At 61.6% G+C, this 57671-nt stretch carries 51 protein-coding genes and 1 pseudogene (2 of these 52 cut by a window edge); 30 read left to right on the top strand and 22 right to left on the bottom strand.

What is annotated here, in order from left to right:
• On the top strand, positions 1-386 hold the final stretch of the coding sequence (locus tag AC07RO_RS01645) for an inorganic phosphate transporter (RefSeq protein WP_192171698.1). Its footprint begins 1087 nt before the window's first position; only the last 386 of its 1473 coding nucleotides appear in the window; its start codon lies beyond the left edge, outside the window; it ends in the stop codon at positions 384-386.
• A gap of 60 nt (positions 387-446) precedes the next feature.
• Here the strand turns inward: AC07RO_RS01645 and AC07RO_RS01640 are convergent, their stop codons facing one another.
• Positions 447-1937 (bottom strand): helicase HerA-like domain-containing protein, encoded by a 1491-nt coding sequence (locus AC07RO_RS01640; protein WP_495085114.1) that lies wholly within the window; start codon positions 1935-1937, stop codon positions 447-449.
• Between the two features lie 229 nt (positions 1938-2166).
• On the opposite strand from AC07RO_RS01640, the gene gpgS reads away from it, so the two are divergent.
• The 3 genes from gpgS to gpgF are packed head-to-tail and all read left to right on the top strand — an operon-like array spanning position 2167 to position 5043.
• A complete protein-coding gene (gpgS, locus tag AC07RO_RS01635) occupies positions 2167-3279 on the top strand; it encodes an N-acetylglucosaminyl phosphatidylglycerol synthase (protein ID WP_495085113.1) in 1113 nt (370 codons plus the stop codon).
• Positions 3272-4051: an N-acetylglucosaminyl phosphatidylglycerol deacetylase gene (gene gpgD / locus AC07RO_RS01630; RefSeq protein ID WP_495085112.1), complete on the top strand. Its 780-nt coding sequence runs from the start codon at positions 3272-3274 to the stop codon at positions 4049-4051. Before gpgS ends, gpgD begins: the two co-directional genes overlap by 8 nt.
• Positions 4048-5043 carry a glucosaminyl phosphatidylglycerol flippase gene (gpgF, locus tag AC07RO_RS01625; protein WP_282366025.1) on the top strand — a complete coding sequence of 332 codons (996 nt, stop codon included), beginning with the start codon at positions 4048-4050 and terminating at the stop codon, positions 5041-5043. The genes gpgD and gpgF overlap by 4 nt, the downstream gene beginning before the upstream one ends.
• On the opposite strand, the gene AC07RO_RS01620 is transcribed toward gpgF, so the two are convergent.
• Entirely contained in the window at positions 5020-5208 is a 189-nt protein-coding gene (locus AC07RO_RS01620; protein ID WP_346627086.1) for a hypothetical protein, read from the bottom strand. The two genes, gpgF and AC07RO_RS01620, sit on opposite strands and share 24 nt — an antisense overlap.
• A gap of 115 nt (positions 5209-5323) precedes the next feature.
• Positions 5324-6175, bottom strand: a complete 852-nt coding sequence (gene purU / locus AC07RO_RS01615; protein ID WP_346627085.1) for a formyltetrahydrofolate deformylase — start codon at positions 6173-6175, stop codon at positions 5324-5326.
• A gap of 347 nt (positions 6176-6522) precedes the next feature.
• Here purU and mvaT point away from each other — a divergent pair, with 347 nt between their 5' ends.
• Positions 6523-6900 (top strand): histone-like nucleoid-structuring protein MvaT, encoded by a 378-nt coding sequence (mvaT, locus tag AC07RO_RS01610; protein WP_192171704.1) that lies wholly within the window; start codon positions 6523-6525, stop codon positions 6898-6900.
• A gap of 99 nt (positions 6901-6999) precedes the next feature.
• Here mvaT and sbcB read toward each other — a convergent pair whose 3' ends face one another.
• Positions 7000-8430, bottom strand: coding sequence for an exodeoxyribonuclease I (gene sbcB / locus AC07RO_RS01605; protein WP_495085111.1), 1431 nt, complete (start codon positions 8428-8430; stop codon positions 7000-7002).
• A 235-nt stretch (positions 8431-8665) separates the two neighbouring features.
• Here sbcB and AC07RO_RS01600 point away from each other — a divergent pair, with 235 nt between their 5' ends.
• From AC07RO_RS01600 to AC07RO_RS01585, 4 genes are read left to right on the top strand one after another with little or no spacing between them, the layout of a single operon-like run.
• A complete protein-coding gene (locus AC07RO_RS01600) occupies positions 8666-9403 on the top strand; it encodes an RDD family protein (protein ID WP_346627083.1) in 738 nt (245 codons plus the stop codon).
• Complete coding sequence (locus AC07RO_RS01595; RefSeq protein ID WP_282366014.1) at positions 9400-10380, top strand: stage II sporulation protein M; 981 nt, start codon at positions 9400-9402, stop codon at positions 10378-10380. The genes AC07RO_RS01600 and AC07RO_RS01595 overlap by 4 nt, the downstream gene beginning before the upstream one ends.
• The gene (locus tag AC07RO_RS01590; RefSeq protein WP_495008634.1) at positions 10367-12013 is read left to right on the top strand and encodes a DUF4129 domain-containing protein; all 1647 of its coding nucleotides are present in this window, start codon (positions 10367-10369) and stop codon (positions 12011-12013) included. The genes AC07RO_RS01595 and AC07RO_RS01590 overlap by 14 nt, the downstream gene beginning before the upstream one ends.
• A complete protein-coding gene (locus AC07RO_RS01585; protein WP_495085110.1) occupies positions 12010-13230 on the top strand; it encodes a DUF4350 domain-containing protein in 1221 nt (406 codons plus the stop codon). The genes AC07RO_RS01590 and AC07RO_RS01585 overlap by 4 nt, the downstream gene beginning before the upstream one ends.
• 73 nt (positions 13231-13303) lie before the next feature.
• Here the strand turns inward: AC07RO_RS01585 and AC07RO_RS01580 are convergent, their stop codons facing one another.
• A complete protein-coding gene (locus AC07RO_RS01580; protein ID WP_495085109.1) occupies positions 13304-14824 on the bottom strand; it encodes a diguanylate cyclase domain-containing protein in 1521 nt (506 codons plus the stop codon).
• Positions 14825-15215: 391 nt separating this feature from the next.
• Here AC07RO_RS01580 and AC07RO_RS01575 point away from each other — a divergent pair, with 391 nt between their 5' ends.
• Positions 15216-16337, top strand: coding sequence for an AAA family ATPase (locus AC07RO_RS01575; protein ID WP_495085108.1), 1122 nt, complete (start codon positions 15216-15218; stop codon positions 16335-16337).
• Entirely contained in the window at positions 16334-17689 is a 1356-nt protein-coding gene (locus AC07RO_RS01570; RefSeq protein ID WP_495085107.1) for a DUF58 domain-containing protein, read from the top strand. Before AC07RO_RS01575 ends, AC07RO_RS01570 begins: the two co-directional genes overlap by 4 nt.
• 11 nt (positions 17690-17700) lie before the next feature.
• Here the strand turns inward: AC07RO_RS01570 and AC07RO_RS01565 are convergent, their stop codons facing one another.
• Both AC07RO_RS01565 and AC07RO_RS01560 read right to left on the bottom strand, forming a co-directional pair.
• A complete protein-coding gene (locus AC07RO_RS01565; protein WP_192171714.1) occupies positions 17701-18060 on the bottom strand; it encodes a PilZ domain-containing protein in 360 nt (119 codons plus the stop codon).
• 313 nt (positions 18061-18373) lie between these two features.
• On the bottom strand, positions 18374-18748 hold the full coding sequence (locus AC07RO_RS01560; protein ID WP_074884629.1) for a tetratricopeptide repeat protein: 375 nt from the start codon (positions 18746-18748) through the stop codon (positions 18374-18376).
• Positions 18749-18927: 179 nt separating this feature from the next.
• Between AC07RO_RS01560 and pyk the strand changes: the two genes are divergently transcribed.
• The gene (pyk, locus tag AC07RO_RS01555; RefSeq protein ID WP_133772322.1) at positions 18928-20379 is read left to right on the top strand and encodes a pyruvate kinase; all 1452 of its coding nucleotides are present in this window, start codon (positions 18928-18930) and stop codon (positions 20377-20379) included.
• A gap of 74 nt (positions 20380-20453) precedes the next feature.
• Here pyk and AC07RO_RS01550 read toward each other — a convergent pair whose 3' ends face one another.
• Entirely contained in the window at positions 20454-21392 is a 939-nt protein-coding gene (locus tag AC07RO_RS01550; protein ID WP_495085106.1) for an iron-sulfur-binding ferredoxin reductase, read from the bottom strand.
• On the bottom strand, positions 21385-22491 hold the full coding sequence (locus AC07RO_RS01545) for a GGDEF domain-containing protein (RefSeq protein ID WP_495085105.1): 1107 nt from the start codon (positions 22489-22491) through the stop codon (positions 21385-21387). The genes AC07RO_RS01550 and AC07RO_RS01545 overlap by 8 nt, the downstream gene beginning before the upstream one ends.
• A gap of 417 nt (positions 22492-22908) precedes the next feature.
• On the opposite strand from AC07RO_RS01545, the gene AC07RO_RS01540 reads away from it, so the two are divergent.
• Positions 22909-24432 carry a fumarate hydratase gene (locus AC07RO_RS01540; RefSeq protein WP_081567934.1) on the top strand — a complete coding sequence of 508 codons (1524 nt, stop codon included), beginning with the start codon at positions 22909-22911 and terminating at the stop codon, positions 24430-24432.
• A gap of 75 nt (positions 24433-24507) precedes the next feature.
• On the opposite strand, the gene AC07RO_RS01535 is transcribed toward AC07RO_RS01540, so the two are convergent.
• The 3 genes and pseudogenes from AC07RO_RS01535 to AC07RO_RS01525 form a co-directional block, all read right to left on the bottom strand.
• Positions 24508-25665: a phospholipase D-like domain-containing protein gene (locus AC07RO_RS01535; RefSeq protein ID WP_495085104.1), complete on the bottom strand. Its 1158-nt coding sequence runs from the start codon at positions 25663-25665 to the stop codon at positions 24508-24510.
• A gap of 149 nt (positions 25666-25814) precedes the next feature.
• Positions 25815-26153 (bottom strand): amidase, encoded by a 339-nt coding sequence (locus AC07RO_RS01530; protein WP_192171719.1) that lies wholly within the window; start codon positions 26151-26153, stop codon positions 25815-25817.
• A pseudogene (locus AC07RO_RS01525) lies at positions 26150-27243 on the bottom strand (serine hydrolase domain-containing protein). Before AC07RO_RS01525 ends, AC07RO_RS01530 begins: the two are co-directional and overlap by 4 nt.
• A gap of 195 nt (positions 27244-27438) precedes the next feature.
• On the opposite strand from AC07RO_RS01525, the gene olsB reads away from it, so the two are divergent.
• A complete protein-coding gene (olsB, locus tag AC07RO_RS01520) occupies positions 27439-28194 on the top strand; it encodes an L-ornithine N(alpha)-acyltransferase (RefSeq protein WP_495085103.1) in 756 nt (251 codons plus the stop codon).
• On the top strand, positions 28194-28982 hold the full coding sequence (locus tag AC07RO_RS01515) for a lysophospholipid acyltransferase family protein (protein WP_495085102.1): 789 nt from the start codon (positions 28194-28196) through the stop codon (positions 28980-28982). Before olsB ends, AC07RO_RS01515 begins: the two co-directional genes overlap by 1 nt.
• Here the strand turns inward: AC07RO_RS01515 and AC07RO_RS01510 are convergent.
• Complete coding sequence (locus tag AC07RO_RS01510) at positions 28943-29539, bottom strand: acyl carrier protein phosphodiesterase (protein WP_495085101.1); 597 nt, start codon at positions 29537-29539, stop codon at positions 28943-28945. The two genes, AC07RO_RS01515 and AC07RO_RS01510, sit on opposite strands and share 40 nt — an antisense overlap.
• A gap of 278 nt (positions 29540-29817) precedes the next feature.
• Here AC07RO_RS01510 and AC07RO_RS01505 point away from each other — a divergent pair, with 278 nt between their 5' ends.
• The 3 genes from AC07RO_RS01505 to AC07RO_RS01495 all read left to right on the top strand — a co-directional run bounded on the left by AC07RO_RS01505 (position 29818) and on the right by AC07RO_RS01495 (position 32441).
• Positions 29818-30126, top strand: a complete 309-nt coding sequence (locus tag AC07RO_RS01505) for an ArsR/SmtB family transcription factor (RefSeq protein ID WP_296310764.1) — start codon at positions 29818-29820, stop codon at positions 30124-30126.
• A 37-nt stretch (positions 30127-30163) separates the two neighbouring features.
• Positions 30164-31330, top strand: a complete 1167-nt coding sequence (locus AC07RO_RS01500; RefSeq protein ID WP_495085100.1) for an MFS transporter — start codon at positions 30164-30166, stop codon at positions 31328-31330.
• A gap of 61 nt (positions 31331-31391) precedes the next feature.
• Positions 31392-32441 (top strand): alkene reductase, encoded by a 1050-nt coding sequence (locus tag AC07RO_RS01495; RefSeq protein ID WP_495085099.1) that lies wholly within the window; start codon positions 31392-31394, stop codon positions 32439-32441.
• A 308-nt stretch (positions 32442-32749) separates the two neighbouring features.
• Here AC07RO_RS01495 and AC07RO_RS01490 read toward each other — a convergent pair whose 3' ends face one another.
• From AC07RO_RS01490 to AC07RO_RS01480, 3 genes are all read right to left on the bottom strand, one after another.
• Complete coding sequence (locus AC07RO_RS01490; RefSeq protein ID WP_495085098.1) at positions 32750-33607, bottom strand: ATPase; 858 nt, start codon at positions 33605-33607, stop codon at positions 32750-32752.
• A 65-nt stretch (positions 33608-33672) separates the two neighbouring features.
• Entirely contained in the window at positions 33673-34671 is a 999-nt protein-coding gene (locus tag AC07RO_RS01485; RefSeq protein WP_495085097.1) for an NAD-dependent epimerase/dehydratase family protein, read from the bottom strand.
• An 88-nt stretch (positions 34672-34759) separates the two neighbouring features.
• Positions 34760-35659 (bottom strand): LysR family transcriptional regulator ArgP, encoded by a 900-nt coding sequence (locus tag AC07RO_RS01480; protein ID WP_495085096.1) that lies wholly within the window; start codon positions 35657-35659, stop codon positions 34760-34762.
• Between the two features lie 109 nt (positions 35660-35768).
• On the opposite strand from AC07RO_RS01480, the gene AC07RO_RS01475 reads away from it, so the two are divergent.
• The 11 genes from AC07RO_RS01475 (at position 35769) to AC07RO_RS01425 (ending at position 50677) form a co-directional block, all read left to right on the top strand.
• The gene (locus AC07RO_RS01475; protein WP_495085095.1) at positions 35769-36167 is read left to right on the top strand and encodes an ACT domain-containing protein; all 399 of its coding nucleotides are present in this window, start codon (positions 35769-35771) and stop codon (positions 36165-36167) included.
• Between the two features lie 36 nt (positions 36168-36203).
• A complete protein-coding gene (locus AC07RO_RS01470) occupies positions 36204-36806 on the top strand; it encodes a LysE/ArgO family amino acid transporter (protein WP_495085094.1) in 603 nt (200 codons plus the stop codon).
• Between the two features lie 202 nt (positions 36807-37008).
• The gene (locus AC07RO_RS01465; RefSeq protein ID WP_065992213.1) at positions 37009-37605 is read left to right on the top strand and encodes a superoxide dismutase; all 597 of its coding nucleotides are present in this window, start codon (positions 37009-37011) and stop codon (positions 37603-37605) included.
• Positions 37606-37916: 311 nt separating this feature from the next.
• A complete protein-coding gene (locus AC07RO_RS01460) occupies positions 37917-39968 on the top strand; it encodes a putative bifunctional diguanylate cyclase/phosphodiesterase (protein ID WP_346627068.1) in 2052 nt (683 codons plus the stop codon).
• Between the two features lie 209 nt (positions 39969-40177).
• A complete protein-coding gene (locus AC07RO_RS01455) occupies positions 40178-41533 on the top strand; it encodes an imelysin family protein (RefSeq protein ID WP_346627067.1) in 1356 nt (451 codons plus the stop codon).
• 256 nt (positions 41534-41789) lie between these two features.
• Positions 41790-42329 (top strand): AP2/ERF family transcription factor, encoded by a 540-nt coding sequence (locus AC07RO_RS01450; RefSeq protein ID WP_065992198.1) that lies wholly within the window; start codon positions 41790-41792, stop codon positions 42327-42329.
• A gap of 138 nt (positions 42330-42467) precedes the next feature.
• Entirely contained in the window at positions 42468-43895 is a 1428-nt protein-coding gene (locus tag AC07RO_RS01445; RefSeq protein WP_346627066.1) for a di-heme oxidoreductase family protein, read from the top strand.
• A 27-nt stretch (positions 43896-43922) separates the two neighbouring features.
• Positions 43923-44987: an imelysin family protein gene (locus tag AC07RO_RS01440; RefSeq protein WP_192171735.1), complete on the top strand. Its 1065-nt coding sequence runs from the start codon at positions 43923-43925 to the stop codon at positions 44985-44987.
• Position 44988: 1 nt separating this feature from the next.
• The gene (locus AC07RO_RS01435) at positions 44989-46086 is read left to right on the top strand and encodes a DUF1513 domain-containing protein (protein ID WP_495085093.1); all 1098 of its coding nucleotides are present in this window, start codon (positions 44989-44991) and stop codon (positions 46084-46086) included.
• 335 nt (positions 46087-46421) lie between these two features.
• Positions 46422-47588, top strand: coding sequence for an efflux RND transporter periplasmic adaptor subunit (locus AC07RO_RS01430; RefSeq protein WP_495085092.1), 1167 nt, complete (start codon positions 46422-46424; stop codon positions 47586-47588).
• 14 nt (positions 47589-47602) lie between these two features.
• A complete protein-coding gene (locus tag AC07RO_RS01425) occupies positions 47603-50677 on the top strand; it encodes a multidrug efflux RND transporter permease subunit (protein WP_495085091.1) in 3075 nt (1024 codons plus the stop codon).
• A 75-nt stretch (positions 50678-50752) separates the two neighbouring features.
• Here AC07RO_RS01425 and AC07RO_RS01420 read toward each other — a convergent pair whose 3' ends face one another.
• The 5 genes from AC07RO_RS01420 to colR all read right to left on the bottom strand — a co-directional run bounded on the left by AC07RO_RS01420 (position 50753) and on the right by colR (position 54527).
• A complete protein-coding gene (locus tag AC07RO_RS01420) occupies positions 50753-50980 on the bottom strand; it encodes a hypothetical protein (protein ID WP_108120736.1) in 228 nt (75 codons plus the stop codon).
• On the bottom strand, positions 50977-51696 hold the full coding sequence (locus AC07RO_RS01415; RefSeq protein ID WP_495085090.1) for a lipopolysaccharide kinase InaA family protein: 720 nt from the start codon (positions 51694-51696) through the stop codon (positions 50977-50979). Before AC07RO_RS01415 ends, AC07RO_RS01420 begins: the two co-directional genes overlap by 4 nt.
• A gap of 4 nt (positions 51697-51700) precedes the next feature.
• Positions 51701-52369 carry a class I SAM-dependent methyltransferase gene (locus AC07RO_RS01410; RefSeq protein ID WP_282373406.1) on the bottom strand — a complete coding sequence of 223 codons (669 nt, stop codon included), beginning with the start codon at positions 52367-52369 and terminating at the stop codon, positions 51701-51703.
• A 162-nt stretch (positions 52370-52531) separates the two neighbouring features.
• Positions 52532-53854 carry a sensor histidine kinase gene (locus AC07RO_RS01405; RefSeq protein WP_495085089.1) on the bottom strand — a complete coding sequence of 441 codons (1323 nt, stop codon included), beginning with the start codon at positions 53852-53854 and terminating at the stop codon, positions 52532-52534.
• The gene (gene colR, locus AC07RO_RS01400) at positions 53844-54527 is read right to left on the bottom strand and encodes a two-component system response regulator ColR (protein WP_037014624.1); all 684 of its coding nucleotides are present in this window, start codon (positions 54525-54527) and stop codon (positions 53844-53846) included. Before colR ends, AC07RO_RS01405 begins: the two co-directional genes overlap by 11 nt.
• A gap of 234 nt (positions 54528-54761) precedes the next feature.
• Between colR and AC07RO_RS01395 the strand changes: the two genes are divergently transcribed.
• A complete protein-coding gene (locus AC07RO_RS01395) occupies positions 54762-55505 on the top strand; it encodes a phosphatase PAP2 family protein (protein ID WP_495085088.1) in 744 nt (247 codons plus the stop codon).
• Positions 55506-56091: 586 nt separating this feature from the next.
• Here the strand turns inward: AC07RO_RS01395 and groL are convergent.
• Positions 56092-57671, bottom strand: the 3' portion of a protein-coding gene (gene groL, locus AC07RO_RS01390) for a chaperonin GroEL (protein WP_133772246.1). 64 nt of this gene lie beyond the right edge of the window; the window shows 1580 of its 1644 coding nt (coding positions 65-1644); its start codon lies beyond the right edge, outside the window; its stop codon occupies positions 56092-56094.

The raw sequence follows: 57671 nt of genomic DNA, 5'->3' as shown, positions 1-57671 counted from the left end.
AGGACCTGACCGCGACCACTGAGTACGCGCCGTTCTGGGTCATCTTCGCCGTTGCACTGGCGCTGGGTATTGGCACCATGGTCGGCTGGAAACGCGTCGTGCTGACCATCGGTGAGAAGATCGGGAAGCAAGGCATGACCTACGCTCAGGGCATGTCCGCGCAGATCACCACCGCAAGCGCCATTGCGCTGGCCAACGTGTTCAGCCTGCCTGTTTCAACGACTCACATCCTGTCGTCCGGCGTGGCCGGGACCATGGTGGCGAACAAGAGCGGCCTGCAGGGCGGCACGGTTCGCAACATTCTGCTGGCATGGGTGTTGACCCTGCCCGCCACGGTCGCGCTGTCGGCAGGGTTGTTCTGGTTGGCGTCCAAAGCGCTGGCCTGACCTGACTGCACCGCCTGACCTGAAAAGCCCATTCATTGAATGGGCTTTTTTGTGGGTGCGCTAGCGGCGTTTCTTGCTGCCGCCCAGCAACGATCCCATCAACCCGCGCACCAGTTCGCGACCGATCTGGGTGGCGGCCTGGCGCATCGCACTTTTGACCGCCTGCCCCGCCAGCCCGCCCAGAAAACCACCGGCCATGTCGGCAAAGCCGCCTTCTGACTTCTCCTCAGCAGCAGGTTTCTGCGCGGGGTCCACTGATGCGCCTTTGCGCGCCAGCAGCATTTCGTAAGCCGATTCGCGATCCACGGGTTTGTCGTAGCGACCGGCCAGTGGCGACCGTGCGATCAGCGTGTCGCGCTCAGCCTGGGTCAACGGCCCGATGCGCGATTGCGGCGGCGCGACCAACACACGCTGGACGATTTCAGGCGTGCCCTTGTCCTGCAGCGTGCCCACCAGCGCCTCACCGATGCCCAACTCGGTCAGCACCGAGAGCGCGTCGAACTCGGGATTGGGGCGAAACCCGTCCGCAACGGCTTTCAGCGATCGTTGCTCCTTGCTGGTGAACGCGCGCAGGCCATGCTGAATGCGCAAACCGAGCTGCGCCAGAACGTAGTCCGGCAGATCCCCCGGCGACTGAGTGACGAAATACACGCCGACGCCTTTCGAGCGAATCAGCCGTACCACCTGCTCCAGCCGGTCCTGCAGCGCCTTCGGCTTATCCGTGAAGAGCAAATGCGCTTCGTCGAAGAACAGCGCCAGCAACGGTTTATCGGCATCGCCGCGCTCAGGCAATTGCTCGAACAGCTCGGCCAGGAGCCACAGCAGGAAAGTAGCGTAGACCTTCGGCGACTCGTGCACCAACCGGCTGGCGTCCAGCAGATGAATCTGCCCGCGGCCATCGCTCGCGGGCTGCAAGATGTCTTCCAGTTGCAGCGCCGGCTCGCCGAACAAGGCCTCGGCGCCTTGCTGTTCAAGGATCGCCAGCCGACGCAGCAGCGCCTGACTCGACCCCGTGGTCATCAACGCGCTGTCGTCGCCGAGGACTTCGGGGTTGTCGCGCAAATGATTGAGCAGCGCCTTGAGGTCCTTGATGTCCAGCAACAACAGCCCTTCCCGATCCGCCACCTTGAATGCGGCGTACAGCGCCGATTGTTGGCTGTCCGTCAATTCCAGCAAACTTCCCAGCAGCAGCGGGCCCATTTCCGACAGGGTTGTGCGCAACGGATGGCCCGTTTCACCGTGCACGTCCCACAGTGTCACCGGATAGCCCTGAGGTTTATGGTGCAGCCAGGGTATGCCGGCGATGCGCTCGGCGATCTTGCCTTGAGGGTTGCCCGGGGCGCCGAGCCCGCAGAGATCACCCTTGATGTCCGCCGCGAACACGGCCACGCCGGCGTCGCTGAACACTTCCGCCAGGCGCTGCAAGGTGACGGTTTTCCCGGTGCCCGTCGCGCCGGCCACCAGCCCGTGACGGTTGGCCAGACGCATCGCCTGCCCGATCGGCTGGCCCTTCAGGTCAGCACCAATAAGAATCTGTTGTGAGTCAGGCATCCGTTCACCCAAGCGTTGCATTTGATATTCCCGAGGGGACTGCGGCGACAGCCCAATTGGACCGGCACAGCCGAGCCTCCCTCAGGCCACCTCGCTACTCTAGCGCAAGACTCTGACGCAAGCGGCGTAACGCTAGTTCATGGGCGTGGGTGCGACGATCTGCAACCGAACATCTGTATCTGTGGATGGTCAACCCCAGAAGGACTGAATCAATGGACGAAGGCATCCCATGCACATTGCTGACATGACCATGTTCTACGCCCCTGCAAGCGGCGGCGTGCGCACGTACCTGGATGCCAAACACCGCCGCCTCGCGCTTTACCCGGGCGTGCGACACAGCCTGCTGATCCCGGGCCCGCAAAGCAGTCATGAAGACGGCATATACCGGGTTCCGGCGCCGCCCGTACCGTTTGGCAACGGCTATCGTTTTCCACTGCGCGTCGGTCCCTGGCGAGAGGCCCTGCGAAATCTGCGGCCAGACCTCATTGAAGTGGGCGATCCTTATCTTACCGCCTGGGCTGCACTGGATGCCCGACGCCAACTGGACGTGCCAGTGATTGGCTTTTACCACTCCGACTTGCCGCTGCTGGTGAGCAACCGGATTGGCACCTGGCTGGGGGCCAACGTCGAGAATTACGTCAGCAAGCTCTACGGCAATTTTGACCGAGTGCTGGCGCCGAGCGCGGCGATGGCGGACAAGCTGATCCGCCTGGGTGTGAAGAACGTTCATGTGCAGCCATTGGGGGTTAATCTGCAGACGTTCCATCCCTCCCGGCGAGATCCTGGTCTCAAGGCCGAGCTGGCCCTGCCGGATGAAACCCACCTGCTTATCTTTGCGGGCCGAGGTTCGAAAGAGAAAAACCTGACCGTTCTGCTCGACTGCATGAAGGCGCTGGGCGCGGGTTATCACCTGTTGCTGGTGGGCTCCCATATGCCGACCGGCGTGCCGGCCAACGTCACGGTTGTGGATAAATTTCGTCCTGCTGCCGAAGTCGCGCGCCTATTGGCGAGTGCCGATGCGCTGGTACATGCCGGGGACCAGGAAACCTTCGGTCTGGTGGTGATTGAAGCCATGGCCAGCGGGATTCCGGTGGTGGCGGTCGATGCCGGGGCCTTCCGCGAAATCGTCCCCGAGCACTGCGGCCTGCTGTGCGAACCCAATCAACCACCGGCCATGGCGGCAGCGGTGCGTCAGCTGTTTGCCGAGAACGCCCCATTCCGAGGCGAAGAGGCGCGGCGTCATGTCGAGGCACATTATGCGTGGGACGCCGTGGTCGCCGGCTTGCTCGGCCATTACCAGGCAGTACTCGGCGCCCGTCAGCCGGTCTATGCCCATGGCTGAGATTCCCGCAATCACGCAACGCAGCCTGATGCTGGTGCTCCACGACGTGGCCCCGCAAACCTGGCCGGATTATCGACCCTTCGTTGAGGCGGTCGACAAGCTAGGGAACATCCCCATCACCTGGCTGGTGGTGCCGAATTTCCACAAGCACGATCCGATCGACGCCAACCCGGATTTCCAGCGGTTGATGCACGACCGCCTCGTACGGGGTGACGAACTGGCGCTGCACGGCTATTACCATTGCGACGACAGCCCTGCCCCACGCACGCCCCATGAGTTTTTCATGCGGCGCATTTACACCTGGGAGGGCGAGTTCTACACCCTAGACGAACATCAGGCGATGCAACGGCTGGAAGCAGGCATGGAGGTGTTCCGGCGCAACGACTGGCCACTTCACGGATTCGTCGCTCCCGCCTGGCTGATGAGCGAAGGCACGCGCAATGCCCTGCGAAAATTGCCATTGGACTACACAAGTGATGCCCAACACTTGTATCGTCTGCCGGACTTTTCCGAGATCGATGCGCCCGGGATCGTCTGGAGCGCTCGCAGCGCCTGGCGCCGGGGCGTATCGAAAATCGTCAGCAACCACCGTGAGGCTCAATTGCATAACGCCGCAACCATCCGTCTGGGGCTGCACCCCGTAGACATGCGCCACGACTTTTCCCGTCGTTACTGGCTGCAAGCCCTTGAGCGCTTGTTGAACGACGGCCGTACGCCGATGAGCAAATTTGCCTGGTTACAGGGCCTGAATGCCGCCAGGTCTGCGGCGTGAGGCGACTTGGCTGGCTCGCAGCAGCACTGATACTCGCCCTGCTGATTCCGTTCTTCATGGGCGGCGCAGACATGTTTCACCGCCTGCGCAACTTCCCGGTGACGCTCCTGATCGGCATGTTCGTCATGGTGTTGGTGGGCTGGTGCATGAACACGATGCGCCTGCGCCTGTTGCTCGGCGACGCCGCCAGCGGCATCGGCATGCGCAAAAGTCTCGCGGTGGTGATGGCCACGGAATTTGCCTACTGCGCCACGCCCGGGGGCAGCGGCGCGCCCTTGACGCTGGTCGCACTGCTCTCGCGCAGCGGTATTGGTCCGGCGAAAAGCACAGCGGCCTTTGCCACTGACCAACTGATGGATCTGGTGTTTTTTCTCCTCGCGCTGATCGGCATCCTGATCTACGCGGTGTTCCACCAGCTCAGCGAAAACCTTGAATGGATGCTCATTGCCAGCGCCCTGCTGATCGGCGCCGGACTTTGTGCCTGTGCCGGTTTCGCGCGGTATCACCGACGCATCATTCTGTTCAACGGTCGGGTGCTCAAGCGCCTGAAGCGCAAGAACACCACGCGTATTCGCTGGGCGCGCAAGCTGCTGCACTTTCGCGACGCGCTGGCTGAAACCTGGAAAATGCCCCACCGCATTCTGCTGCAGGTATTTGCGCTGACCTGCGTGCACTGGAGTCTGCGTTACAGCGTGCTGTACCTGGCGCTGCAAGGGTTGGGCGTGAATATCGACTGGGCGTGGACGTTTCTGGTGCAGATGCTGTCGCTGAGCGCCGGGCAGTTCAGCCTGTCGCCGGGCGGTGCGGGAGCGGCGGAGTTGACGTCGGCGGCCTTGTTGGCGCCGATGGTGGGCAAGTCGACGGCAGCGGCCGCGATCCTCATCTGGCGGATCGTCACCTATTACTTCTATCTGGTCGCGGGCGGGCCGGTGTTTCTGCTGATGGTCGGGCGCCCCCTTTTGAACAAGTTACTGCGGATCAAGACGGTCTGATTCGTCTTCCTGTCTGGCAGACGTCAGTTCTTTCCATAAGGCTTCCGCCCCCTCGAAGTCCGTGCCGTCTTCCGGCGACAGTGCGTCGACGTCGTAACGGCTCAGGCATCCCTCGCCAAGGGTCGGCGGGGCTTTGGATGTGGCTTTGTCGAGGGGGTCGGTCATGGTGATTCCGCCTGTCGTGCCGGAGAAGCTGCACTGTTCGCAAACAATCGAGTTGCAGTAAGCCGCTGAACTTAAGCGGCTCACCCAAACCGCTTAATCACTGCTTAATCACTGCTTAATCAAAGACCACTGTCTTGTTGTCATGCACCAGCACGCGGTCTTCAAGGTGTGCGCGCAGGCCGCGAGCGAGCACCATCTTCTCCACGTCGCGACCGAAACGCACCATGTTTTCGATGCTGTCGCGATGGCTGACGCGCACCACGTCCTGCTCGATGATCGGACCGGCGTCCAGTTCTTCGGTGACGTAGTGGCAAGTAGCGCCGATCAGTTTCACGCCACGCAGCGACGCCTGGTGATACGGCTTGGCGCCGACAAACGAAGGCAGGAAGCTGTGGTGAATGTTGATGACCTGATGCGCGTATTCCCGGCACAGTTGCGGCGGCAGGATCTGCATGTAACGCGCCAGCACAACAACGTCGGCTTCGTGGTGTTTGACCAGACGCGAGACTTCGGCGAACGCCGGCTCTTTGTCTTTCGGATCAACCGGCACGTGGTAATAAGGAATGTTGTGCCACTCGACCATACTGCGCAGGTCCTGGTGGTTGGAAATCACGCAGGCGATTTCACAGTCCAGTTCGTCGCTGTGCCAGCGGTGCAACAGGTCGGCCAGACAATGGGACTCTCGGCTTGCCATGAGCACGACGCGCTTTTTCTGCGCGGAGTCGGTAATGCGCCAGTCCATCGAAAACTCTTCGGCGATGGGCGCAAAAGCTGCACGGAAACCTTCGAGGTCGAAAGGCAGGGTATCGGCACGCATTTCATGACGCATGAAAAACCAGCCGCTGAGATTGTCAGAGTGATGGCTCGCTTCGGTAATCCAGCCGTTGTACGAGGCCAGAAAGTTACTGACCTTGGCAACGATACCGACACGGTCCGGGCAAGCAATCACCAGACGAAAAGTGCGCATGTGAAAAACTCCAGAACTTCGCAAAGGCCGCCATTCTAGCGATTACCTGACGACTGTGCAGTACCCGTATGCCGCTGATTTCAGGCGGCAAAAAAGCGCACCCTTGGGGGATAAATGCATTAGTGCCGTACCGGTTCATCGGCGACGGAAATTCGACGCCAGACACTTCGCTGAAAACAGCAAGGTCATTGGCGTTCTATAACGCTACATGTGTATCTAAATCGAGGGTATGTCTGCGGCTATTTCAAAATGCTACGGATAAAACTTTTCTTAAATGTTTACTTGCGCAAACACTCTGATTATTATGCGCCCATCGCATCATGCCCATCACAACATAGGTATCCCCCATGTCACTGATCAACGAATACCGCGCAACAGAAGAAGCCATCAAAGAACTGCAAGCCCGCCTGCAAAATCTGCAACAAGACGACAAACTGCAGAAAGAACTTGAGTTCGAAGGCAAACTGCGCACGTTGATGGGCGAATATCAGAAATCCCTGCGCGACATCATCGCGCTGCTGGATCCAGACTCCAAAATGAAGGCTCCACGTGGCGCTGTTGTGAAGCCGGTCGGCACCAAACGCGCTCGCAAGGTCAAGCAATACAAAAACCCGCACAACGGTGAAATCATCGAAACCAAAGGCGGCAACCACAAGACGTTGAAAGAGTGGAAAGCCAAGTGGGGCGGCGACGAGGTTGAAGGCTGGGCAACTCTGCTGGGCTAATTGCCGGTTTTAGAGTCAGCCGTCGCGCAGAGATGTTAGACTCAAAAAGACGCCAGCCATGCTGGCGTTTTTTATTGCCTGCCATTTACCCCTATGCGCTTATAGTCCCAGACGCTGTTTCAACACCAGAGAGTATTCCTGCCACTGGGCGAGCACTTTGAGTTGCTCGGGCGTGGCCTTCAGCGAGAGTTCGACCAGCGCACGGCTGAACGCCTTGAGCGTATTGGGGGCGCCGGCCTGAGGATCGCTCAGGCGCAACTGACAAAACGCCAACCAGCGCTGTTGCTCTGCAACGCTAAGGGTTTCGGCAAAGTTGCGGGCGCGGTAGCGGAATAACAATTCAGGCAATCGGGGATCATCGAACGGCCAGCCATCGGCAGCCAGTTGCTGGGGCTCGGCAATGCGCACCTGCTCGCAGAGACGACGATCCCGATCATTGATAAAGCCGTCGTACAACTGCTGTTCCGGATCCTCACTGGCAGCGAAGTTGTCGTTCGCATAGACGCTTTTCAACTTGTCCTGCCAGATCGTCTGCCCTTCATTCAAGGCGGCCACGCGCATTTTATAAACACTCATGTCCAGTTGCAGACGCTGACGGTCCTCCTCGCGAAGCACGCTCAGCGGGGCAATGACCGGGCATTTATTAACATGCAGCAATTTCAGCGGAACCGGTAACTGGCCTTCGAGCAGATCTTCGCGGCGAGTATATAGACGCTGACGCAAGGTCTCGCCGTCTTCGTCCAGCAACGGGCTGTGGTCATGGAACAGGTCACAGACAATCAATGCATTTCGGTTCACCGGATGCCAGGCCAGCGGAAGTACGACGCTCACATAACTTCGCGCTGCGGAGAAACGACCCGATATATGCACAAGTGGCTGCATCAATCGAATCTGATCCTGGACCTTGTGCTTGAAGCGCAAGCCAAAAAGATAATCGTAAAGTTTGGGTTGCTTATCGCGGACCAGACGCGCCAGCGCGATGGTTGCGCGGACATCGGAGAGCGCGTCATGGGCATGACCATGATCGATCCCGTTGGCCGCCGTCAGCCGCTCAAGTTTCAGCGTGACCCGGCCCTCTTCTTGCGGCCAGACAATGCCCTCCGGACGCAGCGCATAAGCCGTGCGCACCACATCAATCAAATCCCAGCGGCTGTTGCCGCCCTGCCATTCGCGTGCGTAGGGATCGAAAAAGTTGCGATAAAGACTGTAGCGGGTCATCTCATCGTCAAAACGCAACGTGTTGTAACCCGCGCTGCAGGTGCCGGGCAGAGACATCTCCGCGTGCAGTCGGGTCATGAAGTCTGCTTCACACAAGCCTTTTTCCGCGAGCCGGTCAGGCGTGATGCCTGTCACCAGGCATGCCGCCGGATGGGGGAGGATGTCATCGCTGGGCTGGCAATACAGGTTGATCGGCTCGCCGATCTCGTTGAGCTGATCGTCCGTACGAATGCCCGCCACTTGCAGCGGCCGGTCGTTGCGTGGATTGATCCCGGTGGTTTCGTAGTCGTACCAGAAGATGCTGGAAGTCACGGGCTGATCCTGAACAAAAGACCGGGCGAGTTTAACAGATGCCCCTCCGCGCCTGACGCCAGCGAATACACCCCGAGGCCCGAGATACGGCGACACAGTTTGTGCGAAAGTGGCGGCTGTCGAAGGCCAGCAAGTTGTAACAGGCTCTTTCCCACACATTGTCCAGAATCATCCTGTTGCTTAGCCACTCCGGCGTGGCTAGCATCAAACCTCTTCCACCGGCGTACCTTCCTCTATGTCCCTTTCCCATGCAGAGCCAGGATTTACTGCACCGCTTGCCCTGCTGGACACTCGTGTTCGCATGGAAACGCCCGAGGGCATAGACCTCATCCTGCGACCTGCCGGGTTGCTGTCCCGGTCAATTGCTTTCGGCATTGATCTGATGATTCGCGGCGCGCTACTGGGTGCGCTGTTTTTCGTGCTGGGAACACTGGGCGACTTCGGCACCGGGCTGTTCATGCTCGCGCTGTTTATCGGGACCTGGGGCTATATGGTGCTCTTCGAAGTGCTGCATCAAGGGCGCACTCCGGGCAAACAGATCATGGGGCTGCGGGTCATTCACGATGACGGCACCCCGATTGGCTGGTCGGCTTCAGTGCTGCGCAACCTGCTGCGCTTCGTCGACATGCTGCCCTTCGGCTATTGCGTCGGCGCGTTTACCTGTTTGCAGCACCCGCTGTTCAAACGCCTTGGGGATCTGGCGGCGGGCACGCTGGTCATCTATCGGGACGTGCCCCCGCAACGGCCGCCACTGGCTGAAGCCACCGCGAGGATTCCGCCGCTGCCCCTCTTGCTGGAGGAACAGCGCGCCATACAAGCCTTTGCCGAGCGGCAAGGCACACTTTCTTCGGCGAGGGCTCAAGAGCTTGCTGCCATCGTCACGCAGCCTTTGCAGTTGTCCAGCTCGCGAGATCCTCACTACCCGGTCCAGCAATTGAATGGCATTGCCCACAGCCTGGCCGGCTCGTCATGAAGCAAAGCCTGTTCGAACAACGCCATGCAGAAGACTGGCAGCGTTTTGCAACACGCCTTGAGGCGCTGGAAGCGAGTCGCCGCAAAAGCGGGTCCGGTGCCGGCTTCAGCCGCGAATACCGTCAGATCTGCCAACAGCTTGCGCTGGCAATCGACCGTGGCTACGCCAGTCATCTGGTCGAGCAACTGCAGCAGCTTGCGATGCGTGGGCACCAGCAGTTGTATCGCCACCGAAGCCAGTTCAGTGCGCAGTTGCTGAGCTTTGTGCTGGCGGACTTCCCACGTCTGGTGCGTGCCGAATGGCGATGGGTCGCCCTCGCCGGCCTGCTGTTTTTTGGCAGCCTGACGCTCATGGCGCTGCTGGTCTACGGCTATCCGGATCTGGTCTACAGCGTCGTCAGCCCCGCCGATGTCGCCGGAATGCACGCCATGTACGAGCCCGCCGCACGGCGTATCGGGCAAACGGCCGAACGCGCGTCGAGCACTGACTGGCTGATGTTCGGTTACTACGTGATGCACAACGTCGGCATTGCTTTCCAGACCTTTGCCAGTGGCCTGCTGTTAGGCGTCGGCAGTCTGTTTTTTCTGTTTTTCAACGGACTGATGATTGGCGCGGTCGCGGGCCATCTCACCGACGCGGGCATGGGCACAACCTTCTGGCCGTTCGTGGTTGGACACAGCGCCTTCGAACTGACCGGCATCATGCTGGCGGGTGCGGCGGGGCTGAAACTCGGATGGGCACTGGTCGCTCCCGGCCGACTGCGCCGAGGCGAGGCACTGCGCCGCGCTGCACGGATCAGCGTGCGACTGATTGGCGGGGTCATGCTGTTCCTCCTCATCGCGGCATTCATTGAAGCGTACTGGTCGTCGATGAGCTGGCCGCCCGCGGCAGCCAAATATGGGGTGGGCGCTTCTTTGTGGTTGCTGGTCGGCGCCTACCTGACCCTTGCCGGACGCACGCCCCATGCGCCTGACTGACGCCAGCGTTGTCATACGCCCACGCACGCCGTGGGAGGCCCTCGACCTGGGCGTTCTCCTGGCGCAACGGTACCGCGCCTTGCTGATGACAAGCTGGGCCATCGTCACCTTGCCGATCTTCGCGCTGCTGACCCTGCTGCTGTGGGATTACCCGTCAGTGGCAGTCCTCGTGTTCTGGTGGCTCAAGCCAGCCTACGAACGGCTGCCGCTGCTGATTCTGTCCCAAGCGCTGTTCGGCCCGGCACCGTCACTCAGGCAGGCGCTGAAAAGCTTTCCGTCGGCACTCAAGCCGCAGTTGCTCGCGAGCCTGACCTGGCGGCGTCTGAGCCTCAGCCGCAGTTTCTATCAGCCGGTGCAGCAACTGGAGGGACTAGACGGGTTGTCCCGGGCGCAGCGCATTACCGTGCTTGGCCAGAAGGATTCCCGGGCGGCGCGTCTGCTGACCGCGCTGGGCAGTACGCTCGAAATGACCTTCTGGATCGGCCTGATGGTGCTGTTCTACGCCATGATTCCCCCGCAGATCGAAGCGGACTGGTCATGGCGCAGCCTGCTGGACATCGAGGGTGAGTGGAACTGGCTGGAGCATTTGACCAACGGGTTTTATGCCCTAGTGCTGATCGTATGGGGCCCGGTTTATGTGTCCTGCGGATTTGCGCTGTACCTCAATCGCCGGACCACGCTGGAGGCGTGGGACATCGAGCTGGGTTTCCGCAAGCTGCGTCAGCGTGTTCTGGGCAGCGCACTGGCGGTGTTGCTGGGCGGGATCCTTGTGCTGACGTTGCTGCCGTCCGCCGTCATGGCAGAGTCTGCGGCAAACCAGTGGACGGCAGATCGGTCAATGGCGGACGAAATCCCCAGCGAGTCGGGCAATAGCTGCCCGCTGCCGCCGCTGGACAACCCGCAGACCGACGAAGACGTTGCACCACCCGATTCACCTCGCCTGCTCAATCAGCCGCTGACCAGCCAGGCGTCGCAGAACGCCATCCATGCCGTGCTTGAACAACCGCCGTTCAAAAATCCCAAACCGGTGTCCGGATGGCGCATCGCCCAGCCCGCTGACGATGCCAAGCATGATGCCAAGTCAGCCGAGACACCGAACTGGCTGGCGCGACTGGTCGTCGGCGCGCTCAACGTAGGCAAGACCCTGTCGGCGGTATTCGGCGCGCTGCTGTGGACGCTGCTTGGCCTAACGGTCGCGTGGGTGATCTGGCGCTATCGGACCTGGTTCGCCACCTTCGTCGGCAAAAGCCCCCGCAAGGCGACGGCTCCACGAGACATCCCTCACCAACTCTTTGGCCTGCAGGTCCGCGCTGAAACCCTGCCGACGGATGTCGCCGATGCAGCGGAAAGACTCTGGCAACAGTCACCGCGCGAGGCATTGAGCCTTCTTTATCGCGCACTGCTGAGCCGCCTGTTGACCGATTACCAACTGCCGCTGAAAAGCGCCGACACCGAGGGCCAGATACTGGCGCGCATCGCCGAGCTCAAGCAGCCATCCCTTGATGACTTCAGCCATGAACTGACGCGCCACTGGCAGAACCTCGCCTACGGTCACCAAGTGCCGCCGGATCAGGCGCGACACACGCTGTGTTCAGGCTGGCGGAAGTTGTTCGCGCCGGGGGCAGGCGCATGAGCCGGCGCTGGATCATCGGGCTGGTCGCCGCGCTGATGCTGGTGAGCCTCGTCATCGCCAGTATGCCCGCGCTGAAGCGGCTCGAGCGTTATCAGGAAACCGTCGACCAGGGGCCTTCGCCTGAAGCGCTGGCCAACCCTTACCTCGCCGCGCAGACGTTCCTGCGTCAGCGAAACATTCAGGTGAAAACGGTTGAAACGCTCACCACTCTCCCTGACATCCGCGACCAGCCGCAAACGCTCATGCTGCTGGATTTCCGCGAAAGGATGACGCCGTCGGAGGTCAAGCGCTTGCTGGCCTGGACCCGATCAGGCGGCCGTCTTCTCTTTGTCGCCGAACAGCTGTGGGACCGGACCAAGGGAAGCAGCGGCGACCTGTTGCTGGATCAACTGCAGATTCACCAATTCCTCACCCAAGACCTGCAAGAGCAGGACCGCGAACGCCAGCGCGAACAACTCAAGCCGGTCATCCCGCTGAGCACGCCGGACATTCAAGGCCCGGAAACGCCGTGGCCCGAGCTGACCAGGCTGTTCGTGCAAAACGAAAGCGACCCGGCCTACATGAGCTTTGACCCGGCCTTCCATCTGGATGATCCCGAGGACCATGCACAGTCATGGGCCAACAGCGCTGACGCCACGCACCTGCTGCAAATGGTGTACGGCTCTGGATTAATCACGGTTGTCACCGACGCCGACCTGTGGAAAACGCAGGCCATCGGCGAATACGATAATGCCTGGCTACTCTGGTATCTGAGCCAGGACAGCACCGTCACGATGGTGCTGCGTACTGAACACGACAACCTGTTCGGGCTGCTCTGGCAATACTTCCCCCAGGCGCTGCTCGCCCTGACGCTGTGCCTCGTTGCCACGCTGTGGCATGCAGGCATGCGCCATGGCCCGATGTTGCCGATCTTTGCGCGCGGCCGTCGTCAGCTCAGCGAACACCTGCGTGCAAGCGCCGACTTCATGCTCCGCCGCGAAGGCCAGCACGCCGCGTTGCGCGCCTTGCAGCAAGACATCCTGCGTCGCGCCCGGCAACGGCATCCCGGCTTTGAGACCCTGGCGGTCACCGAACAATGGCAAACGCTGGCGCGCATGACGCGTCAGTCCACCAGCCACATCGGCCAGGCGTTGCGTCCGCGGCCGGAGCAGCGCTTGTCCAGCAGCGAATTCACCCGTCAGGTTGCGTACCTGCAAACCCTCAGGAATGCCTTATGAGCGCTTGCTCGGGATACGGTGGACATCAAAGCAACCCAACCAGCCCCGTGACGACACAGTGATACGAGGCCTGCTAAGCGTTTTGCACATCGGAAACAGGCGACACGCCGGGGACATCGTAAAACTGCGCCTGGGCTTTTCCCGCCCGCTTGGCGCGATAGAGCGCCTCGTCAGCCTGCGCCAGAACGTCGGCGAAAGCGCCGCCCGTCCAGATCGCCCCGCCGACACTGCAACTGACGTTAATGACCTCGCCAGACAGCGTCATCGGTTCCGCGAGTCTCGCGATCACCCGCTGAGCTGCGCGCTGAACGCTGGATAACGACTCACCTGCGCGCAAGGCAAGGAGCAGCACGAATTCGTCTCCGCCATGACGCACGGCAATGTCTCCGTCACGGACCGTGGTCAAGAGCCTCATTCCGACTTGCTGCAGCAAAGCATCACCCGTGGCATGCCCGAAACGGTCATTGACGAGCTTGAATCCGTCCAGGTCCAGACACAAAACGCCGTAGCTGAGTCCCTCCCTCCATTCGCTGCGCACCGCTTCGACATACTTTTCCAGCGCCGCTCGGTTGGGCAAGCCGGTGACCATATCTCGGTAAGCGATGCCTTCAACCATCGCCAACTGGCTTCTTTTCGACGTCAAACTGTCGACGAGGTGGCGGATCGCGACACTCAGCGTCTCTACTTCCCGCGAACCGTGGAGTAGCGGAATACGCAAATTGGCGCCTTCAGAAAGGCGGGCCGCTGCGTCGGCAATTTTGTTGACCGGCTTGGTGATCATGCCTGCCGCAAACCAGCCAATGATCGCAAAGGCGATAGAAAGGGCACTGCCCCAGCCAAGGATTTGACTGCGTACCTTCCGGGCTTCGGCAAACGCAACGGACACCGGTTGCCTGGCAATGACGGTCCATCCCAGGCCGGGATAATCACCAACTCCCACACTTTTGGCGGCGCCGGTCAGGTACTGAATACCGTCCGGCCAGGTTTCAACCGACCCGCTTTTGCTGACCACTCGAGGCAGATGGAGGCCCAGGCGTTTGCCAATCAGTTGCTTGGGGCCGAGCAATACCGTTCCGTCCTCGCCAATGACCAGGAACTCCAGACTCGGCAAGCGTTGCTGCAAAGGCTCCAGCAGGGTTCTTCCAACCTCATAGGCCCACTTCCAGGAGAGGTGCGTGGCGAGAACACCGGCAAGCCGGCCGGTTTCATCCCGCACCGGCATACTGATGTCGACAAATTTCATGGCTTCCCCGGTGGGATTGGGAAGGAGCTTGGCGAGCAGTACCGCATCATGTACATCGCCGACAAAAACCCTGTCGACACCATTGGCGAAGACGGGCCGTTTTGAAATGTCCACGCCCTCCAGCACGCTGTTGGTAGACGCGACCACCGTGCCATGCGCATCGGTAAGTCCGATCCAGGAATAGCTAGGAAAGTTGTCGCTGAGGCTATTCAACAGCTTGCGGGCCTGGCCGGTGCGCGCCGGGTCACGAAGCGCTTCCAGGTCGCTGAGCACAGCAAGCTCCTTGGCACGGGCGCTCATGTCAAAGTCGAGACGATCCACCATCAGATAAGCCGACTCGGTGAGCTGCAACCCGGTCTGCTCCTTCAGGCTGGAAATCGAGGTTCACCGATCACAGCGCCAAATATGCAGCTAAGAACGAGCACGAGGATTGCCACGACAATAGCGACCTGCGCCCGCAAGCTATGAAGAGAAGCAAGAATCATCGTGATACACCGTGCCGGAAAGCGGGAGAGCCGCCTTCCCTTGGCGGTGTTGTACCTTGATATCGGCTGCGCGCCGGATTTCTGGAGTGGTTAACGCAGGGCTCACCCTCACGTCCCCCTCAGTCGGGCGTCGGCAATACACCGTGCAGTTGGCCGGTCCGCGACACGTTCGAGTGATGCCGCGTGGTATTTCGGATCGAGTTGATAAAGTGCGATTACACTCTCAAATCACGCTGAATTAGGTAAGCACCTGATCCATGACAGATAAAACAGATTCGACAGTCGACACGGTTCGAGAACCACTGAGCGATCACCCAGCGAACCCGGGCCACGCAGCCGATCACCCTTCTCCCTCTGAAACCCCAGCCGTGGACCACAAACACACCGAGCCGGCCAGCGCTTCGGGCAGCCATCCGGCTCAGCAGCGCCAGCGCGCGATTCATCTGGCGCAGGCGCTGCGGCATGAGTTGAAAAAAGCAGTCATCGGCCAGGAGGCCGTCATCGATGATGTGCTGACCGCGTTGATTGGCGGCGGTCATGTGTTGCTCGAAGGCGTGCCGGGGCTGGGCAAGACGCTGCTGGTGCGGGCGCTGGCCCGGTGTTTCGGCGGCGAGTTCGCGCGCATTCAGTTCACCCCTGATCTGATGCCCAGCGACGTGACCGGCCATGCCGTGTACGACATGCAGAGCGAGCAGTTCAAGCTGCGCAAAGGGCCGCTGTTCACCCATCTGCTGCTCGCGGACGAGATCAACCGCGCCCCAGCCAAGACCCAGGCCGCGCTGCTAGAAGCGATGCAGGAACGTCAGGTCACACTGGAAGGCCGCGCGCTGCCGGTGCCGCAACCCTTCATGGTGCTGGCGACGCAGAACCCGATCGAGCAGGAAGGCACTTACCCGCTGCCCGAAGCCGAGCTCGACCGCTTCATGCTCAAGGTCCGCATGGATTATCCCCAGGCCGATCAGGAGCTGGAGATGGTCCGCCAGGTCACCCGTTCGACGCGCTCCGACATGCTCGATGTCCAGCCCCTTCGCACCTTGATGCAGGCAAAAGATGTGCTGGCGCTGCAACGCATCGCCGGCGATCTGCCGGTGGATGAACAGGTCCTCGATTACGCCGTGCGGCTGGCTCGCGCCACTCGCACGTGGCCGGGCCTGACACTCGGCGCAGGGCCGCGGGCGTCCATCGCACTGATTCGGGGAGCGCGCGCACGGGCGCTGTTGCGTGGCGGCGAGTTCGTCGTACCTGACGACGTCAAAGGCTGCGCGCTGGCGGTGCTGCGTCACCGAGTGAGGCTAGCGCCGGAGCTGGACATCGAAGGCTTGTCAGTGGATCACGTGCTCAAGCAATTGCTGGATCAGGTGGCGGCGCCGCGTCGATGAAGCAACTGCTCAAGCCGTCGACACGCATGCTCTGGTGGCTGGCCGTGCTCCTCGGCGTCTCGGTGCTGCTCGGCATTTTGCAGGCATTGGGGCGCGGCCCGATTGCCCGGCTGGACGGCTTTTTCTGGACCCTGCTGTGGGTGATGACTGCCGTAGCTGCGTTGGATGCCGCGTGGCTGTGGCGTCTGCCCTCCCCTCGGGCCAAACGGCACTTGGCCGGCAGCCTGGGAATGGGACGCTGGAGCGAGGTACGGGTCGAGCTGGAACACGATTCACCTCGCGCGCTTTCCTTAACCCTTTTTGATCATGGGCCTTCGGAGCCGGATGCCCGCTACGAAACCGAGAATCTGCCCCAGGACGTCGTGCTGCGTTCACAGCGCACCGCCCAGCTGACCTATCGGCTGCGTCCGGCCAGTCGCGGGGATTTCACCTTCGAACGGACCGAGATGCTTATCCGCAGCCCGCTGCGCCTGTGGTCATCCCGACGTTATGTGCCCACCCATGAAGCTGTCCGGGTGTACCCGGATTTCGCCCGTTTGCACAACGGGCAATTGCTGGGCGTCGAGAACTGGCTCAGGCAGATCGGCATCCGCCAACAGCCGCGCCGGGGGCTGGGCCGGGAATTTCATCAGCTGCGCGAATTTCGTGAAGGCGACAGCCTGCGTCAGATCGACTGGAAGGCCACGGCCCGGCATCGCGCGCCCATTGCGCGGGAATATCAGGATGAGCGCGATCAGCAAATCCTGTTCATGCTCGACTGCGGCAGACGCATGCGCAGCCAGGACGGGGAGCTGACGCATTTCGACCATGGGCTGAACGCCTGCCTGCTGCTGAGCTACGTGGCGTTGCGTCAGGGCGACGCGGTCGGTCTTTCAACCTTCGCGGGCGAACAGGACCGGCATCTGCCCCCCGTCAAAGGCGCCGGCCAGCTGAACGTGCTGTTGAATCACCTCTACAACGTCAACGCGACCCAGCGCCCCGCCGATTACGCGGTAGCAATGCGAAATATCCTCGCGCGGCAGAAACGCCGGGCGTTGGTGGTGTTGATCACCAACTTGCGGGACGAGGATGACGAGCAGCTACTGGAAGCGGTCAAACAGCTGAGTCGACATCATCGCGTGCTGATCGCCAGTTTGCGAGAGGCTGTGCTCGACGATCTGCGTCAAGCGCCGGTGCAGACCTGGCAAGAGGCCGTGGACTACTGCGGGACGGTCGATCTGCTCAACGCACGCAGCGGGCTGCATGAGCGTTTGGTCGCCCATGGCATCCCGGTGCTGGATGTGCGCCCCAGTGAGTTGGGGCCGGAGTTGGTCAGCCGATACATGAGCTGGAAAAAAGCCGGGGCTTTGTAGGGCGCCTGCCTTCAGGCGGACGCCTCCAGCGGATAGAAACTGAAGTAGTGCTGCAAGGCCTGAATGAGAACAAAATATTCCGCCGGCGCCGCTTGCAGGCGGAAGCCGGAATCGAACACGCGTGGGGTCTCGTCTTCATGACACCACAGGCAGCTGGCGTCGATATCGATGTTGTACAGGCCGTTCTTGCCGTCGGGCACCTTCAGGCGCAGCTGAAAATCAGCCCCCACCAGAATGGGCAGATCGCTGATCAGCATCAGGCCTTGCTCAGACACGTTACCCAGGCAACCCAACGGTTTATCGGTATACCGGTTGAACACTTGCAGGTAGTAAGGCAGTTGGTGACGTTCGATTCGTCTTTCATTAAGCATTCGGACACTCGCCCTGAGATGACCATTGAGCATGGCCGCGCTAGTGCTTTGGGATTCGGTTGCACGGAACTGCCAGACCCGTGACGCCAGAATCCATCAGTTGAAAAACCGATGACGACATCTGACTCATTCGGCACTGGCAAAAGTCACTGATCCGAGCGGCCGATCAGCGATAACCCCGCTTATCACCCTGCTTTCGGATCAGTGGCGCTGCCGCCTTCGTCAAAACACTTAGGTCCCTACTCATCGCAGCCTAGCTCAGGTTTTCGCGATATCCACCCGAAAACGCGACCGTATATCCAGTCGGGTGTAACTAGCGTGAAGCAGCACGCGGTGTGGCAGGCGGCGCGAGGTTGTCATGCCCCAGCTGGTGCAGGGTGTCCAGACGGGCCTTGGCGCGGAACGCGTACTCGCTTTCCGGGAACTGGGTGATGATGTACTGGTAGGTCTGCACGGCATCCATGTAGAACTTCTGGCGTTCCAGGCACTGGCCACGCAACATCGACACTTCGGGCTGGACATAGCGACGCGAACGGCTCTCGCGATCGACTTTCGACAGGTTGTACATCACCGCGTCACAGTCGCCCTGTGCGTAGGCGCGGTTGGCGTTGTTCAAATGGCTGTTCATTGCCCAGCGGGTGCAGCCACCCAAGGCAAGCAGCGCCACTAATATCATCACGATTCGCATGAGAGTCTCCTGTGCTCAGCCCTTGTATCGGCGTATTCCGGGATTTCTTCAAGGTCGATTTGACGGCCGCCGACCTGCCGATTGCCCAGCGATCCGGGGGGCAGGTAGTGCAAAGGAACAATGACTACAGAGCAATACAGTAGTAGCCTCTCGCTGCGCTTCATTTAAGGAGTTTGTGCATGACCGTTCGCCGCACCAAAATCGTAGCCACACTGGGCCCTGCCAGTAATTCGCCAGAAGTCATCGAGAAGCTGATTCTCGCTGGCCTGGACGTCGCCCGCCTGAACTTCTCCCACGGCACGCCCGACGAGCACAAGGCTCGCGCGAAGCTGATCCGCGACATCGCCGCCAAGAACGGCCGGTTCGTCGCGTTGCTGGGTGACCTTCAAGGCCCGAAAATCCGCATCGCCAAATTCGTCAACAAGAAGATCGAGCTGAAGGTAGGTGACAAGTTCATCTTCTCCACCAGCCATCCTCTGACCGACGGCAACCAGGACATCGTCGGTATCGATTACCCCGATCTGGTCAAGGACTGCGGCGTCGGCGACGAGCTGCTGCTGGACGATGGGCGCGTGGTCATGCGCGTTGACACGCAAACTGCCGACGCACTGCATTGCACCGTGACCATCGGCGGCCCGCTGTCGGATCACAAAGGCATCAACCGTCGCGGCGGCGGTCTCACGGCTCCGGCGCTGACCGAGAAAGACAAGCAGGACATCAAGCTCGCTGCCGAAATGGACCTGGATTACCTGGCCGTTTCGTTCCCGCGGGATGCGGCCGACATGGAATACGCACGCAAGCTGCGTGACGAATCCGGCGGCACGGCCTGGCTGGTGGCGAAGATCGAACGCGCCGAAGCCGTTGCCGACGACGAAACCCTCGATGCGCTGATCCGCGCCAGTGATGCGGTTATGGTTGCCCGTGGCGACCTGGGCGTGGAAATCGGCGACGCGGAGCTTGTGGGCGTCCAGAAGAAAATCATCCTGCACGCACGTCGCCACAACAAGGCGGTGATCGTTGCCACGCAGATGATGGAATCGATGATTTCCAGCCCGATGCCAACCCGCGCCGAAGTGTCCGACGTGGCCAACGCCGTGCTCGACTACACCGACGCCGTGATGCTGTCCGCTGAAAGTGCCGCCGGTTCGTATCCGGTCGAAGCCGTGGAGGCGATGGCGCGTATTTGCGTCGGTGCCGAGCGTCATCCGACCGGCAAGACCTCCAGCCACCGCGTCGGTCACTCGTTCACCCGTTGTGACGAGAGCATTGCGCTGGCGGCCATGTACACCGCCAACCACTTCCCTGGCGTGAAAGCGATCATCGCGTTGACCGAAAGCGGCTATACCCCGCTGATCATGTCGCGCATTCGCTCCTCGGTGCCGATCTACGCGTTCTCCCCGCACCGCGGCACCCAGGCGCGCGCGGCGATGTTCCGTGGCGTTTACACCATTCCGTTCGACCCGGCGGCACTGCCGGCCGGTCAGGTCAGCCAGTCGGCTGTGGACGAACTGGTCAAGCGCGGTCTGGTCGAGCAAGGCGACTGGGTCATCCTGACCAAGGGCGACAGCTACCACACCATCGGTGGCACCAACGGCATGAAGATCCTGCACGTCGGCGACCCAATGGTTTAAGCGACACCGCCACACTAAAAAGCCCCGCCTCGTGAGAGTGCGGGGCTTTTTTATGTCTTTGAACCCATGGACTGTCAGCCCTTCTCCACAAATACGTCCGCCAGTAACTGACCACGGGGCAACCCGGCAATGAACAACCGCTTCGAGAACGCCTCGACGCTGGCAGGCGACCCGCAGACCAGCGCAATGGTCTGACGAGACGTCACGCGCAACCCACTCAGCACGGCCGAGAAGTCCGCCAGCTCGATCGACTCCACGTGCAGGTTCGGATGCTGGATCGCCAGCTCGCCGAGAGCCTCCGCCAGATAATGCTCTTGAGGCTCGCGCGCCAGATGTATCAGGCGAATCTCACCCTGATGGCCCTGCCGCAACGCCTCGCGCAGCACACCCCATAGCGGCGCCAATCCGGTGCCTGCGGCCAGCAGCAACAACGGCCGGTCCTGCCAGTCGGGCTCGTAGCGCAGCGCACCGCCCTGGAGTTCGCCGAGGCGGATCGGATCGCCCGGTTGTAGCGTGCGGGCGACATCAGCGAAAGCGCCCGGACGCTGGCAGTCGATGTGAAATTCCAGAAAGGGATCGTGCCCCGGCACGCTCGCCAACGAATAAGGCCGCGCCACGCCGCTTTCAGTCCACAGCACCAGATGCTGGCCGACGCGATAGCGCAACGGGCGTTCGGGGCTCAGTCGCAGGCGCAACACCGACGGGCTCAGCCAGTCAGCACCCACGACTGTCGACGGCAAGCCATCGCGCAAGGGGTCGAAAATTTCAACGGTCAGGTCGCTCGTCACCCGGCACTGGCACGACAGCCGCCAGCCCTGGGCGCGCTTGTCGGCATCCAGCGCATCGGGCGCGGCATCCGCCGGATCGCCACTGACGCAACGGACCATGCACGCGTGGCAACTGCCGGCGCGGCAGCTGTAGGGGACGGACAATCCGGCGTCGTTGAGGGCATCCAGCAAATTGGCCGCAGGCGCCACCGACCAGTGCCGGTCGCCCACACGCAACTCAGGCATCGGCGTAATCCCAGGCGCCGTGGCAGCGGTTGCGGCCCTGGTGCTTGGCGCGATACAGCGACTGGTCGGCCCGTTGCAGCGCACGGTCCATGTGATCGCCGCGCTCGATGACCGTCATGCCGATCGACAGGCTCAGGTCCAGCTCCGGAAACTCGGGCAGCGTGACATGGGTGAAGGCGAGCCGGATGCGCTCACAGCAGTCGACCAGTTGCGCACGGGTGCAGCGCGGGATCAGCAAGACGAATTCTTCACCGCCATAGCGCGCGAGAATGTCATCGGAGCGCAGGCACTGGGCCGCGGTTTTGCCGAACATCTGCAGCACCCGGTCACCCGCGGCGTGCCCATGGATATCGTTGACCCGCTTGAAGTGATCAAGATCGATGAGCGCCAGTCCGGCGGTGTAATTGCCGTCCATGTGTTCGAGTTCGCGGGTGGCGATACGCAGGAAGTGACGGCGGTTACAGAGGTTGGTCAGCTCGTCGGTGGACGCCAGTTCTTCGAGCTGCAGCATCATGCCGCGCAGGGTTTCCTGATGCGCCTGCAAGGTGATGCGGCGCTGATGCATGCGGTTGCGCGAGTTCTGCACGAAGCGCGCGAACAGGCACAGCCAGGAAAAAACGATGAACAACGCGCAGGTCTGAATCGCCGCCAGCCCCGGATCGGCGAGGCGCCCGCGACTGGCGTCCCACAGGTTGATCCCGGCGAATCCCAGCAAGGCAAACAGGGCGCAGCGGGCGAAAATACTGGGGCGCAGGTGAAACAATCCGAACATCAGCACCAGCACGTAAATGATCAGAAAGGTGCCGCGGGAGGCTTCCATATGGCTGATGAGAAACGTCTGCCAGCCCAGCCCAAGGAGCACCTGAAACTCGGTCAGGCTGGGGTCTTTGAAGCGTCGGTTGTAGCCACCGAAAAACACCAGGCTCAAGGCGGCCTGACAGAAAAGCACCAACACACTGGTGCACCAGATACCGAAGAAGGTGGCTTGATAGTAGCCGGTAAAATACGCCATCCATACGAGCATCAGCCCCAGCACATAGGTGCCGGTAGCGAGCGCGAAACGTTTCAGCAGCAAACGCTGGATAGTTTGGGCAGTCACTCGTTGACTCATCATGGGTATTAAGGGTCCGTCCCGTACCGGCAAGATGACCTGTGACACTTTTCAGGCACCAGATCAAAACCTTCCTGCGCCGTGCGCGGTAATGCAGGCAGCTTGCCACTGTAGTGCTTGCGTAAAAAAATGACTATTCAAATCCCTGTCTTTCCGGACAGCCGTAGCAATCTGTTTCATGCATGATTCAGTGCGGGTGCCGTACGGCGTTTTCGACGACGGTTTGGCCTTTGGCGGATGTACCTTAATCGACCTCGGGTTATACTGCCGCGCCTTTTTTACCCTGAGCACGCCGAGGTGTTGCCCGGCTGTCTGACGCCTGATCAAGATGCTTTCGTCCGGCCCAAGCGGTCCCGTCGCCACCCGCAATTAGAATGTTCCCGCCAAATCAGAGGAGCGCGCCCAATGACCGTGATCAAGCAAGACGACCTGATCCAGAGTGTCGCTGACGCCTTGCAGTTCATTTCTTATTACCACCCCGTTGACTTCATCCAGGCCATGCACGAGGCCTACCTGCGTGAGGAATCCCCTGCCGCACGGGATTCCATGGCCCAGATTCTGATCAATTCGCGCATGTGCGCCACCGGTCATCGGCCGATCTGCCAGGACACCGGCATCGTCACCGTGTTCGTCCGTGTCGGCATGGACGTGCGCTGGGATGGCGCCACCATGGGCCTGGACGACATGATCAACGAAGGTGTGCGTCGCGCCTACAACCTGCCGGAAAACGTCCTGCGCGCCTCGATCCTCGCCGATCCGGCCGGCGCCCGCAAGAACACCAAGGACAACACACCTGCGGTCATCCACTACTCCATCGTCCCGGGCAACACCGTGGAAGTGGACGTGGCGGCCAAGGGCGGCGGTTCGGAAAACAAATCGAAGATGGCGATGCTCAACCCGTCCGACTCCATCGTCGACTGGGTGCTGAAAACCGTGCCGACCATGGGCGCTGGCTGGTGCCCGCCGGGCATGCTCGGCATCGGCATCGGCGGTACGGCCGAAAAAGCTGCGGTGATGGCCAAGGAAGTCCTGATGGAATCCATCGACATCCACGAGCTCAAGGCACGCGGCCCGTCGAACCGTCTGGAAGAAATGCGTCTGGAGCTGTTCGAGAAGGTCAACCAGCTGGGCATCGGCGCCCAGGGCCTTGGCGGTCTGACCACCGTGCTCGACGTCAAGATCATGGACTACCCGACCCACGCCGCGTCCCTGCCGGTGTGCATGATCCCCAACTGCGCCGCCACCCGTCATGCCCACTTTGTGCTCGACGGCTCCGGGCCGGCTTCGCTGGAAGCGCCGCCGCTGGACGCTTACCCGGAGATCGTCTGGGAAGCCGGCCCGTCGGCCCGCCGCGTCAACCTCGACACGCTGACACCGGAAGACGTGCAGAGCTGGAAGCCCGGCGAAACGGTCCTGCTCAACGGCAAAATGCTCACCGGCCGAGACGCGGCGCACAAGCGCATGGTCGAGATGCTGAACAAGGGCGAAACCCTGCCGGTGGACCTGAAGGGTCGCTTCATCTATTACGTCGGCCCGGTTGATCCAGTGGGTGACGAAGTGGTGGGCCCTGCCGGTCCGACCACGGCGACGCGGATGGACAAGTTCACCCGCCAGATCCTTGAGCAGACCGGCCTGTTGGGCATGATCGGCAAATCCGAGCGCGGCCCGACCGCCATCGAAGCGATCAAGGACAATAAAGCGGTTTACCTGATGGCCGTTGGCGGCGCCGCTTACCTGGTCGCTCAGGCGATCAAGAAGTCGCAAGTGCTGGCCTTCCCGGAACTGGGCATGGAAGCGATCTACGAGTTCGAGGTCAAGGACATGCCGGTGACGGTTGCTGTCGACAGCAAGGGCGAGTCGGTTCACATCACGGGTCCCGCCATCTGGCAGAAGAAGATCAGTGAGAGCCTGGCGGTAGAGGTGCAGTAAGCATTTCGATCGCTACAACGAAAAAGCCCGACCTGTGAGTCGGGCTTTTTTGTGGGCGTTGGGTTGCGGGGGCGTTTACCCCCGCCGATCCAGCACGTTCACCACCAGCCGATCCAGCCATCCCCAGGCACGCTCCTGAACCCGTCGCCACAGCGGTCTGGATTTCCAGCCGTCCAGGGTGATTTCGCTGCTCACGGCGAAATCCTTGGTGAAGCTCGTGGCCACGGCGTGAGTCAGCGCGGGGTCGATCGCTTCGAGGTTGGCTTCCAGGTTGAAGCGCAGGTTCCAGTGATCGAAGTTGCAGGAGCCTACGCTGACCCAGTCGTCGATCAGCACCATCTTCAGGTGCAGGAAGCACGGCTGGTATTCGAAAATTTTCACCCCGGCCTTGAGCAGGCGCGGGTAATAACGGTGGCCGGCGTAACGAACCGATGGGTGATCGGTGCGCGGCCCGGTCAGCAACAAGCGCACGTCTACGCCCCGAGAGGCCGCGCGACGCAACGCGCGGCGGACTTTCCAGGTCGGCAGAAAATACGGCGTCGCCAGCCAGATGCGCGTCTTGCTGGTGTTCAGCGCGCGCACCAGGGACTGCACGATATCCCGATGCTGACGGGAATCGGCATACGCCACGCGCCCCAGCCCATGCCCACCGACGGGCGCCTTGGGCAAGCGCGGCAGACCGAAATTTTCCGCTGGCCGCCACGCCCGCCGCCGAGGGTTGGCGTGGAACTGGCGGTCGAACAGCGCTTGCCAGTCAATCACCAGCGGGCCGCGAATCTCGACCATCACCTCATGCCACTCGCTGCTGTTCAGGTCCGGGCGCCAGAATTCATCAGTGACCCCCGTCCCGCCCACCACCGCCAGCTCTTTGTCCACCAACAGCAGTTTGCGGTGGTCGCGGTAAAGGTTGCGCAGGCCGCGTCGCCAATGCACCCGGTTATAGAAACGCAGGATCACGCCCGAATCGGTCAGGCGCTTGCGCAAGCCGATCGTGAAAGCCGCCGACCCGAAATCATCGAACAGACAGCGCACGATGACCCCGCGACTCGCCGCACCCACCAGCGCCTGCACGATCGCTTCGGCACAGGCCCCGGCTTCGACCAGATACAGTTCGAGTTCGATCTGCTGCTGCGCACCTTCGATCGCGGCGATCATGCGCGGAAAAAACGCCGGGCCGTCGATCAGCAGGTTGAACTGGTTGTCTTCGCGCCACGGAAAAATCGCGCCCCTCATGGGCGGCTCCCCGTGGCGGTCAGCAGGCAGGCTTGAGCAGCGCTTGCCGGGCTGGCAAGCGAGGATGGAATGCGAATGGACATGCAGACTCCAGAGGGTGCGATACGCAACCCTATCCGCCTGTCTGACCGCAGGCAAACTTCAACGTTCTACGGCACCGGCGATGACAGCCGGCAGCCTTGGCGCTGGCCTTCCCAGCGCGCTTCGCTGTCGCGGCCCAGCCCTGTCGCGGTGATGCGCTTGTTCAGGGCATCCTCGTTGATCGTACTGGGCAGCCACTGTTTGACGTAGCTGTGGCAATACTCCGCCGGGTTGTTCATGACGAAGCGGCACGAGCAATATTCCTTGGCGGTATAGGCGCTGATGATGCTGGGAAATACCTGCAGCTGAACCCGCCAGTTCCAGATCAGGCCGGCGATGATCAGCAGCACCAGTAGGGCGAGACTGCTGAACGGGCGGCGTCGGATAAAAGCTTTGCGAGCGATCATTTGCCACCCTCCCCGACCACCGCGGTCAGCGCCAGCTTGAGCAACTGATCGTGGTCGTAGCTGCCGTCGCGATCGTCGGCGTAACGAACGATCACCAGCTTCTCGCTGGGGATTACGTACAGCGCTTGCCCCCAATGGCCAAGTGCGGCAAAGGTGTCCGCCGGTGCGTCTGGCCACGGTCCGGGCTTGCCATCGGCGTTTTTGTTCAGCCACCAGTGACCGCCGGGGCTTCATCGGGCGGGGTCGGGGTCAGGGATTTGAACGGCGTCAGGTTGAAATCAACCCAGGCCCTGGGCAGCAATTGCCGGTCCTGCCAGTGCCCGCCGCGTTCCATCAGCAGGCCGATGCGCGCCAGGTCGCGGGCCGTCATGTACGCGTAGGACGACCCGACGAAGGTGCCGGCGGCGTCGCGTTCCCACGTGGCGCTGGAGATGCCCAGCGGCTCGAACAACGCAGTCCACGGGTAATCGCCGTAAGCGCTGTCACCGACCATGCCTTTCAGTGCAGCGGCGAGGACCGTGCTGTCGCCGCTGGAATACCGGTATGAAGTGCCCGGCGCACTGGCGACGCCGTGCTCGGCGGTGTACCGCGCCATGTCGCCGCGTCCCCGGGTGTAAAGCATCGCCACGACTGACGAGTTAAGGGGCGCGTATTCGTAGTCCTCCTGCCAGTCCAGCCCTGAGGCCCAGTGAAGCAGGTCCTGAAGCTTGATGTCGGGATGCACGCTGAATGGCGGGTAGAAATTGGCGACGGGGTCCTCAAGTTTGAAGCGGCCTTCAGCAAAAGCGACGCCCAGCACGCTGGCCAAAATGCTTTTGCTGATAGACCAGGTCAGGTGCGGGGTGTCTGCCCGGGTCACGCCGCCATAGCGTTCATACACCACTTCACCGTCGTGAATGATCAGCAGCGCATCCGTGCGCACGCCTTTACGTTCGACCTCGTCGCGGGGCGGGAAGGCGTAGGCGTCGAGGGCAGCTACGGCAGCGTTTTCACTGAGCGGGCGCTCGGACCACTCCGGCGCGGGCCAGGTTTCGGCAGCGGCCGAACAGCTGATGAGGAACAGCGCGAGGGTGAACAGCAGACGGGTCATGAAGGGGACTCGGGCTCGGATGCAGGCAACCCTAGCAGGCAAAAATGACAGCACAGGGAACCCAAACCCCTGTCACGCAACCATCACCAAAGCTTAATGGTGGTGACACGGCCTCTCCCTAGCCTGAATTCGTACAGCAATGCTCGAACAATCAGTCGACCCGCCTGGACGAAGGCGGGATTACGGAGACGCCGCATGACTCAGATCGCCAGCATTCGAGACACCCGAACCGAACGTCGCCTGCAGGCAGAACGCCTGGTCGGTGAGAAGGCCCTGCAGGAAGCACAGGCTTTGCGCTTCAGTGTGTTCAGTGGCGAGTTCAACGCCAGGCTCAAGGGCGCCGAGCTGGGCCTGGACGTCGATGACTACGACGTACACTGCATGCACATCGGCGTGCGGGACCTGAGCAGTGGTCGCCTGGTCGCCACCACCCGTTTGCTGGACCACGAAGCCGCAAATACCCTGGGCCAGTTCTACAGCGAAGAAGAATTCAGCCTCCATGGCCTGCGCCATTTGCAGGGCCCGATCCTGGAACTGGGTCGCACCTGTGTCGATCCTTCCTACCGCAACGGCGGCACCATCGCCGTGTTGTGGAGCGAATTGGCCGAGATCCTCAACGAAGGTGGCTACAGCTACCTGATGGGTTGCGCGAGCATTCCGATGCAGGACGGCGGCATTCAGGCCCACGCGATCATGCAGCGCCTGCGCGAACGCTATCTGTGCACCGAGCACCTGCGCGCCGAACCGAAGAATCCCCTGCCGACGCTGGACCTGCCCAACAACGTGATCTGCGAGATGCCGCCGCTGCTCAAGGCCTACATGCGCCTGGGCGCGAAGATCTGCGGCGAACCGTGCTGGGACGAAGATTTCCAGGTTGCCGACGTGTTTATCCTGCTCAAACGCGACGACTTGTGCCCACGCTACGCCCGCCACTTCAAGGCTGCGGTGTGATGAGCACGTGGCGCAGTCATGCGCGCGTGGTGCGGGTGCTCTGGGTCATCGCGCTGGGCCTGAGCATCGCCGGCACTTTTGCCTTGATGGAACGCCTGCGCATCGGTAACTCCATGGCCCGTCGCCAGCGCTGGACCGCCTGGTTCATGGCGCGCCTGAGTGCGGCGCTGCCGTTTCGCGTGAACGTCAGCGGCAAGCTGCCGAGCGAGCCGATGTTGTGGGTGAGCAATCACGTGTCGTGGACCGACATCCCGCTGCTGGGGATGCTGGCGCCGCTGTCGTTCCTGTCCAAAGCCGAAGTGCGCACCTGGCCGGTGGCGGGCTGGCTGGCGTTGAAAGCCGGGACACTGTTCATCCGCCGAGGCTCGGGCGACAGCAAGCTGATTCAGAAGCAGATGGGCCAGCACTTGCTGGGCAAGCATTCCCTGGTGATCTTCCCGGAAGGCACCACCACCGACGGCCGCAGCTTGCGCACCTTCCACGGCCGCCTGCTGTCGAGCGCGATTGAAACCGGCGTGCCGGTGCAGCCTGTTGCCATTCAATATGTGCGGGACGGCCAGCCGGATCAGATCGCGCCGTTCATTGGCGACGACGACCTGCTCTCGCATCTGCGTCGACTGTTTGCCAATGAGGTGAGTGAGGTGCACATCCAGCTGCTCTCGCCGATCGCTTCCCAGGGGAAAGAACGCGCAGCGCTTGCGTTCGAAGCGCAGCAGGCGGTGCAGATCGCGTTGTTCGGCGAGGCGGTTCAACCGGCGGCGGTACGGTCCGCCGCCAAAGCCGCTTGAGCAAACGCCTGAAGCTCAGGGTAAAACGCGCTGAAATCGTCACTCAGCGGTCGATACAGCGCGTGCAGTTCCTGATAGACGCCGGCCAACCCTTCCGGCCGTGACAAGCGCCGCGAGATGCCGGCCAGCGCATCGCCCACCACCGAAAATTGCCGGTACGAACCCAGCCAGTCCTGCGCCGCCATGCGCGGCGCAATCAGCCCCAGCCGCTCCGGCAACGCGGGCTCATCGGCCAGCACGCGGTAGACCTTGTGGGTGAAGGCGTCCAGCGGCTCGTCTGAATACCGATGCCAGTCCCGCGCCAGACAATGGTCGAAAAACACATCCAGTGCGATGCCGGCATAGCGCCGACGGCCATCGGGAAAACGCCCCAGCGCTTGCTTGATCAGCGGGTGCGAATCGGTGAACGCATCGATGCGCCGATGCAGACGAATCGCGCTTTCGATGTCCGCCGGGAAACGTCCGGGCAGTAGCCCTTTGACGAAGTCGCCGTACAGGCTGCCCAGCAATTGCGCCGGCGCCTGCCCGCCGAGGTGCAGGTGTGCGAGGTAATTCATGGTTGTTGCCTATTGCTGCGAGCCTTTTTTCTGCGCCTGATTCCGCCGAATGTGCGGGGACTCAGTCGCAATGACGCTCGTACAGTCGCCACATTCCCTGCGCCTGTAAAGCGGGATCGCCTTCGAACGCTCTACCAAACCACCGGCCCAAAACCATATCGTTATAACCCGATATAACGATTGAGCCTGTGCTAAGCACCGATTCATATTTGTATATCGCGATTTATAGATATAAGGTTCGCCCCATCGCGATACAGCGCACCTGCACTGAGAACGACATGCCCACTGACATTGACATCGACGAAATCATTAAAGCCTTGGCTCATCCGGTTCGCCGGCAGATTCTGGACTGGCTCAAAGACCCGGTTGCGACCTTCCCCGATCAGCGTCACACGATTGATGGCGGTGTCTGTGCCGGCCAGATCGACCAGCGCGCCGGTCTGTCGCAGTCGACCGTTTCGGCCCATCTGGCCACGTTGCAACGGGCCGGATTGATCACCAATCAGAAGCACGGCCAGTGGCATTTTTTCAAACGCAACGAAGACGTCATTCAGGCGTTCTTGCAGCAACTGACGCAGCGGCTCTGAGCCCTTCGCCACACACCCGCCTTTCAGGAGACGCAACGTGCCCCTTTCATTACTCATTCTGGCCCTGAGCGCCTTTGCCATCGGGACGACCGAGTTCGTCATCATGGGCCTGCTCCCCGACGTCGCCAGCGACCTGGGCGTCAGCATTCCCGGCGCCGGCTGGCTGGTCACCGGCTACGCCCTGGGCGTCGCGATCGGCGCGCCGTTCATGGCCATGGCCACCGCCAGGCTGCCGCGCAAGGGTGCGCTGGTCACGCTGATGGGCATCTTCATTATCGGCAACCTGCTCTGCGCACTGGCGGCGGACTACAACATCCTGATGTTCGCCCGCGTGGTCACCGCGCTGTGCCACGGCGCATTCTTTGGCATCGGTTCGGTGGTGGCGGCCGGACTGGTTCCGGCCAATCGTCGCGCTTCGGCCGTCGCGCTGATGTTTACCGGCCTGACCCTGGCCAACGTCCTCGGCGTGCCGCTGGGCACTGCGTTGGGACAACAGGCCGGCTGGCGCTCGACCTTCTTCGCCGTCACGGTAATTGGCGTCATCGCCTTCATCGGCCTGATTCGCTTCCTGCCAAGCAAACGCGACGAAGAGAAACTCGACATGCGCGCTGAACTGGCGGCGCTCAAAGGCGTAGGCATCTGGCTGTCGCTGAGCATGACCGCGCTGTTCGCTGCGTCCGTATTCGCGCTATTCACCTACGTCGCGCCGCTGTTGGGCGAAGTCACCGGCGTCTCACCGTTGGGCGTGACCTGGACGCTGATGCTTATCGGGCTTGGTCTGACGCTGGGCAACATCATTGGCGGCAAACTTGCCGACCGCCGACTGGCCGCCACGCTCATCGGTGTATTCATCGCCATGGCAGTGATCTCCACGGTGCTGAGCTGGACCAGCACGGCGCTGATCCCGGCCGAGATCACCCTGTTTCTCTGGGCCACCGCCGCATTCGCTGCCGTGCCCGCCCTGCAGATCAATGTGGTGACCTTCGGCAAGGCCGCGCCCAATCTGGTGTCCACCCTGAACATCGGCGCCTTCAACGTCGGCAATGCGCTGGGCGCCTGGGTTGGCGGCAGCGTCATCGCCCATGGTTTCGGCCTGACCACCGTGCCGCTGGCAGCCGGCGCTCTTGCGGTCCTTGCCCTGCTGGTCACATTGATCAATTTCCGTCAGCCCAACGATGCCGAACTGGCTGCCGCGACGAGCTGATTACCCTCATTTTTTGAAACCTGCGGATCCACCCATTACCGACTGCACAAAGGATTTCACGATGACCACGATTTTTGACCCGATCAAGATGGGCGACCTGGAATTGGCCAACCGCATCATCATGGCGCCGCTGACCCGCTGCCGTGCCGACGAAGGCCGCGTGCCCAACGCGATGATGGCCGAGTATTACGTTCAGCGCGCCTCGGCTGGCCTGATCATCAGCGAAGCCACGTCGGTGATGCCGATGGGCGTGGGCTACCCTGACACCCCGGGCATCTGGTCCAACGACCAGGTGCGCGGCTGGGCCAACATCACCAAAGCCGTGCACGCGGCGGGCGGCAAGATCGTGCTGCAACTGTGGCACGTGGGTCGCGTTTCGCACCCGACCTACCTCAATGGCGAAACCCCGGTCGCACCCAGCGCCATCCAGCCAAAAGGCCACGTGAGCCTGGTGCGTCCGCTGTCTGACTTCGTCACCCCGCGCGCGCTGGAACTGGCGGAAATCGAGGAAATCGTCGACGCCTACCGCGTCGGTGCCGAAAACGCCAAGGCGGCCGGCTTTGACGGCGTCGAGATCCACGGCGCCAACGGTTACCTGCTCGACCAGTTCCTGCAAACCAGCACCAACACCCGCACCGATGCCTACGGCGGTTCGCTGGAAAACCGCGCGCGTCTGTTGCTGGAAGTGACCGACGCCGCCGTTGAAGTCTGGGGCGCTGGCCGCGTCGGCGTGCACCTTGCGCCCCGCGCTGATGCCCATGACATGGGCGACGCCAACCTGGCCGAGACCTTCACCTACGTCGCCAGCGAACTGGGCAAACGCGGCATCGCCTTCATCTGCGCCCGCGAACGCGAACTCGACGACAGCCTGGGCCCACGCCTGAAAGAAGCCTTCGGTGGGGTGTTCATCGCCAACGAGAAATTTACCAAGGACAGCGCCAACGCGTGGCTGGCGACCGGCAAGGCGGATGCCGTGGCGTTTGGCGTGCCGTTCATTGCCAACCCTGACCTGCCAGCGCGTCTGGCCAAGGATGCTCCGCTGAACGACCCTCATCCTGAAACCTTCTACGCCAAAGGCGCCGAAGGCTATCTGGACTACCCGACGCTGTAAGCAGGAAGGACGCGGAGCGTCGAGGGCTGCATTCCCACGCGGAGCGTGGGAACGATCAGAACTGATGGCGCACTCACTGGCCCCTTCCCGGCTAAAGCCGGTCCTACAAAAGCACCGTACGCACCCGTAGGACCGGCTTCAGCCGGGAAGCTCTTGATCTGCTTTTGATTTGCTTTTGATCTTCCTACGCAGCAAGCCCAGTCACCACAAATCGCGACTTGGGTGCAGGCTGAACGGAGGTTTCGCGCAGTGGGCCGAGCCGCATGGATGCGGCGAGCGCGCACCGTCTTCCAGAACTACCCGGACTATTATTGCCCCCGCGCATTAATCTGCTGTGACAACGTCTGAATCTGGCTCTGCAACGTATTGATCGTCCGCGTCATCTGCCCACGGAACGCATCGAACTCCTGCAGACTCGCCCCCGACGAAGCAGCCGCCGCCGGACGATTCTCCAACTCACTCTTCACCACCACCATATCCTGCTCAAGCTGCTCGATCGCCTGATTGCCGTTCGCCTTTTTCAGGTTCGCCACATCCGCAGTCAAACCCTTCAACTGCGTCTCCAGCCGCTCCTGCTCAGCCTGAATCGACTTGCCATCCGGCACCGCCGCCTTCAACCCCGCCAATTCTGTCGCCACGGCTTTCAACTGATCCTGCAACTGCTGATTCACCGCCTGCTGCTGCGCACTCTGCGTGCTGATCTGCTCCAGCCGCTTGTCCAGTCCGCCCTGCAAACCGGCCACACCCTGTTGCTGCTTGCTCTGATCGGCCAACTGATCCTGCAACTGCTTGATCTGCGCCTTCAACGCTTCACTGCTGCTCGCCATCGACTCAGTGGCGACCACCTTGCCGGAAATATCCTGCAAGCGCCCCGCCGCCTCCTCACTGATGCGCGCGAAACTTTCCTGGGTCGCGACCAGCTGCTGCTCCATCAACGACACCTGCTGAAAACTCCACCAGCCCAGGCCACAAAACGCGATAAACAACACACAGATCAGCGCCCACAACGCACCGGTACCGGGGGCCTTCACCTTCACCACCGGCGTGTCGCGGGAATACACCGTGGTGCGCTCGCGGGCACCCGGCGGTGGCAGAAAATCATCGTCATCATCTTTGGCGCTGAGGCTCGGGACGTCATCGACATCGTCATAGGGATCTTTGCGCATGGGTTTACCTTTGAAAACCGCTGAATCTGAATGGCTCGCAGTATAACCGCGGATGTTGACGCCTTTTACAACGGGCCGCCGTGCTGGGCTTTCCACCAGCCGCAGAACTCGTCGAGGGCGGTCCACACGCTCACGTCAGGCTGGTAATCCAGATAATGCCTGGCGCGACTGATATCAAGCGTGAAATGCCGGCTCATCACCTGCATCCCGATGCGCGACAGCGTCGGTTCAGGTTGCCCCGGCCAGATCAGGCACGCCGCCTCGTTCATGGCTGCGGCGGTGTAGGCCAAGCCGTAGGACCGATAGCGTCTTACCGGCGGCAATTCCATCTGGCGCATGACGTAATTGACCACGTCCCAGAGCGGGACCGGCGCGCCATTGCTGATGTTGTAGGCCTTGCCCAGCGCAGAGCCGGCGGCCAGCAGACTGCTGAGCAGCGCCTCATTGAGGTTCTGAATGCTGGTGAAATCAACCTTGTTCAAGCCGTTGCCAATGATCGACAGGCGATTCTTGCGCTGCATCTCCAGCAATCGCGGGAAAATGCTGGTGTCACCCGCCCCGGTGACGAAGCGTGGGCGCAAGGCGATGACTTCCAGACCAAACTCTTCGGCACCAAACACCTTTTGTTCGGCCATGTATTTGGTCGCCGCATAGTGATTGCCGAAGCGCTTGGGCACTTGCTCCTCGCGGATATCGAGGTGCGATCGGCCATCAAAATAGATCGACGGCGACGACAGGTGCACCAGTCGCCTGACCCGTTGTTTCAGGCATGCTTCGACGACATTCTCGGTGACCTGAACATTGCCTTGGTGAAAGTCCTGACGTCGCCCCCATGTGCCGACCGCGCCCGCGCAGTGGACGACGGCTTCGACGTCGTCACACAGCGCGTGAACAAGTTCCGGATCGGAAAGATCGCCCTGAATGAACTCGGCGCCGCGCCGTACCAAATGCTCGACACCCTCAGCACGACGGCCGCTGACCCGGACGCTCAAGCCTTGCTCCAGCGCGAAACGCGCGAAGCGTCCGCCGATGAAGCCGCCTGCGCCGGTGACCAGAATTTTCATTGCCTGCTCCGTTTAATCTTCTTTTGCCTGTGATCGCCGCGGCTGTTCTGCGAACAATCCCACACTCTGCTGCGTCGCCTGTTGACGTTCACTGCGCGTCCAACGGCACCAGCCACTGCCCTGCTTTTTTCGCCAGATGGTCCGTCAGCTCTGTCAGCAACCGGCCGCCGTTGCGCCAATGATGCCAGTACAAGGGCACATCAATGCAGTGATCGGGCAGCAACTCGACCAACAAACCACTCGCCAATTGTCCACGGACCTGCAACTCCGGCACCAGTCCCCAGCCCATTCCGGCTTCGACCATGCGCGTGAAACCTTCGGACGACGGACACAAATGATGCTCGAAACCGCCTTCGACACCCAGTGAAGCGAGGTAGCGATGCTGCAGGAAATCATCCGGGCCGAACACCAGCGCGGGGGACCGGGCGACCGCCTGAGGCGTCACGCCCTGGGGGAAATGCCTATCAATGAAGTCAGGACTGGCCAACGCCCGATAACGCATGGCGCCGAGCAATAAACTCCGCGCCCCCGCCACCGGCCGTTCGCTGCCGCATAGACACGCAGCCACTTCACCAGCGCGCATGCGTTTGAGGCCGACGTCCTGGTCCTCGACCACCAGATCGGTGAGCAATCGATGCTCGGCACAGAAGTCCCCGACCGCGAGGGCCCACCAGGTCGCCAGGCTGTCGGCATTCAGCGCGATGCGCAAACGTTCTGGCATACCGCCCTCGTCCAGGGCCGGCACCACGCTTTGCAGATCCCGCTCCAGCAAGCGCACCTGCTGGACATGGTTAAGCAGGCGCCGACCGATTTCGGTCGGCGTGGGCGGCGTCGCCCGGACCAGCACCGGCTGGCCGACCCGCGCTTCCAGCAGCTTGATGCGCTGGGACACCGCAGACTGCGAAAGGCCGAGCACCTGAGCGGCGCGCTCGAAGCCGGCCTGCTCGATCACCGCCGCCAGCGCTGAAAGCAATTTGTAGTCGAACATCAGTTTCTCTAATGAGTGATGAGCTTTATTGGTTTTTCTTATACCTGCTGTCGACCGACAATCGCCACCACTGATTCAAGGCACACCCTCAAAAAACGGCGGAACATCAATGACTGGCGAAACCTCTCTTGGCGCATTGCTGCGCAGCATGAACCCTGAACTCAACGAGGGTGACTACGTGTTCTGCACCGTGGCAGACAGCCGTCGCGTGGAGGGCGTCGAAGTCATCGGCAGCTTCCGCGAGCGCGAAGGCCTGACCGTCATCCTCGAACGCAGCCAGGCACAGCAACTGCGCCTGGACTGCGATTACGTCATGGCCTGGATCACCCTGACCGTTCATTCCTCACTCGCAGCGGTCGGGCTGACCGCCGCGTTCGCCAGCGCACTGGGCGCGGCGGGCATCAGTTGCAATGTGGTCGCCGGCTTTTACCACGACCATCTTTTCGTGGGCAAAGACGACGCACAGCAGGCCATGGAGACCTTGCGCGCCCTGGCGACGAACGCCTGATCCCGCCAACTCCTGAACTCATCGAGGCTCGACATCATGTGGCAAAGCTACCTCAACGGCCTGTTGGTTTCCCTCGGGCTGATCATGGCCATCGGCACGCAGAACGCCTACGTGCTGGCGCAAAGTCTGCGTCGCGAACACCACCTTTCCGTGGCCCTGCTGTGCATCGTGTGCGATGCCTTATTGGTGGCCGCCGGCGTCTTTGGGCTGGCCAATGTGCTGGCCCACAACCCCACGCTTCTGGCGGTGGCCCGCTGGGGCGGGGTGGTGTTTCTGCTGTGGTACGGCGCCATGGCACTGCGTCGCGCATTGTCGCCGCAAAGCCTCGCTCAGGGCGATGCCGACGGTCAGCGGTCACGCCGCGCGGTGTTGCTGACCGCCTTGGCAGTGACCTTGCTGAACCCGCACGTTTATCTCGATACCGTGTTGCTGATCGGCTCGCTCGGCGCGCAGCAGGCGGTGCCCGGCGCCTACGTGGCCGGGGCCGCCAGCGCTTCGGTGTTGTGGTTTTCGACGCTGGCGATCGGCGCCGCCTGGCTGGCCCCGTGGCTGGCACGCCCAACGACCTGGCGCCTGCTGGACCTGATGGTCGCGGTGATGATGTTCAGCGTGGCGCTGCAGTTGATCAGAACGGCGTGAACATTCGTCTCGCCGACGCGCTTTTCAGCGCAACGCTCTGGAACCTCTATCCCACACAGTTGTTGCGTGGTTAAGGTCAGGGGCCGGTGCTATGATCCAGCCCCTGCGCTGCAAAGAGTACAAACTCGCCAGCGTAAGTTCTGTCTGGCCGCCCGTGATCGGCCTTGCGCAAACCGCAACTGACCTGATTAGGAGAATTACCATGGCTTTTGAATTGCCTCCGCTGCCGTACGCACATGATGCTCTGGCACCGCACATCTCCAAGGAAACTCTGGAATACCACCACGACAAGCACCACAACACCTATGTCGTGAACCTGAACAACCTGGTGCCAGGCACCGAGTTCGAAGGCAAGACTCTGGAAGAAATCGTCAAGACCTCTTCGGGCGGTATCTTCAACAACGCCGCTCAAGTCTGGAACCACACGTTCTACTGGAACTGCCTTGCGCCAAATGCCGGCGGCCAACCGACTGGCGCTCTGGCTGACGCGATCAACGCTGCTTTCGGCTCCTTCGACAAGTTCAAGGAAGAATTCAGCAAGACCTCCATCGGCACTTTCGGCTCCGGCTGGGGCTGGCTGGTGAAGAAAGCTGACGGTTCCCTGGCACTGGCCAGCACCATCGGCGCCGGCAATCCGATCACCAGCGGCGACACCCCGCTGCTGACCTGTGACGTCTGGGAACACGCTTACTACATCGACTACCGTAACCTGCGTCCTAAGTACGTCGAGGCGTTCTGGAACCTGGTCAACTGGAAGTTCGTTGCCGAGCAGTTCGAAGGCAAAAGCTTCACCGCCTGATGAATGCTTGAATGCTCGAATGAAAAAAAGCCCGGCACGTCCGGGTTTTTTTTCGCCTTCTGTTTGTCGTTTATGTATTGTCTGGAAGCGATAGCGGACTAATATCAAATTTCGTGCTGATTCAAACGGCTGGGCTCAAGTTTTCCCCGCGTACGACCGACACAGTACGGATAGCCTGAGTGGTCTGCCTATTAACTGTTTTCCCGATTGATGGGGTCACGCGCACGCCAGAAGCGTCTGATCCGAATGCCTGCATTGCCAGTGCTTGCATGCAGGCAGCCCGCTATCAGCATGGATAAAGGAATGGCCATTTGAAGCTGGAACTCAAAGACAGCTTGTCGGTGAAGCTGCTCCGCGTTGTGCTGCTTTCAGCGCTGATCGTGGGGGTCGTGCTCAGTTGCGCACAGATCGTCTACGACGCATACAAAACCCGCCAGGCCGTTGCCACGGACGCAGCGCGTATCCTCGACATGTTCCGCGACCCGTCGACCCAGGCCGTCTATAGCCTGGACCGGGAAATGGGCATGCAGGTCATCGAAGGGCTGTTTCAGGACAAAGCCGTGCGCCAGGCGTCCATCGGTCATCCCAACGAGACGGTGCTCGCCGAAAAATCCCGAGACCTCGAAGCCACCCCCACCCGCTGGCTGACCGATCTGATCCTTGGCCAGGAACGGAGCTTCACCACGCAACTGGTCGGCCGCAGCCCGTACAGCGAATATTACGGCGACCTGCGCATCACCCTGGACACCGCCACCTACGGCGAAACATTTCTTACCAACTCGATGATCATCTTCATCTCCGGCGTGTTGCGCGCGCTGGCGATGGGTCTGGTGCTCTACCTGGTTTATCACTGGCTGCTGACCAAACCGCTGTCGAGAATCATCGAGCACCTGACCAGCATCAACCCCGACCGCCCCAGCGAACACCAATTGCCCTTGCTCAAAGGCCACGAAAAAAACGAGCTGGGGGTCTGGGTCAATACCGCCAACCAACTGCTGGCGTCCATCGAGCGCAACACCACCCTGCGCCACGAAGCTGAATCCAGCCTGTTGCGGATGGCCCAATACGACTTCCTCACCGGTCTGCCGAATCGGCTGCAGCTGCAGAAGCAACTGGACAAAATCCTCGTCGACTCCGGAAAAGTGCAGCACCGTGTCGCGGTGTTGTGCGTGGGTCTGGATGACTTCAAAGGCATCAACGAACAATTCAGTTACCAGGCCGGCGATCAGTTGCTGCTGGCGCTGGCCGATCGCCTGCGCAGTCACAGCGGTCGCCTTGGCGCCCTTGCGCGGCTGGGCGGCGATCAGTTCGCGCTGGTTCAGGCCGATATCGAACAGCCTTACGAGGCCGCCGAGCTGGCGCAGAACATTCTCGACGACCTGGAAGCGCCTTTCGCCGTCGATCAGCAAGAGATTCGTCTGCGCGCCACCATCGGCATCACGCTGTTCCCCGAAGATGGCGACAGCACCGAGAAGCTGCTGCAGAAAGCCGAACAGACCATGACGCTGGCCAAGACCCGCTCGCGCAATCGCTACCAGTTTTATATCGCCAGCGTCGACAGCGAGATGCGCCGTCGTCGCGAGCTGGAAAAAGACCTGCGCGAGGCCATGGCCCGCGAGCAGTTTCATCTGGTCTATCAGCCGCAGATCAGCTATCGCGATCACAGTGTCGTCGGTGTCGAGGCGTTGATCCGCTGGATTCACCCCGAACACGGCTTCGTACCGCCTGACCTGTTCATCCCGCTGGCCGAGCAGAACGGCACCATTATCGCCATTGGCGAGTGGGTGCTGGATCAGGCCTGCAAACAGCTGCGCGAATGGCACGACCAGGGCTTCAGTGACCTGCGCATGGCGGTGAACCTGTCCACGGTGCAGCTGCACCACGCCGAATTGCCGCGGGTGGTGAACAATCTGTTGCAGATCTACCGCCTGCCGCCCCGCAGTCTGGAGCTGGAAGTCACGGAAACCGGCCTGATGGAAGACATCACCACCGCCGCGCAGCACTTGTTGAGCCTGCGCCGCTCCGGGGCGTTGATCGCCATCGATGACTTCGGCACCGGTTATTCGTCGCTGAGTTATCTGAAAAGCCTGCCGCTGGACAAGATCAAAATCGACAAGAGCTTCGTGCAGGACCTGCTCGACGACGATGACGACGCGACGATCGTGCGCGCCATCATCCAGCTCGGCAAAAGTTTGGGCATGCAGGTGATCGCCGAAGGCGTGGAGACCGCCGAGCAAGAGGCGTACATCATTTCCGAGGGCTGCCACGAAGGTCAGGGGTATTTCTACAGCAAGCCGCTGCCGGCGCGGGAGCTGCTGGTTTACCTGAAGCAGGCTCAGCGCACTCACAGCGAGGCGCTCTGACACCACGGGCTTTCGACGCAAAGGCGCATCCTTGGAAACACCGCCGCGCCTGCGGACATCCTGAATCATCCCCTGAAACAGCTTGAAATATCTCCCTCCGCCGGCCTGGGCAAATGGCCTTTACACAGAATGCAAATCTTTCGCATTATGTCGCAGCATTTTCTGGCGTTCGCCACCGTTCACACCTCTTCTCGATGCAGGATTCCGTCATGATTCGTATGCCCCTGGCAACCGCAAGTCTGCTGGCTGTCGCCATTGCTCTGGCCGGTTGTGATCAAGGCAAGGACAAGCCCGCCGCCGCAGCGCCTGCCCCTGCACCGGCCGCAACCGCCGCGCCGGCTCCAGCGCCGACCTCTGCCGCCGCGCCTGCCCAGCCCAACGAAACGGCCACCCGGGCAGTGGTCGCCAACTACGCCAATATGGTATTCGCCGTTTTCAGCGATGCCGAATCCACTGCCAAAAAGCTCAGCACGGCAGTCGACGCCTTCCTCGCCACACCCAACGACCAGACCCTGAAAGCAGCGCGAGACGCCTGGGTTGCGGCGCGGGTGCCGTACATGCAGAGCGAAGTGTTCCGCTTCGGCAACACCATCATCGACGACTGGGAAGGTCAGGTGAACGCATGGCCGCTGGACGAAGGCCTGATCGACTACGTCGCCAAGGATTACCAGCACGCACTGGGCAATCCGGGCGCCACTGCCAACATCATCGCCAACACGTCAGTGCAAGTGGGCGAGGACAAAGTCGACGTCACAGAAATCACCCCTGAAAAACTCGCCAGCCTGAACGAGCTCGGCGGTGCGGAAGCCAACGTGGCGACCGGTTACCACGCCATCGAATTCCTGCTCTGGGGCCAGGACCTGCACGGCACCGGCCCGGGCGCCGGCGAGCGTCCGGCCAGCGACTACATCGAAGGCCAGGGCGGCACCGGCGGCCACAATGATCGCCGCCGCGCCTACCTGAAAGCCGCCACCGACCTGTTGGTCAGCGACCTCGAAGAAATGGTCAACAACTGGAAACCGGGCGTCGCCGACAACTACCGCGCCACGCTGGAAGCTGAGTCGGCCGAGAGCGGGCTGCGCAAAATGCTGTTCGGCATGGGCAGCCTGTCGCTCGGTGAACTGGCGGGCGAGCGCATGAAAGTCGCGTTGGAGGCCAATTCCAGCGAAGACGAGCACGATTGCTTCAGCGACAACACCCACAACTCGCATTTCTATAACGGCTTGGGCATCCGCAACGTCTACCTGGGTGAATACACCCGCGTCGACGGCAGCAAAGTGAGCGGCGCGAGCCTGTCCTCGCTGGTCGCCACCGCCGACGCCGCCACCGACCAGACCGTGCGCGCCGATCTCGATGCGACCCAGGCGAAGCTGCAGGTCATCGTCGACCACGCCAACAAGGGCGAGCATTTCGACCAACTCATCGCGGCGGGCAATACAGCGGGCAACCAGGTCGTGCGCGACGCGATTGCCGCGCTGGTCAAGCAGACCGGCGCCATCGAGCAAGCCGCTGGCAAGCTGGGCATCACTGACCTGAACCCGGACAACGCCGACCACGAGTTCTGATCCGCTTCAAACCGGTGGGACCGCGCCTTCCCGACTGAAGTCGGTCCCGCTGCAAACAAATGCCGACCCGTCCACGGGCCGGCATTTTTTTCGTCAATCGACGCCTGAAAGTCCCAGCAAAACGGCGTTGTTTGGGGACCGGTCTGTAAGCGTTGTAGGGCATTTCCTGTTCGCTCCTTGTCGGATTGAACACGCCTCCCCCGCCGCTGATCATGCGCACTTCCTTGACCCCACCCTATCCAGGAGGAGACAGAAAGTGCCCAAGAGAAACAATAAAAGGCGCCGCGTCAGTAAGCTCAAAGCCAACGATTACGGTATTCACCTGCTGGTCGGCGTCAAGGGCCCGCGTGCCTGGAAGGTGACGATCTACCGCGACGGCAGAACCTTCAACCGACTGTTTTCCTTCTCCCGCTACGGTGGCCGAGATCCGGCACGCCAAGCCGCCGACGCGTGCCGTGACCAGCTGCTGCTGGCCCACCTGCCCAAGCTCAGCCGCGACATCCGTCAACGCATCATCGCCACCAACACCAGCGGTTATCCGGGGGTGCATTACCGCTGTTACACCGGCATCGCCTATTGGGTGGCGCGGACCACGCTGCGCAACGGCAGCAGTGTCACCAAGTCATTCAGGGTCGAACATTACGGCTACGAGAGGGCCAAGGAGCTGGCGATCCGCGAACGCGAACGGCAGCTCGACGGCATTGGCGATTACCGGTCATTCAAGGTGGTCGAGGGCGAGCGGCGTCTCATGCAACTGCTGGTGGAAAACCCGGCGCTGGAGATCGCCGGCGCGTGAGTTTTGCGGGCACGTCACCCGCGGATGATTTGGTAACAACACGTTACGAGAGGGCCTGCAAACGCTAATCCCTCTTATTCATCAAACTCGGGGCTGGTAAGCTTGCTCGCCCCGATTTCCCGCCTTTGCAGGACCTGTATGACTGCGTGGTTCCGTCCTTCGTTTCTCCTGCTGATGGCGCTTGCCATGAGTGGGTGCGATGACGCCCCGCGTTTCACCGCCGCTGAACCGGGCGAGTCGCGCTCGGGCGGCGCCACCACCGTCAACAAAAGCGACCGCAATGCGTTTTCCATGCCTTCAGCCAACCTGTCGCCCGTCCGGCGGCTGGACTTCAGCGTCGGCAACAGCTTTTTCCGCAACCCCTGGGTGATTGCCCCGTCGACTACCACTGCCCGCGACGGCCTGGGTCCGTTGTTCAACACCAACGCCTGCCAGAACTGCCACATCAAGGACGGCCGCGGCCACCCGCCCGAGCCCGGCGCCGACAACGCCGTGTCAATGCTGGTGCGCCTGTCGATTCCCGACGATCCGGCGTTCGCCGAACACATCAAGCAGTTGGGCCTGACGCCCGAGCCTGTGTACGGCAAACAGCTCCAGGACATGGCCATTCCCGGCGTCACGCCTGAGGGCAAGGTGCGGGTCGATTACGATTCGATGACCGTGCATTTTCGCGACGGCACCCCGGTGCACCTGCGCCGCCCTACCCTGCAGATCACCCAACCCGGTTACGGCCCGATGCACCCGCAGACGCGAGCTTCCGCGCGCATTGCTCCGCCAATGATCGGCCTCGGGCTTCTGGAAGCCATTCCGCAGGCGGCGATTCTGGCCAACGCCAACCCCAACGATGAGCAAGGCAACGGCATCACCGGCACACCCAACTGGGTCTGGGACGATGCGCAGCAGAAAACCGTCCTCGGCCGTTTCGGCTGGAAAGCCTCACAGCCGAGTATCAAGCAGCAGAATGCCCACGCGCTGGCGGGTGACATGGGCCTGACGTCCACCTTGATGCCGGTCGACGACTGCACGCCGTCGCAGACCGCGTGCCTCGCCGCGCCCAACGGCAACGGCCCGAACGGCGAGCCGGAAGTCAGCGACAACATCCTGCGGCTGATCACCTTCTACACCCGCAACCTTGGCGTCCCGGCGCGCCGCGACGTGGCCGACCCGCAGGTGCTGGCGGGCAAGAGCCTGTTCTTCAAGGCCGGCTGCCAGCAATGCCACACGCCTGAATTCACCACTTCCGCCGACGCCGCCGAGCCCGAACTGGCGAATCAGGTCATCCGCCCCTACACCGATCTGTTGCTGCATGACATGGGCGAAGGCCTGGCCGACAATCTCAGCGAATTTCAGGCCAGCGGCCAGCAGTGGCGCACCCCGCCGCTGTGGGGCATTGGCCTGACGCAGACCGTCAGTGGCCACACCCAGTTTCTGCACGACGGACGTGCCCGCGACCTGATGGAAGCCGTGCTCTGGCATGGCGGCGAGGCGCTGCCGGCGCAACGTCAGGTGCTCGCCTTTGACGCGGAGCAACGCGCGGCGCTGCTGGCGTTCTTGAATTCTCTCTAACGTATTTCTGAAGATAAGGAGTCGGGCATGTTCCGCCCCAAGTTGTTGCTCACCAGCCTCGCCGCTTTGGCACTGGGCGCGTGCGCGCCGTCGGACCCGCAAGCCGTGACGTCTGCCGCCATCGCCAGTCAGGTCATCCTGCCGACCTACAGCCGTTGGGTCGATGCCGACCGGCAACTGGCGATCAGTGCGCTGTCCTACTGCCAGGGTAAATCCGACCTGGACACCGCCCGCGCCGACTTCCTGCACGCGCAAAAAGCCTGGGCCGAGCTGCAACCGCTGCTCATCGGGCCGCTGGCCGAAGGCAATCGCGCCTGGCAGATTCAGTTCTGGCCGGACAAGAAAAACCTCGTTGGCCGTCAGGTGGAGCAACTGGTCACCGCACAGCCGCAGATCAGTGCTGACGCCCTGACGAAATCCAGCGTCGTGGTTCAGGGCCTGTCGGCCTATGAATACATCCTGTTCGACGCCGACATCGACATGGCCAACGCCGAGCAGAAAGCCCGCTACTGCCCGCTGCTGGTCGCCATTGGTGAGCGTCAGAAGGCGTTGGCAGAAGACATCCTCAACAGCTGGAACAGCAACGACGGCATGCTCGCTCAGCTGAGCAAGTTTCCCAACCAGCGCTACGCCGATTCCCACGAGGCCATTGCCGAGTTGCTGCGCGTGCAAGTGACCGCACTGGACTCATTGAAGAAAAAGCTCGGCACGCCGCTGGGCCGTGGCACCAAGGGGGTGCCGCAGCCGTTTCAGGCGGAAGCCTGGCGCAGCAAGGCTTCGCTCAGCAGCTTGCAGGCGAGTCTGGCCAGTGCCCAGACGGTCTGGGCCGGTGTTGATAACAAAGGTTTACGCGGGCTGTTGCCGAAAGAGCAGAAGCCTTTGGCCGACAAGATCGACGCCGCCTACGCTGAGAGCAATCGCCAACTGGCCGCGCTGAAACCTCCCCTCGGGGATCTGCTGGCCACCGAAGAAGGCCGCCAGCAGCTCAACGCTTTCTACGACAGCCTCAACGTGGTCCATCGCCTGCACGAAGGCGAACTGGCCAAGGCGCTGGGCATTCAACTGGGCTTCAACGCCAATGATGGTGACTGATATGTTGCGACGTCAGGCTCTGGGTCTGGGCAGCCTGCTGCTCAGCGCCGTCACGTTTGGCGGCTGGACACTCTTCGCGAAAAAAGGCGAAAGCCCGCTGCTGCTGTCCGCCCGAGACGACGGCAACGGCCAGCACTTCGCGGTGGGTTATCGCGTCGACGGCACGCAGGTGTTTGCCACCGCCGTCGCCCAGCGCTGTCACGACATCATCAATCACCCGAACCTGCCGATCGCGCTGTTCGTCGCGCGCCGGCCGGGGACCGAAAGCTACCTGATCGACCTGCGGGACGGTCGCTTGCTACAGACCATCACCTCGCAACCCCACCGACACTTCTACGGCCACGCGGTCATTCACAAGGACGGCGAATGGCTGTACGCCACCGAGAACGACACGACGGAGCCGGGCCGCGGACTGTTGGGCGTGTATCGATTTGTGGATGAGCGGCTGCAACGCACCGGTGAAATTGCCACCCACGGCGTCGGGCCCCATCAGGTTTCATGGATGCCGGACGGCGAAACCCTTGCAGTCGCCAACGGCGGCATTCGCACCGAGGCCGAGAGCCGCGTCGAAATGAACCTCGACGCCATGGAACCCAGTCTGGTGCTGATGCAGCGCGACGGCACGCTGCTGAGCAGAGAGACGCTGTCGCAACAGATGAACAGCGTGCGGCATATGGCGATCGCCAGCGACGGCACCATTGTCGCGGGGCAGCAGTTCATGGGGCCTTCCCACGAATCCGCCGAGCTGCTCGCCATCAAGCGGCCGGGCCAGCCGTTTCAAGCGTTCCCGGTGGCCGAGCAACAACTGCAGGCGATGGCGCATTACACCGCCAGCGTCGCCATTCACAACGACCTGCGGCTGGTGGCACTGACCGCGCCGAGGGGCAACCGCTTCTTCATCTGGGACCTGGACAGCGGCTCGCTGAAGCTGGATGCGCCGCTGCCCGACTGCGCCGGGGTGGGCGCGGTGGCGGACGGCTTCGTCGTGACCTCCGGCCAAGGGCGCTGCCGTTTTTATGATTGCCGCCAGACAGTATTGGTCGCCAAGCCGCTGGAGCTGCCGACGGGGTTGTGGGACAACCATTTGCATCTGGTTTGATGGTGGATCTGCGGATGCCGCGGGCCTCTTCGGGTTGTCCAGACGCCGAACTGTCGCGCAGCCACATCACCTTGTAGGAGTGAGCTTGCTCGCGAAGAGGCCGGAACATCTCCTAGATTTTCAGCGCATGGAATACCGACTTCGCGAGCAAGCTCACTCCTACAGGTACCCTTTTTGCCGGGCGACAGCGCAATGTCAGGGCGGCGGGCATGCCCAGCAATAAACCGCGATTTCGGTATGACGCCGATCCCGAATTCAATCAATGCCACTGGCAACTAAACCCCGACACGACTAACGTGCTCGCCTGATTCATCGGTTTTCCAAGGAAGTGGAATATGTTGCGTCGCCGCATGTTGATCATGTTGGGCATTGTCCTGATCGTGGTGCTGGCCCTGGGCGGGTACAAGGCGTTTTCGGTCTATCAGCAGATCCAGCAATTTACGGCGCCGAAGCCGCCGATCAATGTGGCGGTGGCCGTTGTTGCGGAGCGCCCGTGGCAGAATCGTCTGCCGGCCATCGGCACGCTCAAGGCATCCCAGGGCGTGGATCTTTCGCTGGAAATCGCGGGCACGGTCAAGGCCGTGCAGTTTGAATCCGGCCAGAAGGTCAAGGTCGGTCAGCCGCTGTTACAGCTCGACAGCGATGTGGAAAAGGCCCTGCTCGGCACTGCCGAAGCGGACCTCGGTCTGGCGCAGGTCGAGTACGGACGCGGCAGTAAACTGGTGGGCGAATCCGCCATTTCCCGGGGCGACTTCGACAAGCTCGCCGCCACCCAGAAAAAAGCCGCTGCCACCGTCGCGCAACTGAATGCCTCGCTGGCGAAGAAACGCATCCTCGCGCCCTTCAGCGGCACCATCGGCATTCGTCAGGTTGACGTCGGCGACTACCTTGCCAGCGGCACGGTGATCGCTACCCTTCAAGACCTGACCAGCCTGTACGCGGACTTCTTCGTACCTGAGCAGATGCTGCCGAAACTGGCCCTCGGCCAACAGGTGCAGGTGAGCGTCGCGGCCTATCCGGACCGCGTATTCACCGCGCGCATCAGCGCCATCAACCCCAAGGTCGAAGACACCACCCGCAATGTGCTGATTCGCGCCACCCTGCCCAACCCCGACAGCCAACTGCTGCCCGGCATGTTCACCAGCCTGCAAGTGCTGCTCGGGCAGGACACGCCGCAACTGGTGTTGCCGGAAAGCACGATCACTTACACGCTGTACGGAAACTCGGTGTACGTCGTCGTGCCGAAAAAGACCGCCGACGGCCAGCCGGAACACAACAGCAAGGGCGAGCCTCAGCTCATGGTCGAGCGGCGCTTCGTCGAGACCGGCGAGCGTCGCGGCGGGCTGGTCATCATCAGCAAAGGATTGAAACCCGGCGAGCAGGTGGTCACCGGCGGCCAGTTGAAACTGGATAACGGCGCTGCCGTCGCCATCGTGGCCGACCCGGCAACACCGTCCGACGCCACCCCTCCGGCGCAGAACAGCCAGCCCAAAGCTGACTGATCAAGGAATCGATCATGGCCTTTACAGACCCGTTCATCCGTCGCCCGGTGCTCGCCAGCGTGATCAGCCTGCTGATCGTGCTGCTGGGTTTTCAGGCGTTCAGCAAGCTGACCATCCGCCAGTACCCGCAGATGGAAAACGCGCTGATCACCGTGACCACGGCTTACCCCGGCGCCAACGCCGAAACCATTCAGGGCTACATCACCCAGCCGCTGCAGCAGAGTCTGGCGAGCGCCGAAGGCATCGACTACATGACCTCGGTCAGTCGGCAGAACTTCTCGGTCATTTCCATCTATGCGCGCATCGGCTCCAACAGCGACCGGCTCTACACCGAGCTGCTCGCCAAGGCCAACGAGGTCAAGAACAAGCTGCCCCAGGACGCCGAAGACCCGGTGCTGAGCAAGGAAGCCGCCGACGCTTCGGCGCTGATGTACATCAGCTTTTACAGCGCCGAGCTGAGCAACCCGCAGATCACCGATTACCTGTCCCGGGTCATTCAGCCGAAGCTGGCGACGCTGCCGGGCATGGCCGAAGCCGAGATCCTGGGCAATCAGGTGTTCGCCATGCGCCTGTGGCTCGATCCGGTCAAGCTCGCCGGTTTCGGCCTGACCGCCAGCGACGTCACCGAAGCCGTGCGCAAGTACAACTTCCTGTCCGCGGCGGGCGAGGTGAAGGGCGAGTACGTGGTCACCAGCGTCAACGCCAGCACCGACCTGAAATCCCCCGAGACCTTCGCGGCCATCCCGCTCAAGACCGTGGGCGACAGTCGCGTGCTGCTGGGCGATGTGGCGCGGGTGGAGATGGGCGCCGAGAACTACGACACGGTCAGCTCGTTCGACGGCACCCCGTCGGTGTACATCGGCATCAAGGGCACGCCCAGCTCGAACCCGCTGGACGTGATCAAGGAAGTGCGGCGCATCCTGCCCGAATTGGAAGCCCAACTGCCGCCAAGCCTGAAAGCATCAATCGCCTACGATGCCACGTTGTTCATTCAGGCCTCGATCCATGAAGTGGTGAAAACCCTGATCGAAGCGGTGCTCATCGTCATCGTTGTGGTGTTCCTGTTCCTGGGTGCCTTGCGCTCGGTGCTGATCCCGGTGATCACCATCCCGCTGTCGATGATCGGCGTGCTGTTTTTCATGCAACTGATGGGCTATTCGATCAATTTGCTGACGCTGCTGGCGATGGTCCTGGCCATCGGTCTGGTGGTGGACGACGCCATCGTGGTGGTGGAGAACATTCACCGGCACATCGAGGAAGGCAAGACGCCCTTCGATGCGGCCATCGAGGGCGCTCGCGAGATCGCCATGCCGGTGGTGTCGATGACCATCACCCTGGCAGCGGTCTATGCACCCATCGGTTTTCTGGAGGGACTGACCGGTGCGCTGTTCAAGGAATTCGCCCTGACGCTGGCCGGCGCAGTGGTCATCTCCGGAATCGTCGCGTTGACCCTGTCGCCGATGATGTGCGCCGTGCTGCTGCGCCGAGACGAGAACCCCAGCGGCCTGGCGCACAAACTTGATCACGCCTTCGAAAGCCTGAAGGTCCGCTATCAGCGTGTCCTTCACGGCACGCTGAATACCCGGCCGGTGGTCATCGTGTTCGCGGTGCTGGTGCTGTGCCTGATTCCGGTGTTTCTCAAGCTGAGCCAATCGCAACTGGCGCCGGACGAGGATCAAGGCATCATCTTCATGATGGCGACGGCGCCGCAGCCGACCAACCTCGATTACATGAATAAATACACCGACCAGTTCATCAGCATTTTCAAAGCGTTCCCGGAGTACTACTCCTCGTTCCAGATCAACGGTTTCAATGGCGTGCAGACCGGCGTCGGCGGGTTCCTGCTCAAGCCATGGGATGAGCGCAGCCGCACGCAAATGGAGCTGCTGCCGGAGGTGCAGGCCAAGCTCAACGGCATCACCGGGCTGCAGATTTTCGGCTTCAACCTGCCCTCGTTGCCCGGCACCGGTGAGGGCCTGCCGTTTCAGTTCGTGATCAACACACCGGGCGACTATGCCGCGCTGCTGGAGGTGACGGATCGCATCAAGAAGCGCGCCGCCGAATCGGGCAAATTCGCGTTTCTGGACGTTGATCTGGCCTTCGACAAGCCGGAAGTGGTGGTCGATGTCGACCGCGCCAAAGCCGCGCAGATGGGCGTGTCGATGCAGGACTTGGGCGGCAGTCTGGCGACGCTCCTCGGCGAGGCGGAGATCAACCGCTTCACCATCGACGGGCGCAGCTACAAGGTCATCGCCCAGGTTGAGCGGGCCTACCGCGACAACCCGGCCTGGCTGGCGAATTACTACGTCAAGAACACCGAAGGTAAGATGCTGCCGTTGTCGACGCTGATCACCGTCAGCGACCGGGCCAGACCCCGGCAGCTCAATCAGTTCCAGCAGCTCAACTCGGCGATCATCTCCGGCTTCCCGCTGGTGAGTCAGGCGGAGGCGATTGAGTTGGTGAGACAGATCGCCATCGAAGAGTCGCCGCCGGGTTTTGCCTACGACTACGCCGGCGCATCCCGCCAGTACGTACAGGAAGGCAATGCGCTGTGGGTGACGTTCGGCCTGGCCCTGGCGATCATTTTTCTGGTGCTGGCCGCGCAGTTCGAGAGCTTCCGCGATCCGCTGGTGATTCTGGTGACTGTGCCGCTGTCGATCTGCGGCGCGCTGATTCCGCTGTTCCTCGGGATCTCGTCGCTGAACATCTACACGCAGGTGGGTCTGGTCACGCTGATCGGGCTGATCAGCAAGCACGGCATTCTGATCGTCGAATTCGCCAACCAGCTCCGCCGCGACAAGGGCCTGACCGCGCGGGAAGCGGTCGAGGAAGCGGCGGCGATTCGCTTGCGGCCCGTACTGATGACCACGGCAGCGATGGTGTTCGGCATGGTGCCGCTGATCCTCGCCACCGGCGCGGGCGCGGTCAGCCGCTTCGACATTGGTCTGGTGATTGCCACAGGCATGTCGGTGGGGACGTTGTTCACGCTCTTTGTGCTGCCCTGCGTGTATACGCTGCTGGCGCGACGGGACGAGCCGCAGCCCGAAGGCAATGGCCATTCGAGTGCCAACATGGATGCCCGTAACTGATACACGAACCTGGCCCCACCCCCACAAAAAAGGCCCCGATCTTCGGGGCCTTTAGGTCAGTGCAACAGAAAGGAATCAGCCTTGCGGTCCGCTTCCCTGGGCCAGGCCGAACATCAACAGCAGCAGATCGTGATCGGGCCGGGCCGTGTCAGACATCTTGGCCACCCGAGGCAGCGGGCAATGGCCTTCGCCATGCACTGCACTCAAAATCTTCGGCCCGGGCTGATCCCAGGCGGCCAACGCGATGGAAGTCACCCCCAACGCCCCGACCAAAAACAAACCTCGCGCCATTTCTAACTTCATCGCTGTAAACCTTTGATGGGCCTGCCAAACGCGGTCTCGTAAAAGTAGACCAGCTTGGTCCAGTCCGCTGGCTGAAACGACGAATGGCGACGCAGTTGTTTCATGTCGTGCTGGGCGGCGGCATAGGACGTCAGCCGCTGGCGGCACTTCTCGAGATCGAGCAGCGCCACTTCAGCCTTGGCGTTGGCGCCCTCGCCCACGACGCGAACAAAGACGTGCTTGATGTAAATGCAGCTGTGCTGCCAGCGACCCTTGTGCATACGGGCCAGGTTGCTGGCGATTTCCTGAAGCATCTGCTCGTACACGACTTCGCCGTGCTGCTCGCGACCGCCGGCACGCAGCCAGTTTTCGAATTCGTCGAAGCCATCCAGCGAGGCCGTGACCAGCAATGCACGCCACTCGTTGTTCTCATCGCGCTCGGCACCGCAGAACACCATCCGCGGCACATTGACGTTGAGCTGGCGAAGACCTTCCAAGGCATCACGCTCGCGAAGCACGGTGGGACGGCCAAACGGGTGCAGCCAGCTGCGATAGATATGGCCGGTCTGACGCTTCACATACAGCAGCCGACCGTTTTCCGAGACGACACGCTGCACGCCACTTTCACCGCCACGGCGCACATTGGGCTCTTCAACCCACTCACCCCGTGTGTTCCAGAAATAGTCGAAGCGGTCCTTGGCGGGAACGGCTAACTCTGTTGCGAAATCCACGGCCATCCTGTTACCTCTTACGTAATAGATACACACGCCACATGGCGTACATCGGCAGGAAATCCAGGCGCTCCTGAATCCGAAACCCTGCCTGTTCAAATTCGGCCTCTACGGTGGCCACCGGCAGCACGAAGCGATTCTGATAATCATGTTTCGGTCGCGACCCTTCAGCGCGGCGCCGCTTCCAGGCCTTGAAATTGCCATCCACCCACAGCGACACGATCACGCTGTCCCGGCTCACCCGGTGAAACTCTTTCAGCAGCACGGCGCGGTCTTCAGCCTTGCCAATGTGATGCATCAAGCGCATGCAGAAGATGCTGTCGACAGCGTTGTCCGGCATCTCGATGGCAAACGCCGATGTCTGCAGCGGCTGCACGCGCTTGACGATCTCCGCGGGTTGCGACTCGCAGGCAATCTTGACCATGGAAGCCGAGTTGTCCGCCCCGATGATCACCCGGTTGGCTTTCTCGGCCAGCACCGGCCAGAAACGTCCTGCGCCGCAGGGTAAATCCAGCACCAGCCCCGGTTCGCCCGCCAGCGCCAATGCGCGGCGTGCGAGTTGTTTGTCACGGCGATCAGACAGGCGCCTGGCCAGTCCATCGTTGTGTTTGCGCAAATACCTTTTAGCGTGTTCGTCGTCGTATTTACGTGAAAAATCCAGCTCGATCCGCTTGCTCATGGCCGTTTCTCCCTTAAATGAGAGGGCCAAACTAAGCAGCGAAGCGTCACGCTCAGGTCAGATGAATGTGAAAAAAGCGTCCGAAAAAGTGAACAAATGTTACGAGATTATTCAAGGACTTAGGGCCAGCATACGGCCATATCCCGGTCTGTTTTAGCACCTTTACACAGGCTGTACATTTGTCGACGGCAACCGAGCGGAGTCTTTGCCAGGGCGCAAACCCATGCCCACGCTGAACCGGCAGCCATTTGGCTCCATGGTGTCCAGGCTGACGGACCACCCCTGGTTCTCGCAGATACGCTGCACCAACGACAGCCCCAAGCCCAAACCTTCGCCCCGTTGCTCGGTACCGCGCACAAATGGCTGAAACATCGCCTCACGTTTTTCTTCCGGTATCCCCACGCCGGAATCCTCCACCATGAACCCGCCTTCTCGCAGGGTCAGGCGGATGAAGCCGGTGTCGGTGTAGTGCAACGCGTTGCGCAGTAAGTTGCCCATCACGGCATAGAGGAAGGTGGCGTTGTAAGCGGTATCGGAGGGCTCGCCGGGCAGGTATTCCAGGGTCAGCCCCTTGCGTTCGATCGGTTCGCGCCACAGGCTGATCAGCTGCTGGGCGGCGCCTTGCAGGGTCAGTTGCGGGTAAAGGGCGAGGTCATCGCGCTGGGTGCGGGCCAGCATCAGGAAGGTCTGCACCAGATCGCGCATTTCTTCGCACGCCCGCGCCACGCGCTCAACCTGGGCACGGGCGCGCTGATCCAGCGCCGGGTTCTCCAGCAGCAGCTCACAGGAACTGGCCAGCACCATCAACGGCGTGCGCAGTTCGTGGCTGACGTCGCTGGTGAACATCCGCTCACGGGTCAGGGCATCACGCAGGCGGCCCAGCGTGGCGTCGAAGGCCACCGCCAGCTCACCCACTTCGTCGGCGGCGTAATCGGGGGCGAGAGGCGGGGCGAGGCCGAGCAGCTGATCGCGATGACGCACCTGCCGCGCCAGCCGTACCACCGGCGCCATCACCCGGCGCGCCAATATCCAGCCGAGGAAGATCGCCAGCGCCAGCGCCAGCACAAAGCCCACCAGCACGACGGCGAACAGCACGCGCTCACGCTCTTCAAAATCGCTTTGGTCCTGAAGCAGCACATAGTGACGGCCGTCTACCACCTCAACCATGGCGTGGTAGGACAACGGCCCGCGAAACACTTCGTGAAAGCCCGGTTCCAGGTGACGCAAATCCTTCGGCAGCTCGAAATCCCCCGGGCCGCCGCTGAAGTAAAACAGCTGATCCGGCTCGGGGCGATGGCTCCAGTCGTTGACGCTGTCCATCAGCAGCAGACGCGTCAGGTCGCCGCCCAGTCCAGCCGAAATCAGCTTCTCTTCGACCAGGTGCACCGTCGCGACGATGCCCATGGCGAAGCACCCGGCAACCAGCGCGCTCATCAAGGCGAAGGCGATGATGATCCGTTGGGCGAGGCTCTGCTTAAACTCCATCACGCCCCTCGGCGAGGCGGTATCCGACACCGTGGACGGTCTGCAACAGCGGCTTGGCGAACGGCTTGTCGATGACCTGGCGCAATTGGTGAACATGGCTGCGCAGGCTGTCGCTGTCCGGGCAGTCATCGCCCCACAGGGCTTCTTCCAGCACTTCACGACGCAGGACGTGAGGGCTCTTCTGCATCAACACCGCCAGCAATTTCAGGCCCACCGGGTTGAGTTTGAGCAGACGCCCTTCGCGAGTCACTTCCAGAGTGTCCAGGTCGTAGATCAGATCGGCGACCTGCAGGGTACGCCTCCCGCCGCCCTGCGCACGACGCAATACAGCCTCGATGCGCGCCGCCAGTTCCGACAGCGCGAACGGCTTGAGCAGGTAGTCGTCGGCGCCGGAGCGGAAACCCTGCAGGCGGTCGTCGAGCTGGTCGCGGGCGGTGAGCATGATCACCGGCGTGTCGCGGCGCGCGTCTTCACGCAGGCGCTTGCACAGGGTGTAACCGTCGATGCCGGGCAGCATGATGTCGAGGACGATCAGGTCGTAATGCTCGGTGGCCGCCAGGTGCAGACCGGACAGGCCGTCTTGGGCACAATCGACGGTGTAACCCTTCAAACCGAGATAATCGGCGAGGTTTGCCAGGATGTCGCGGTTGTCTTCAACCAGCAGAATTCTCATGGCGCGTGTCTCCCTATGCGGTGTGGCGAGACCCGGGACACGGCGCGAGATGCCGTTCAACAAGGTCAGAGTTGGCGGCAGCTTACGGCGATGCGCGCTCAAGGGCCAGCACCTCCGTGCATAACGTTTTTTTCACTCGCGGTTCACGGCGCCGCGACAGCGTTCTGCTCAGACTTCGCACCGCTCTGGCTCAATAAACCCCCGCTCCCCCTCGCCCACTACACGGGATTTGCCATGTCACACGCACTCGAACGGCCCGCCTCACGCCCGATCAACTTCTGGGTTTATCTGGGCATCCCGGCCGTGACCGCCATCGTTCTGATCTTGCTGGAACTGACTTCGCTGGACATGGACATCGCCAAACTGGCCTACGACCCCGTAGCGGGCGAGTTCATCGGTCGGCACAGCTTCTTTCTCGAAGACGTCCTGCACGACCGAGCCAAACAAGCCGTCATCGCTATCGGCGTTTTGTCCTTCGTGAGCTTCATCGCCTCGTTCTTCGTCAACGTGCTGAAGCCGTGGAAACGCGAGTTGGGCTGCATGGTGCTGTCGATGGCGTTATCCACCAGCTTTGTTACGCCGGTGAAAGTCGTGACATCGGTGCAATGCCCGTGGAGCCTGAAAGAATTCGGCGGCCAGGAAACCTACAGCGAACTCCTCAGCCCCCGCCCGCAAACCGACAAACCCGGCCGCTGCTGGCCCGGCGGTCACGCAGCCACCGGCTTCACACTGTTCGCCCTGTTCTTCGTCTTCCGCGACCGCAAACCCCGCTTGGCCAAAGCCGGCCTGATCTTCGCGGCGGGCCTGGGCACCGTCTTCTCCGTCGGCCGAATGCTCCAGGGCGCGCACTTCTTCTCCCACAACATCTGGACAGCGGTGTTCTGCTGGCTGCTGTGTTTGGGGGCGTATTACTTTGTGCTGTACCGACCGGCCAAGAAGAAGGACGTGGTGGTGAATGGAGAAGCCGTTACAGGGTAATCGCCATTTCAGGATGACGCGGAGCGTCACGGGATGCATGCCCACGCAGAGCGTGGGAACGATCGGGGGTCAGACCAAAAATTGATGGCGCCCACGCGGGCCTCTTCCCGGCTAAAGCCGGTCCCACTGAAAGCACCGCGTACACCCTGTGGGATCGGCGGCGCTCCCCCGTAGGACCGGCTTTAGCCGGGAAGCCCTTGATCTGCTTAAACCCGCTTTTGATCTTCGTACACAAGAATTTCAAACACCGCCAAACGCGACTTGGGTGCAGGCTGACCGTAGGTCTCGCGGAGTGGGCCGAGCCGCAGGGATGCGGCGAGAGCGCCGTCAGGGCATGGATGCCCGTTCGGCGCGGGCCCACGGAGCGAGACCGGAGTGAAGGAACCCCGACGCAGGAGGGGCCAAACCAGGAGCAGGGCCTTTTTGGTTACTTTTTCGGCTCTTGGAAAAAGTGACCCGCCGTAAGGGCGGAAAGGTGAATCAGCCACACCACAAATAATGGATATGCCCCCCCACCAAGCCCAAAAAAAGCCCATAAAAAAACCCCGCCGAAGCGGGGTTTTTTCTACATCGGGGTACGGCTGGCTTACATCATGCCGCCCATACCACCCATGCCGCCCATATCAGGCATACCGCCACCAGCAGCCTTCTCATCAGCCACATCAGCAATCATCGCCTCAGTGGTGATCATCAGACTGGCGATCGACGAAGCAGCCTGCAGAGCAGAACGCGTCACCTTGGCCGGATCGAGAATACCCATCTCGATCATGTCGCCGTACTCGCCGCTCGCAGCGTTGTAACCGTAGTTACCAGTGCCCTGCTTGACCTTGTCGACCACAACGCTAGGCTCGTCGCCCGAGTTTGCAACGATCTGACGCAGAGGCGCTTCCACCGCACGACGCAGCAGTGCGATACCGACGTCCTGATCAGCGTTGTCGCCACGCAGTTCGGAAATCGCCTGCAGCGAACGAACCAGAGCAACACCACCGCCAGGCACCACGCCTTCTTCAACGGCTGCACGGGTTGCGTGCAGGGCGTCTTCAACGCGGGCTTTCTTCTCTTTCATTTCAACTTCGGAACCGGCACCGACCTTGATCACTGCAACGCCGCCCGACAGCTTGGCCAGACGCTCTTGCAGTTTTTCTTTGTCGTAGTCCGAAGACGTGTCGCCGATCTGCTGACGGATCTGCGCGATACGACCGTCGATGTCAGCACGAACGCCAGCACCGTCAATGATGGTGGTGTTTTCTTTGTTCAAGATAACGCGCTTGGCATTACCCAGGTGTTCCAGCGTAGCGGTTTCCAGGCTCAGGCCGATCTCTTCCGAGATAACGGTACCGCCAGTCAGAACAGCGATGTCCTGCAGCATGGCCTTGCGACGGTCGCCAAAGCCTGGGGCTTTGACCGCTGCAACTTTGACGATGCCGCGCATGTTGTTCACGACCAGAGTCGCCAGTGCTTCGCCTTCAACGTCTTCAGCCACGATCAGCAGAGGACGGCCAGCTTTCGCCACGGCTTCCAGAACTGGCAGCATTTCGCGGATGTTGGAGATTTTCTTGTCAACCAGCAGCAGCAGCGGGCTGTCCAGCTCGGCAACCATGGTGTCCGGCTTGTTGATGAAGTACGGGGACAGGTAGCCACGGTCAAACTGCATGCCTTCAACAACAGACAGCTCGTTTTCCAGACCCGAACCTTCTTCAACGGTGATAACGCCGTCTTTGGTCACTTTTTCCATGGCTTCGGCAATGATGTCGCCGATGGAATTGTCCGAGTTGGCCGAGATGGTGCCGACCTGGGCGATTGCCTTGGTGTCGGTGCAAGGCTTGGACAGCTTCTTCAGCTCGGCAACAATGGCGATGGTCGCCTTGTCGATGCCGCGCTTCAGGTCCATCGGGTTCATGCCGGCAGCGACGGCTTTCAGGCCTTCGTTGACGATGGCTTGGGCCAGAACGGTAGCAGTGGTGGTACCGTCGCCAGCGTCATCGTTTGCACGGGAGGCAACGTCTTTGACCAGCTGCGCGCCCATGTTTTCGAAACGGTCTTTCAGCTCGATTTCTTTGGCTACGGACACACCGTCTTTGGTGATCAGCGGAGCGCCAAAGCTTTTTTCGATGATGACGTTACGGCCTTTAGGGCCCAGGGTTGCTTTTACTGCGTCGGCCAGGA

Source organism: Pseudomonas sp. GW821-FHT07F05 (genome assembly GCF_059418765.1).
The sequence above is the reverse complement of the archived record's forward strand: the minus strand, read 5'-3'. Positions and strand labels throughout refer to the sequence as shown.

What these genes read in the sequence shown, in the direction of transcription:
- AC07RO_RS01585 (WP_495085110.1), top strand. Translation starts at nt 12,010, where the DNA reads ATGAGCCGGCGCTGGATCATCGGGCTGGTCGCCGCGCTGATGCTGGTG.
- AC07RO_RS01550 (WP_495085106.1), bottom strand. Translation starts at nt 21,392, where the DNA reads ATGCCTGAGTTGCGTGTGGGCGACCGGCACTGGTCGGTGGCGCCTGCG.
- AC07RO_RS01395 (WP_495085088.1), top strand. Translation starts at nt 54,762, where the DNA reads ATGTCACACGCACTCGAACGGCCCGCCTCACGCCCGATCAACTTCTGG.
- AC07RO_RS01415 (WP_495085090.1), bottom strand. Translation starts at nt 51,696, where the DNA reads ATGGCCGTGGATTTCGCAACAGAGTTAGCCGTTCCCGCCAAGGACCGC.
- colR (WP_037014624.1), bottom strand. Translation starts at nt 54,527, where the DNA reads ATGAGAATTCTGCTGGTTGAAGACAACCGCGACATCCTGGCAAACCTC.
- AC07RO_RS01575 (WP_495085108.1), top strand. Translation starts at nt 15,216, where the DNA reads ATGACAGATAAAACAGATTCGACAGTCGACACGGTTCGAGAACCACTG.
- mvaT (WP_192171704.1), top strand. Translation starts at nt 6,523, where the DNA reads ATGTCACTGATCAACGAATACCGCGCAACAGAAGAAGCCATCAAAGAA.
- gpgS (WP_495085113.1), top strand. Translation starts at nt 2,167, where the DNA reads ATGCACATTGCTGACATGACCATGTTCTACGCCCCTGCAAGCGGCGGC.
- AC07RO_RS01565 (WP_192171714.1), bottom strand. Translation starts at nt 18,060, where the DNA reads ATGCTTAATGAAAGACGAATCGAACGTCACCAACTGCCTTACTACCTG.
- AC07RO_RS01440 (WP_192171735.1), top strand. Translation starts at nt 43,923, where the DNA reads ATGTTCCGCCCCAAGTTGTTGCTCACCAGCCTCGCCGCTTTGGCACTG.
- AC07RO_RS01640 (WP_495085114.1), bottom strand. Translation starts at nt 1,937, where the DNA reads ATGCCTGACTCACAACAGATTCTTATTGGTGCTGACCTGAAGGGCCAG.
- AC07RO_RS01595 (WP_282366014.1), top strand. Translation starts at nt 9,400, where the DNA reads ATGAAGCAAAGCCTGTTCGAACAACGCCATGCAGAAGACTGGCAGCGT.
- AC07RO_RS01540 (WP_081567934.1), top strand. Translation starts at nt 22,909, where the DNA reads ATGACCGTGATCAAGCAAGACGACCTGATCCAGAGTGTCGCTGACGCC.
- AC07RO_RS01485 (WP_495085097.1), bottom strand. Translation starts at nt 34,671, where the DNA reads ATGAAAATTCTGGTCACCGGCGCAGGCGGCTTCATCGGCGGACGCTTC.
- AC07RO_RS01530 (WP_192171719.1), bottom strand. Translation starts at nt 26,153, where the DNA reads ATGATCGCTCGCAAAGCTTTTATCCGACGCCGCCCGTTCAGCAGTCTC.
- AC07RO_RS01515 (WP_495085102.1), top strand. Translation starts at nt 28,194, where the DNA reads ATGAGCACGTGGCGCAGTCATGCGCGCGTGGTGCGGGTGCTCTGGGTC.
- AC07RO_RS01445 (WP_346627066.1), top strand. Translation starts at nt 42,468, where the DNA reads ATGACTGCGTGGTTCCGTCCTTCGTTTCTCCTGCTGATGGCGCTTGCC.
- AC07RO_RS01405 (WP_495085089.1), bottom strand. Translation starts at nt 53,854, where the DNA reads ATGGAGTTTAAGCAGAGCCTCGCCCAACGGATCATCATCGCCTTCGCC.
- pyk (WP_133772322.1), top strand. Translation starts at nt 18,928, where the DNA reads ATGACCGTTCGCCGCACCAAAATCGTAGCCACACTGGGCCCTGCCAGT.
- AC07RO_RS01475 (WP_495085095.1), top strand. Translation starts at nt 35,769, where the DNA reads ATGACTGGCGAAACCTCTCTTGGCGCATTGCTGCGCAGCATGAACCCT.
- olsB (WP_495085103.1), top strand. Translation starts at nt 27,439, where the DNA reads ATGACTCAGATCGCCAGCATTCGAGACACCCGAACCGAACGTCGCCTG.
- AC07RO_RS01590 (WP_495008634.1), top strand. Translation starts at nt 10,367, where the DNA reads ATGCGCCTGACTGACGCCAGCGTTGTCATACGCCCACGCACGCCGTGG.
- AC07RO_RS01535 (WP_495085104.1), bottom strand. Translation starts at nt 25,665, where the DNA reads ATGAGGGGCGCGATTTTTCCGTGGCGCGAAGACAACCAGTTCAACCTG.
- AC07RO_RS01505 (WP_296310764.1), top strand. Translation starts at nt 29,818, where the DNA reads ATGCCCACTGACATTGACATCGACGAAATCATTAAAGCCTTGGCTCAT.
- AC07RO_RS01470 (WP_495085094.1), top strand. Translation starts at nt 36,204, where the DNA reads ATGTGGCAAAGCTACCTCAACGGCCTGTTGGTTTCCCTCGGGCTGATC.
- AC07RO_RS01480 (WP_495085096.1), bottom strand. Translation starts at nt 35,659, where the DNA reads ATGTTCGACTACAAATTGCTTTCAGCGCTGGCGGCGGTGATCGAGCAG.
- AC07RO_RS01570 (WP_495085107.1), top strand. Translation starts at nt 16,334, where the DNA reads ATGAAGCAACTGCTCAAGCCGTCGACACGCATGCTCTGGTGGCTGGCC.
- AC07RO_RS01620 (WP_346627086.1), bottom strand. Translation starts at nt 5,208, where the DNA reads ATGACCGACCCCCTCGACAAAGCCACATCCAAAGCCCCGCCGACCCTT.
- AC07RO_RS01410 (WP_282373406.1), bottom strand. Translation starts at nt 52,369, where the DNA reads ATGAGCAAGCGGATCGAGCTGGATTTTTCACGTAAATACGACGACGAA.
- AC07RO_RS01420 (WP_108120736.1), bottom strand. Translation starts at nt 50,980, where the DNA reads ATGAAGTTAGAAATGGCGCGAGGTTTGTTTTTGGTCGGGGCGTTGGGG.
- AC07RO_RS01425 (WP_495085091.1), top strand. Translation starts at nt 47,603, where the DNA reads ATGGCCTTTACAGACCCGTTCATCCGTCGCCCGGTGCTCGCCAGCGTG.
- AC07RO_RS01430 (WP_495085092.1), top strand. Translation starts at nt 46,422, where the DNA reads ATGTTGCGTCGCCGCATGTTGATCATGTTGGGCATTGTCCTGATCGTG.
- AC07RO_RS01435 (WP_495085093.1), top strand. Translation starts at nt 44,989, where the DNA reads ATGTTGCGACGTCAGGCTCTGGGTCTGGGCAGCCTGCTGCTCAGCGCC.
- AC07RO_RS01495 (WP_495085099.1), top strand. Translation starts at nt 31,392, where the DNA reads ATGACCACGATTTTTGACCCGATCAAGATGGGCGACCTGGAATTGGCC.
- purU (WP_346627085.1), bottom strand. Translation starts at nt 6,175, where the DNA reads ATGCGCACTTTTCGTCTGGTGATTGCTTGCCCGGACCGTGTCGGTATC.
- AC07RO_RS01600 (WP_346627083.1), top strand. Translation starts at nt 8,666, where the DNA reads ATGTCCCTTTCCCATGCAGAGCCAGGATTTACTGCACCGCTTGCCCTG.
- AC07RO_RS01465 (WP_065992213.1), top strand. Translation starts at nt 37,009, where the DNA reads ATGGCTTTTGAATTGCCTCCGCTGCCGTACGCACATGATGCTCTGGCA.
- AC07RO_RS01510 (WP_495085101.1), bottom strand. Translation starts at nt 29,539, where the DNA reads ATGAATTACCTCGCACACCTGCACCTCGGCGGGCAGGCGCCGGCGCAA.
- gpgD (WP_495085112.1), top strand. Translation starts at nt 3,272, where the DNA reads ATGGCTGAGATTCCCGCAATCACGCAACGCAGCCTGATGCTGGTGCTC.
- AC07RO_RS01560 (WP_074884629.1), bottom strand. Translation starts at nt 18,748, where the DNA reads ATGCGAATCGTGATGATATTAGTGGCGCTGCTTGCCTTGGGTGGCTGC.
- AC07RO_RS01490 (WP_495085098.1), bottom strand. Translation starts at nt 33,607, where the DNA reads ATGCGCAAAGATCCCTATGACGATGTCGATGACGTCCCGAGCCTCAGC.
- AC07RO_RS01455 (WP_346627067.1), top strand. Translation starts at nt 40,178, where the DNA reads ATGATTCGTATGCCCCTGGCAACCGCAAGTCTGCTGGCTGTCGCCATT.